Annotated in this window: 46 protein-coding genes (1 of these 46 running past the window's edge); 14 read left to right on the top strand and 32 right to left on the bottom strand. The window is 33.5% G+C overall.

Annotated elements, in window-relative coordinates:
- Positions 1 to 354, bottom strand: the start of a protein-coding gene (locus RH82_RS15620; RefSeq protein WP_156112505.1) for a ligand-binding sensor domain-containing protein. Its footprint begins 603 nt before the window's first position; 354 of the gene's 957 nt are visible here — the first part of the coding sequence; the start codon lies at positions 352 to 354; its stop codon lies off the left edge, out of view.
- A 584-nt stretch (positions 355 to 938) separates the two neighbouring features.
- The gene (locus RH82_RS15615; protein ID WP_034062154.1) at positions 939 to 2045 is read right to left on the bottom strand and encodes a tyrosine-type recombinase/integrase; all 1107 of its coding nucleotides are present in this window, start codon (positions 2043 to 2045) and stop codon (positions 939 to 941) included.
- Positions 2046 to 2542: 497 nt separating this feature from the next.
- On the opposite strand from RH82_RS15615, the gene RH82_RS15610 reads away from it, so the two are divergent.
- Positions 2543 to 2896 (top strand): hypothetical protein, encoded by a 354-nt coding sequence (locus tag RH82_RS15610; protein WP_034062152.1) that lies wholly within the window; start codon positions 2543 to 2545, stop codon positions 2894 to 2896.
- A gap of 230 nt (positions 2897 to 3126) precedes the next feature.
- Here RH82_RS15610 and RH82_RS15605 read toward each other — a convergent pair whose 3' ends face one another.
- The 5 genes from RH82_RS15605 to tamL form a co-directional block, all read right to left on the bottom strand.
- A complete protein-coding gene (locus tag RH82_RS15605) occupies positions 3127 to 5370 on the bottom strand; it encodes a polyribonucleotide nucleotidyltransferase (RefSeq protein ID WP_034062150.1) in 2244 nt (747 codons plus the stop codon).
- A gap of 199 nt (positions 5371 to 5569) precedes the next feature.
- On the bottom strand, positions 5570 to 5839 hold the full coding sequence (gene rpsO, locus RH82_RS15600) for a 30S ribosomal protein S15 (protein WP_034062149.1): 270 nt from the start codon (positions 5837 to 5839) through the stop codon (positions 5570 to 5572).
- A gap of 164 nt (positions 5840 to 6003) precedes the next feature.
- Positions 6004 to 6861: an acetyl-CoA carboxylase, carboxyltransferase subunit beta gene (accD, locus tag RH82_RS15595; RefSeq protein WP_034062147.1), complete on the bottom strand. Its 858-nt coding sequence runs from the start codon at positions 6859 to 6861 to the stop codon at positions 6004 to 6006.
- Between the two features lie 216 nt (positions 6862 to 7077).
- Positions 7078 to 8145: a class II fructose-bisphosphate aldolase gene (fbaA, locus tag RH82_RS15590; RefSeq protein WP_034062145.1), complete on the bottom strand. Its 1068-nt coding sequence runs from the start codon at positions 8143 to 8145 to the stop codon at positions 7078 to 7080.
- 117 nt (positions 8146 to 8262) lie between these two features.
- Entirely contained in the window at positions 8263 to 10794 is a 2532-nt protein-coding gene (gene tamL / locus RH82_RS15585) for a translocation and assembly module lipoprotein TamL (protein ID WP_034062143.1), read from the bottom strand.
- 81 nt (positions 10795 to 10875) lie between these two features.
- On the opposite strand from tamL, the gene RH82_RS15580 reads away from it, so the two are divergent.
- Complete coding sequence (locus tag RH82_RS15580; RefSeq protein ID WP_034062141.1) at positions 10876 to 11601, top strand: TrmH family RNA methyltransferase; 726 nt, start codon at positions 10876 to 10878, stop codon at positions 11599 to 11601.
- 161 nt (positions 11602 to 11762) lie between these two features.
- Here RH82_RS15580 and porT read toward each other — a convergent pair whose 3' ends face one another.
- Together porT and ubiE are read right to left on the bottom strand one after the other, a co-directional pair.
- Positions 11763 to 12485: a type IX secretion/gliding motility protein PorT/SprT gene (porT, locus tag RH82_RS15575; RefSeq protein WP_034062139.1), complete on the bottom strand. Its 723-nt coding sequence runs from the start codon at positions 12483 to 12485 to the stop codon at positions 11763 to 11765.
- Position 12486: 1 nt separating this feature from the next.
- A complete protein-coding gene (gene ubiE / locus RH82_RS15570) occupies positions 12487 to 13215 on the bottom strand; it encodes a bifunctional demethylmenaquinone methyltransferase/2-methoxy-6-polyprenyl-1,4-benzoquinol methylase UbiE (protein ID WP_034062137.1) in 729 nt (242 codons plus the stop codon).
- A gap of 98 nt (positions 13216 to 13313) precedes the next feature.
- Between ubiE and trkA the strand changes: the two genes are divergently transcribed.
- Entirely contained in the window at positions 13314 to 14663 is a 1350-nt protein-coding gene (trkA, locus tag RH82_RS15565) for a Trk system potassium transporter TrkA (protein WP_034062135.1), read from the top strand.
- Between the two features lie 6 nt (positions 14664 to 14669).
- On the top strand, positions 14670 to 16175 hold the full coding sequence (locus tag RH82_RS15560) for a TrkH family potassium uptake protein (protein WP_034062133.1): 1506 nt from the start codon (positions 14670 to 14672) through the stop codon (positions 16173 to 16175).
- 177 nt (positions 16176 to 16352) lie between these two features.
- Here the strand turns inward: RH82_RS15560 and RH82_RS15555 are convergent, their stop codons facing one another.
- Together RH82_RS15555 and RH82_RS15550 are read right to left on the bottom strand one after the other, a co-directional pair.
- On the bottom strand, positions 16353 to 20282 hold the full coding sequence (locus RH82_RS15555) for a T9SS type A sorting domain-containing protein (RefSeq protein ID WP_034062131.1): 3930 nt from the start codon (positions 20280 to 20282) through the stop codon (positions 16353 to 16355).
- Between the two features lie 245 nt (positions 20283 to 20527).
- The gene (locus RH82_RS15550) at positions 20528 to 28198 is read right to left on the bottom strand and encodes a LamG-like jellyroll fold domain-containing protein (RefSeq protein ID WP_034062129.1); all 7671 of its coding nucleotides are present in this window, start codon (positions 28196 to 28198) and stop codon (positions 20528 to 20530) included.
- Positions 28199 to 28395: 197 nt separating this feature from the next.
- Between RH82_RS15550 and RH82_RS15545 the strand changes: the two genes are divergently transcribed.
- The 3 genes from RH82_RS15545 (at position 28396) to RH82_RS15535 (ending at position 29574) form a co-directional block, all read left to right on the top strand.
- On the top strand, positions 28396 to 28650 hold the full coding sequence (locus tag RH82_RS15545) for a hypothetical protein (protein ID WP_034062127.1): 255 nt from the start codon (positions 28396 to 28398) through the stop codon (positions 28648 to 28650).
- A gap of 149 nt (positions 28651 to 28799) precedes the next feature.
- Positions 28800 to 29045, top strand: coding sequence for a hypothetical protein (locus tag RH82_RS15540; RefSeq protein ID WP_156112504.1), 246 nt, complete (start codon positions 28800 to 28802; stop codon positions 29043 to 29045).
- Positions 29046 to 29304: 259 nt separating this feature from the next.
- A complete protein-coding gene (locus RH82_RS15535) occupies positions 29305 to 29574 on the top strand; it encodes a hypothetical protein (protein WP_034062123.1) in 270 nt (89 codons plus the stop codon).
- 56 nt (positions 29575 to 29630) lie between these two features.
- Here the strand turns inward: RH82_RS15535 and RH82_RS15530 are convergent, their stop codons facing one another.
- Both RH82_RS15530 and RH82_RS15525 read right to left on the bottom strand, forming a co-directional pair.
- Complete coding sequence (locus RH82_RS15530) at positions 29631 to 30818, bottom strand: pyridoxal phosphate-dependent aminotransferase (RefSeq protein WP_034062121.1); 1188 nt, start codon at positions 30816 to 30818, stop codon at positions 29631 to 29633.
- Positions 30819 to 30856: 38 nt separating this feature from the next.
- A complete protein-coding gene (locus RH82_RS15525; protein ID WP_034062119.1) occupies positions 30857 to 31951 on the bottom strand; it encodes a fatty acid desaturase family protein in 1095 nt (364 codons plus the stop codon).
- A 133-nt stretch (positions 31952 to 32084) separates the two neighbouring features.
- Between RH82_RS15525 and rsmG the strand changes: the two genes are divergently transcribed.
- From rsmG to RH82_RS15505, 4 genes are all read left to right on the top strand, one after another.
- Entirely contained in the window at positions 32085 to 32714 is a 630-nt protein-coding gene (rsmG, locus tag RH82_RS15520; protein WP_034062163.1) for a 16S rRNA (guanine(527)-N(7))-methyltransferase RsmG, read from the top strand.
- Positions 32715 to 32904: 190 nt separating this feature from the next.
- Complete coding sequence (locus tag RH82_RS15515; RefSeq protein WP_034062117.1) at positions 32905 to 33432, top strand: inorganic diphosphatase; 528 nt, start codon at positions 32905 to 32907, stop codon at positions 33430 to 33432.
- Between the two features lie 83 nt (positions 33433 to 33515).
- Positions 33516 to 33803 (top strand): Sec-independent protein translocase subunit TatA/TatB, encoded by a 288-nt coding sequence (locus RH82_RS15510; protein WP_034062116.1) that lies wholly within the window; start codon positions 33516 to 33518, stop codon positions 33801 to 33803.
- A 307-nt stretch (positions 33804 to 34110) separates the two neighbouring features.
- Positions 34111 to 34338: a hypothetical protein gene (locus tag RH82_RS15505; protein ID WP_034062115.1), complete on the top strand. Its 228-nt coding sequence runs from the start codon at positions 34111 to 34113 to the stop codon at positions 34336 to 34338.
- A gap of 323 nt (positions 34339 to 34661) precedes the next feature.
- On the opposite strand, the gene RH82_RS15500 is transcribed toward RH82_RS15505, so the two are convergent.
- From RH82_RS15500 to RH82_RS15440, 13 genes are all read right to left on the bottom strand, one after another.
- A complete protein-coding gene (locus RH82_RS15500) occupies positions 34662 to 35267 on the bottom strand; it encodes a hypothetical protein (RefSeq protein ID WP_034062114.1) in 606 nt (201 codons plus the stop codon).
- A 312-nt stretch (positions 35268 to 35579) separates the two neighbouring features.
- Positions 35580 to 36305 carry an endonuclease/exonuclease/phosphatase family protein gene (locus tag RH82_RS15495; protein ID WP_034062113.1) on the bottom strand — a complete coding sequence of 242 codons (726 nt, stop codon included), beginning with the start codon at positions 36303 to 36305 and terminating at the stop codon, positions 35580 to 35582.
- Positions 36306 to 36430: 125 nt separating this feature from the next.
- Complete coding sequence (locus tag RH82_RS15490; RefSeq protein WP_034062112.1) at positions 36431 to 36817, bottom strand: DUF3037 domain-containing protein; 387 nt, start codon at positions 36815 to 36817, stop codon at positions 36431 to 36433.
- Entirely contained in the window at positions 36807 to 37586 is a 780-nt protein-coding gene (locus RH82_RS15485; RefSeq protein WP_034062111.1) for a HipA family kinase, read from the bottom strand. Before RH82_RS15485 ends, RH82_RS15490 begins: the two co-directional genes overlap by 11 nt.
- An 11-nt stretch (positions 37587 to 37597) precedes the next feature.
- A complete protein-coding gene (locus RH82_RS15480; RefSeq protein ID WP_034062110.1) occupies positions 37598 to 38239 on the bottom strand; it encodes an O-methyltransferase in 642 nt (213 codons plus the stop codon).
- Positions 38240 to 38365: 126 nt separating this feature from the next.
- The gene (locus RH82_RS15475) at positions 38366 to 39451 is read right to left on the bottom strand and encodes an amidohydrolase family protein (protein ID WP_034062109.1); all 1086 of its coding nucleotides are present in this window, start codon (positions 39449 to 39451) and stop codon (positions 38366 to 38368) included.
- A 92-nt stretch (positions 39452 to 39543) separates the two neighbouring features.
- The gene (locus RH82_RS15470; protein WP_034062108.1) at positions 39544 to 40077 is read right to left on the bottom strand and encodes a 3-hydroxyanthranilate 3,4-dioxygenase; all 534 of its coding nucleotides are present in this window, start codon (positions 40075 to 40077) and stop codon (positions 39544 to 39546) included.
- Positions 40078 to 40217: 140 nt separating this feature from the next.
- Positions 40218 to 41000 carry an SDR family oxidoreductase gene (locus tag RH82_RS15465; RefSeq protein ID WP_034062106.1) on the bottom strand — a complete coding sequence of 261 codons (783 nt, stop codon included), beginning with the start codon at positions 40998 to 41000 and terminating at the stop codon, positions 40218 to 40220.
- A gap of 84 nt (positions 41001 to 41084) precedes the next feature.
- The gene (locus RH82_RS15460; RefSeq protein WP_052158381.1) at positions 41085 to 42560 is read right to left on the bottom strand and encodes an aldehyde dehydrogenase; all 1476 of its coding nucleotides are present in this window, start codon (positions 42558 to 42560) and stop codon (positions 41085 to 41087) included.
- 48 nt (positions 42561 to 42608) lie between these two features.
- Positions 42609 to 43022, bottom strand: coding sequence for a RidA family protein (locus tag RH82_RS15455; protein WP_034062104.1), 414 nt, complete (start codon positions 43020 to 43022; stop codon positions 42609 to 42611).
- Positions 43023 to 43026: 4 nt separating this feature from the next.
- Positions 43027 to 44424, bottom strand: a complete 1398-nt coding sequence (locus RH82_RS15450) for an FAD-dependent oxidoreductase (RefSeq protein WP_034062159.1) — start codon at positions 44422 to 44424, stop codon at positions 43027 to 43029.
- Positions 44425 to 44503: 79 nt separating this feature from the next.
- Positions 44504 to 45772: a kynureninase gene (kynU, locus tag RH82_RS15445; protein ID WP_034062102.1), complete on the bottom strand. Its 1269-nt coding sequence runs from the start codon at positions 45770 to 45772 to the stop codon at positions 44504 to 44506.
- A gap of 16 nt (positions 45773 to 45788) precedes the next feature.
- A complete protein-coding gene (locus RH82_RS15440; protein WP_034062101.1) occupies positions 45789 to 46439 on the bottom strand; it encodes a hypothetical protein in 651 nt (216 codons plus the stop codon).
- Between the two features lie 63 nt (positions 46440 to 46502).
- Here RH82_RS15440 and RH82_RS15435 point away from each other — a divergent pair, with 63 nt between their 5' ends.
- From RH82_RS15435 to RH82_RS15425, 3 genes are all read left to right on the top strand, one after another.
- A complete protein-coding gene (locus RH82_RS15435; protein WP_034062100.1) occupies positions 46503 to 47303 on the top strand; it encodes a class I SAM-dependent methyltransferase in 801 nt (266 codons plus the stop codon).
- An 882-nt stretch (positions 47304 to 48185) separates the two neighbouring features.
- On the top strand, positions 48186 to 48941 hold the full coding sequence (locus RH82_RS15430) for an SDR family NAD(P)-dependent oxidoreductase (RefSeq protein WP_034062098.1): 756 nt from the start codon (positions 48186 to 48188) through the stop codon (positions 48939 to 48941).
- Positions 48942 to 48985: 44 nt separating this feature from the next.
- On the top strand, positions 48986 to 49600 hold the full coding sequence (locus tag RH82_RS15425) for a TetR/AcrR family transcriptional regulator (RefSeq protein ID WP_241148089.1): 615 nt from the start codon (positions 48986 to 48988) through the stop codon (positions 49598 to 49600).
- Positions 49601 to 49749: 149 nt separating this feature from the next.
- Here RH82_RS15425 and RH82_RS15420 read toward each other — a convergent pair whose 3' ends face one another.
- The 6 genes from RH82_RS15420 to RH82_RS15390 form a co-directional block, all read right to left on the bottom strand.
- Positions 49750 to 50034, bottom strand: a complete 285-nt coding sequence (locus RH82_RS15420; RefSeq protein ID WP_034062095.1) for a hypothetical protein — start codon at positions 50032 to 50034, stop codon at positions 49750 to 49752.
- Entirely contained in the window at positions 50009 to 50419 is a 411-nt protein-coding gene (locus tag RH82_RS15415) for a hypothetical protein (RefSeq protein ID WP_034062094.1), read from the bottom strand. The genes RH82_RS15420 and RH82_RS15415 overlap by 26 nt, the downstream gene beginning before the upstream one ends.
- Before the next feature lie 252 nt (positions 50420 to 50671).
- Positions 50672 to 51610 (bottom strand): alpha/beta fold hydrolase, encoded by a 939-nt coding sequence (locus tag RH82_RS18010; protein WP_162182466.1) that lies wholly within the window; start codon positions 51608 to 51610, stop codon positions 50672 to 50674.
- Positions 51611 to 51967: 357 nt separating this feature from the next.
- Positions 51968 to 55270: a glycoside hydrolase family 2 TIM barrel-domain containing protein gene (locus RH82_RS15405; protein ID WP_034062092.1), complete on the bottom strand. Its 3303-nt coding sequence runs from the start codon at positions 55268 to 55270 to the stop codon at positions 51968 to 51970.
- A gap of 596 nt (positions 55271 to 55866) precedes the next feature.
- Positions 55867 to 56100, bottom strand: a complete 234-nt coding sequence (locus tag RH82_RS15400) for a hypothetical protein (RefSeq protein ID WP_156112503.1) — start codon at positions 56098 to 56100, stop codon at positions 55867 to 55869.
- 712 nt (positions 56101 to 56812) lie between these two features.
- A complete protein-coding gene (locus tag RH82_RS15390) occupies positions 56813 to 57511 on the bottom strand; it encodes a T9SS type A sorting domain-containing protein (protein WP_162182465.1) in 699 nt (232 codons plus the stop codon).
- Between the last annotated feature and the right edge of the window lie 160 nt (positions 57512 to 57671).

Here is a 57671-nt window from a genome sequence, read left to right as displayed (position 1 = left end):
ATCTGTTTCAGTATAATTAGTCCACTTTTTACCATCAAATTTAGCGATGCCATCTGTTGGTTTTGAAAAAGAAATCCAAACATTCCCTTTGCTATCAATAAATATTGGTGAGATATAATCCCCTTTTATTTCAGAATTTTCTTTATTTAGATTTTCAAATTTTCCATTACTAAGTTTTACTAAACCGAATTTTGAAGTTCCAATCCATTTATTCCCATTTGTATCAACAGTTATTGAAAGTAGGTCGTCGTCTATTAATTCAGAATTATCTTTTGAAAATAATTCAGATTTTTGTCCAAATACAATTTGCATTGTTAGTAATAGCAGTAAGCTAAGAGTGATTTCGAGTTTCATTTTTTTTTATTTTTAATGGCACACAACGTGTTGTATAAGATTAGTTGCGTATTTAGAACACTAATTTACTAAATAAAACACGAACTAAGAAAGTCTGTTTGGACTTTCGTAAGTAATCAATAACCAAGCAATTAATTTTATACTTTGTTGTGGGCAGGTTTTGAATATAATTTACAGACCATTATAAAAAAGGACTGTCCTTTGTCTAGAAACCGAATTTTTTATTCTTAGAAATTCAAGAACCAAAAAAATAAAGCGCTTAGATTTGATTTTACGGAAACTGGCGGATTAGAAATTTCCTTTGTTAAAAAACAAAAATTTAATTACTGATCTAGAAAAAAAGAAACCGACTAAAAAAATATTTATAAAGTTGCTCAACCGCTAGGGTACGACCTTAATAAATAAACCAAAACCTTAGCTAAAATTTTTGTTTTTGTGCGCCAAAAAAAATTGGGTTTTTATACCAGACTTTGGCGGAAATTAAATTTTAAACCCCTTAAATCAAGCTTAAATATTTTAATTGAGTACTTGCCCACAACAATTGTATAACCGTACGTTTTCCTGTTTTATTACGGTTATATCGTTTATGCCTCTAAGTTACTTAATTTTAGTAAAGAATCCAATGGACTAGTTATGGTTTTATTATTTATTTGAATGGTTTTGGTGTAAATCTCCGTTGTTTTTGGCGAGTTATGTCCTAGCATATTTTGTAAATGACGAACATTTATATTATTTTCAATACAATGAGTAGCAAAAGAATGGCGCAATGTATGTACTGTAGACCATGGATTCGAGTTTGTTAATTTTACCGATTTTCTAAATAATGCACGAATACTACTAGTACTATATTGCCCACCTGTTTGGCCTTCAAACAGCCAATACGAAGGCTTATATTCTTTGTAATAAACCCTTAATAATAGGACAAGCTGTTCTGATAGAATTGTTTTTCTATCCTTTTTACCCTTGCTATCCTTTATAAATAAATAACCATCTTTAGAGTGCACATCTGAAATACGCAAATTTATAAGTTCAGAAATTCGTAAACCAGAACTATATATAGTCCATAAAATAGCGCGGTGTTTTATATTTTTTGGTGATTGTAGTATTTTTAAAACTTCAGTTTTACTTAATACGTTTGGTATCGTTCTCGATTTCTTGGGACGCTGAATATCGTAATATTCTCTTGGCATTTTTAAAGCATGTTCATAATATGCTTTTATGGCATTAATAAGTTGATTTTGATAGCTTTCACTAATGCTACTTTTTTTAATAAGCTCGTAAACAAAGCCTTCAATCTCTTCCTTAGTGATAGATTTAAGATTACGCGTCATAAATTTTGCTAAAAATACAGTAAACATTTTTTTATAGATGTTAATACTTGATTTACTGTAGTTTTTTAAAACAAGCGATTTCTCTAAACAATATAGAGCATCAAGAGCATCTTGATTTAATGCCACACTTGGTATGGGAGTAAAACGAATATCTTTTTCAATCTTACAATTACTTCCACATAAATTTTGAAGGATTTTAAAATTTTTATCTGTATTTACAACCGACCATAATTTTTGATGTGGATGCCAGAAACTACTATCCATATTCTTAATACACCCTCTTAAATCTCTCATTTCATAAGGAATAAAAATTTTAATTCTCTTGGCTTCTTTAAATGGTTGATAAATAGTTGGTTGCATAATTAAATGTTTTTTATATATTCTGTACTAATAAATGTAGAGAAAAAATACACACATTTGGAGTTTATTATAAAGTAAACGTATATTAACCGTTAGAAACGATTAAGTGTAAATTGCTAAGAAATAGTTAATTATACTCAAAGTATTTAGGTTTTCGGAGAATTTAGCGGATTTATTTTTTCTTTTATCAAGGCATAAATTTTCAAGCATAGCCTACGTTACGGTTTCAAATTTTAACGCAGAAAAAGGAAAAAGAAAAAGCTAAAAATTCGGGAAGCTAAATACTTTGAGTATATACTCAAAGTATTTAGGTTTTCGGAGAATTTAGCGGATTTATTTTTTCTTTTATCAAGGCATAAATTTTCAAGCATAGCCTACGTTACGGTTTCAAAATTTAACGCAGAAAAAAGGAAAAAGAAAAAGCTAAAAATTCGGGAAGCTAAATACTTTGAGTATATGTAATATATTAAATGCTTAATTAAAAATCGAGCCTAAATATGACTTGTAAAATATGTAGTAAAAAAATTATTGGTAGAAGGGATAAAATATTTTGTTCTGTAAAATGTAAAAATTATTACCACGTTAATTTAAGAAAGGTAACAGATAGAGTTGTTCAAGAAGTTGATACTATTTTACATAGAAATAGGAGCATTCTTTTAGAAATTATGGGAAAAAGAAAAGGACAGTGTACCATAGACAGAATAGTACTTGAAAAAATGAAATTTAGATATAAATATCACACACATCAGTACAAAAATAGTAAAGGGAAAGTCTATTATTATCTGTACGATTTTGCTTGGATGGAATTCTCGAACGACTCCATTTTAATTATTAGAAACTCACCTTCCTAAAATAGCATTATATTCTTTGTTGTTTGGAGCGCTTCAAATATAATAGTTGTAGAAATTATAATTTTAATTACTATTAATTTTAAAAAAAAAATATTTTGATGAACTTACGATCTCATTTTAGTATAATGCATACTATTTTTAGAGTTCTTATTTTAATAAAAAACCTGTTTCAATCCTAATATTAATAAGATAAAACAGGTTTTGTAATTTATAAAAGAGTCTAAAAAGAATTAATCTTCTTTTCTAGGCGCTCTTGGTTGTCTATCATCACGACCTCTATTGTCTCGAGAACCTCGGTTATCACGTCCACCAGAACGTTTATCATCTCTTGGTGGTCTTGCTACATAACCTTCAGGCTTTTCTAACAATGCTTTACGAGATACTTTTTCTTTGCGTGTTCTTGGATCTTGTCCAAAATACTTCACATCGAAAATGTCACCCATATTTACAACGTCAGAAACCGTTTCTGTGCGTTCCCATGCCAATTCACTTACGTGCAATAACACTTCGTTTCCTGGAGCATCCATATATTCTACAACAGCACCAAAATCTAACATTTTGATTACTTTTACTTCATATGATTTTCCAACTTCAGGCTTAAATAATATAGCATCTATTTTTGCCATTACAGCATCAATACCTACGCTACCAACACCTAATATTTCAACGATACCTTCTTCGGTTACTGGATCTTCGTTTATAACAATAGTTGTCTCAGTTTCTTTTTGCATTTCTTGAATCACTTTTCCTCCAGGTCCAATTAAAGCACCAATAAATTCGTTAGGTACTCTACGCGTAACCATTGTTGGTGCGTGATCCTTAACTTCTGCATTAGGAGTTTCAATAGTATCTGTTAATTTACCTAAGATATGTAAACGACCATCGCGTGCTTGTTTTAGTGCATTCACTAAAATTTCGTAGCTTAATCCTTTTACTTTAATATCCATTTGGCAAGCCGTAATACCTTCAGCAGTACCTGTTACTTTAAAATCCATATCTCCTAAATGATCTTCATCACCTAAAATATCAGATAATACAGCGTACTTTCCAGAATCTGCATCAGAAATTAATCCCATTGCAATACCAGAAACAGGTCTTATCATTTGTACACCAGCATCCATTAACGCCATTGTTCCAGCACAAACAGTAGCCATAGAAGAAGAACCGTTAGATTCTAATACTTCAGATACTACACGTACTGTATAAGGACAATCTTCAGGAATCATTCCTTTTAAACCACGTTGCGCTAAATTACCATGTCCAACTTCTCTACGAGAAGTGCCACGAATTGGTCTAGCTTCACCTGTACAAAAAGGAGGGAAGTTATAATGTAAATAGAAATTCTCCTCACCTTCGTAAGAGGGCATATCTATTTTGTTTGCATCTCTAGACGTCCCTAAAGTAACTGTCGCTAGTGCTTGAGTTTCTCCACGTGTAAATATAGAAGAACCATGGGTTGATGGTAAGTAATCCACTTCACACCAGATTGGTCTAATTTCGTCTGTTTTTCTACCATCTAAACGTAAACCTTCATCTAAGGTTAAATCTCTAATGGCAGCTTTTTCTGCTTTACGGTAATAATCTGAAACTAAACCACCATAATCTGCTAATTCTTCTTCAGAAAATGTTGCTTTAATAGCTGCTTTTATCTCTTTAAATGCAGCAGTTCTTTCATGTTTAGCAGAACCAGCTTTTGCTATAGCATATACTTTATCGTATGCCATATCATGAACCTTCTTCTCTAAATCTGCATCTGTTCTTTCGCCTTCGTATTCACGAACTTCTTTTTTTCCAAAGGCTTCAGCTAATCTTAACTGAGCAGCACATTGTACTTTAATAGCTTCGTGAGCAAACTTAATAGCGTCTGCCATCTCGTCTTCAGAAATCTCATCCATTTCACCTTCAACCATCATTACAGAATCGGCTGAAGCTCCAATCATCATATCGATGTCAGACGCTGCTAATTGTGCTCTTGTTGGATTGATTACAAATTCACCATTAATACGGCCAACTCTTGCTTCAGAGATTGCGCACTCAAATGGGAAATCTGATAATTGAATAGCTGCCGAGGCTGCTAATCCAGCCATTGCATCTGGCATCACGTTTTCGTCATGAGACATTAACTGTATCATCACTTGCGTTTCTGCTGTGTAATCTTTTGGGAATAATGGACGTAATACGCGGTCTACTAAACGCATTGTCAATACTTCGCCATCACTAGGTCTTGCTTCTCTTTTGAAGAAACCACCTGGATAACGTCCTGCAGCTGCAAATTTCTCTCTGTAATCTACTGTTAAGGGCAGAAAACCAAGATCTTTTTGTTCGTAATTGGAAACAACTGTACATAACATCATACATTTTCCTGAGGTAACAACAACAGAACCATGTGCCTGTTTTGCTAGTTTTCCCGTTTCGATAGTGATTTCTCTACCATCTCCAAGGTCTATGACCTCTTTAAATACTTTTGGAATCATAAATAAGTTTTAATTCTAATACCGACGAGTAGTAGTCAATCGGAATTTTGGTTAAACATTGGTAGTTGTGTTGAATAGTAGTAGTTGTTGCCAATGAAAAACTATAATTAGCTTCTTCAATTTTGGAGTTTAGACTCTTCCAAAGCGAGTTAGTATATACCAAAAAACCACGCTGTTAGGCGTGGTCTTTGCATTGAGATTATTTTCTTAATCCTAATTCTTTTACTATCGCACGATATCTTAAGACATCTTTCTTAGTTAAGTAATCCAGTAGGCTTCTTCTTTTTCCTACTAACATTACTAACGAACGCTCAGTATTATAATCTTTACGATTTGTTTTTAAGTGCTTTGATAAGTGCTCAATTCTTTGTGTAAATATTGCAATCTGTCCTTCTGCAGAACCAGTGTCTTTTGCATCTTTACCGTGTTTTTTAAACAGCTTCTCTTTTTCTTCTTTTGTTAAATACATTCTAATATTATTGTAAATGATTTTTATGTACACGAAAGCCTTTCTTTCGAGCGGCAAATATAAGTATTTTTATTGAAATGCAAATGCCTTTATATAAAATAAAAACAGTTCAAAAATAATAGTTTTTTGAACTGTTTAATATGTTGACTACGTAATGTTTAGGTCTAAGCTCTCAAGGGTTGATTTGTAATCAAATCTATATATAAATTCACCTTGTTTTTAAGGTTTTTACGAAGTGTAATAAAATCTAAGAATCCATGTTCTAATAAAAACTCTGAAGTTTGGAATCCTTCTGGTAATTCTTTTCCTGTAGTATCTCTAACAATTCTAGGTCCTGCAAACCCAATTAATGCGCCTGGTTCAGCAATATTAATATCACCTAACATAGCAAAGGAAGCTGTTGTTCCTCCAGTTGTTGGATCTGTAGATAGTGAAATATACGGTAGACCAGCATCTGCCAACTGCGCTAATTTAACTGATGTTTTTGCCAATTGCATTAACGATAATGCGGCTTCCATCATACGTGCGCCTCCAGATTTTGAAATAATCATGAAAGGTAATTTGTTTTTTAGAGCATAATCTGCAGCACGTGCAATTTTTTCTCCTACAACAGAACCCATAGAACCACCAATAAAAGCAAAATCCATGGCAGCAATTACTAAATCTTTGCCCTTAGATTTCCCTACAGCACAACGTACTGCATCTGTTAATTTGGTTTTTTCTTGAGCTGCTTTTAAACGGTCTGGATATTTTTTGGTGTCCACAAAATTTAAAGGATCTTTAGAAGATAAATCTTTGTCTAACTCTTTAAATTTATTGTCGTCAAATAATATTTCGAAGTACTCTTTACTTCCAATTCTTACGTGATAACCATCTTCTGGGCTGACGTAGAAATTTTTTGCTAATTCTTCAGAATCTATAACTTTACCTGTTGGAGACTTATACCACAATCCTTTTGGGATGTCTTTTTTGTCTTCAGTAGAAGTTTGAATTCCTTTATCTTTTCTTTTAAACCAAGCCATATTGATTTACTTTTTTTAGTTTATAATGCTAACTTAAGCTCGAATATTTGCTATTAGTTAGTTTCGTGTTTTGTAAAATACTAGACGGCAAAATTACTATTTTTATCGATACAACACCATATTTGGTATCGCTATATCGCAGAACTTCGTTTTTTTTATAACAAAAGCCCATTCTAACACGGTTAAAATGGACTTTTTAAAATAATATTTTATAGGTTATAATGTATTCACATTATTTAAATCTTCGAATGCTTTCTTCAATCTTTCAACAAAAGTAACTTCGCCTTCTCTTAACCATTTTCTTGGATCGTAATATTTTTTATTTGGAGATGCTGGACCATCTGGAGAGCCAATTTGAGCCTTTAAATAGTCGGTTTTTTCTCCCATATAATCACGAACACCGCTCATAAATGCATATTGCATGTCTGTATCGATATTCATTTTAATAACTCCATAACCAATAGCTTCTTGAATTTCTTCTTCTGTAGAACCAGATCCACCATGAAAAACAAAATCGATATGGTTATGTTCTACACCATATTTCTTAGAAATATGCTCTTGAGAATTCTTTAAAATTTTTGGTGTTAATTTTACATTTCCTGGCTTATATACACCATGTACGTTTCCAAAGGCTGCTGCAATTGTAAACTGGTCACTTATTTTACTTAACTCTTCATAAGCATAAGCGACTTCTTCTGGTTGTGTGTATAGTTTAGACTCGTCTACATCACTATTATCTACACCATCTTCTTCTCCACCTGTGATTCCTAATTCGATTTCTAAAGTCATTCCCATTTTGCTCATGCGCTCAAGGTATGCTTTACAAATTTCTATATTTTCTTCAATAGGCTCTTCGCTTAAATCAATCATATGCGAACTGTAAAGAGACTTTCCAGTTGCAGCAAAATGTGCTTCACTAGCATCTAATAGTCCATCAATCCAAGGTAATAATTTTTTAGCACAATGGTCTGTATGTAAAATTACAGGAACACCATAAGCTTCTGCCATTAAATGAACATGTTTTGCACCTGCAATAGATCCTGCGATTGCTGCCTTTTGGTTTTCATTACTTAAACTTTTACCAGCATTAAAATGTGCACCACCATTAGAAAATTGAATAATTACTGGAGCATTTAAAGCTGCTGCTGTTTCTAAAACACCATTAATTGTGTTAGAGCCAATAACATTAACTGCTGGTAAAGCAAAGCCTTTTTCTTTTGCTAATTTGAATATTGCTTGAACTTCTTTTCCAGTAGCTACTCCTGGTTTAATATTATGTGACATTTTTCTAATGTTTTAGTTAAAAATTGATTCTCAAAAGTAAACAATTTTTGAATATTTATTATTAAAATCAGTAATAAAACAGCGAAAACGATGTAGTTAAACTTAGGGGAAGCAGGATTAAAAAGGATAGTTAATACCTATATTATAAGCTGCATTAGGGAAGTTGTAATCATTAAACCAACGGTTACTATCGCCATAAGAAGGATCGTAAGTTTTAAAACCAATATCTCCTCTTAGTATAAAGAAATTAAAGTCGTATCGCAATCCAAAACCAGAGCCAATGGCTATATCTTTAATAGAGGCCAACGAGCTGAATGTGGCTGCATCATCAGTAACATCATCCAGTACATTCCATATGTTTCCAGCATCTATAAATATAGCGCCATTTAGAGCGCCAAAAAGATTAAAACGATTTTCGACACTTAAAGCAATTTTCATATTCGCTTCGTTAAATTCGTTTATAGATTGTGTGCTTCCTGGACCTAAATTATAGGCGGCCCAAGCACGATTATCATTGGCGCCACCGCTAAAGAAACTTTTAGCAAACGGAATATTCGTAGAGTTACCATAAGGAATAGCAATACCAAAAAAGGTGCGTATTGCCACAACATTTTTATTTCCTAAATCCCAATATTTTACGTAGTCTAGTTCTGTTTTTACATATTGTGAAAACTGAACGTTAAACAATTCATATTTATCATTGTCGTTTTTTTGAAGACCTAAAAGGTTTGAAGTTGCTGCGAAAATATTTCCTGCGAGTTCTAATTTTAATCTAAAAATAGAGAAATCGTTGTCGAATAAATTATCACGCCTGTCTTTGGTGAAACTAAAATTTGTAGCTAAAATAAGGTTGTCTTCGGTAAGCCTTTCTTTTCTTTCATTTATTGAATTTACTGTTTGTAAGTCGTCTTCAGAAATACCATTTACTGACCCACTAGTTGCGTCTGCTATAAACTGATTTGCTTGTTCTGGAAGTGTTAATGTTTCACCACTATTTATATAACCTGAATTTATTGCAATATCATTTAAGTTATTAAATGAGTTTTCGTAGACATTAAAATAATTCGCTGTATTTAAGTTTTTTACAAATTGAATATTAAAGAGATCTAATCTATTAGATACTTTAGCACTTGGTAACCATCTGTAATTAAAAGTTCCTATTGCTGTTTGCTTGTCTAGACCTACATTAGTCTGGCTTGTAGTCGCTAAGCTAATTCTAGTAGACGGAAACATGGCACTAGGGATTATTTTTGTAGTATTAAAAGGCGATAATAATCTTGGGATTGTTAATCTTAAATTAGCGCCAATCTCATTAATATCGAATAGTTGATCACGCTCGTTGGAACCATCTTTAGAGGCTCCAATGGATGCTATTCCAGAAAGCTCAAGTGTTTCGGCTCCTTTAAATACATTACGCATTATTACACTTGGGTTTAAAGAGAATCCGATAGATTGTATGTTGCTTTGAGATGCTTCAGCTCTAAAATCTAAACCAAATTTCTTTAATGGTGTTAAATATATATTAGCAGTTAATGTCGTGTCTGCGTCATTAACGACATAATCAATTTTAGGATATTTAAAGGTTTTTAAATTACTAATTCTTCTTGAAGTTTGCGGTTTGTTTTTATCTCTAAAAATAGTGTTTGGTTTAATAAAAATAGCATCGGTTAGCGTTTTAGAATTGTATCGCAACTTTTCTTTGCTGTAAATATTATAGTCTTTATATACTAAAGTATCTGTAATAGGTTTGTCTTTATTTTCAAAAGCGCTATTGGTGTAAATGTTTACATCTTTTACTTTATAAATTTTAAACGGTTCGTATAGTGTGGTGTCTTCTTGTCTAATCGCTTTTTCGCTTATTTGTAAATTAATGTTAACTTTTTTAGTTTTACCAATAGTATCTATTTCAATATAGATATTATCTTGAGAAAAATGATATACACCAGAATTTCTAAGCATTTCTGTAATGCGGTCTCGTTCATCTAACAAATCGTTAGTCTTATATTGTTTATTCGGTTTTATTAATGATTTAGCTTTAACGCTTTGGTATAAAGAATCTATTACCGGAGTAGCAATTTTTGTAGAAAGCGAGTCCGTTATATAAGGTTTTCCAGTAGTTACGTTGTAGTTTATAGCCGCTCTTTTATTCTCATTTCTAATAGTCTCGAAATCTGCTTTAACATCAAACCAACCATTATTATAATAATGAACTTCTAGTCTCTCTATAGATTTTTGAGAGAGCGTATCGTTTACAATTACCGGAGCTTCTCCAGTTTTTTTAAGCCAATTATTAAAGGCTAATTTGTTTTGTAAACGTTGATCGAATTGCTTTTTGGACAAGAATTTAATCTGTCTTTCCGTTTTTTTTGGGTTGTTTACAACTCTAGCTTTTAAAATAGAATCTAAATTTGGTCTTGCCAAATTATGAATATAAAGTCTTGTTTTTATATTTGTATAAGGGATACTGTTATTTGGTTTTTGATAAATAAGGTTGGTTATAGCTTCGCTTTCTTCCTTTCTGTCGTTTACCTTTAATGTGGCTTTAGTTAGTAAGTGCGCGTTTTTGGGCACACGTTTAACAGAGTCACACGAGGTTAGAAAACCAAAAATTAAAATAATAAGTAGTATTTTTGAATCTTGTATTTTCAACTAAACTTTCTTTAAAAGGATTTGTTCCGACTCTAATTTTTTTAATTTGAATCACTTAAGATTCAAAAATACATTTTTTAAATGCTATCAAAAAGCCAAATAAAACTAATAACGCGACTTAAACAAAAAAAATTCAGAATTGCTGATGGCTTTTTTGTGGCTGAAGGCATCAAAGTTATTAACGAACTTTTAGACTCTTCATTACAATTACATCTTTTATTTACAACAGAGTCTTTCAAAAGTCATACCGAAAATGAAACATTAATTACGGAAGCCGAATTAAAAAAAATTAGTTTTCTAACAACGCCAAATAAGGCATTGGCAGTTTTTAAAATACCGATTCAAAAAAACATCGACCCTCAAGGTTTAGTTGTTGCATTAGATAGCATTCGCGATCCAGGGAATTTGGGTACAATTATTAGATTGTGCGATTGGTTTGGTATTAAAGAATTAGTATGTAGTAAAGAAACTGTAGATTGTTATAACCCTAAAGTTGTGCAAGCTACAATGGGATCGATTACTAGAGTAAATATTAGTTATTTAGATTTGAATACCTTTTTAGTTGAAGCTGAAATGCCGATTTTTGGTGCTTTTATGGATGGCGCATCTGTTTATAGAAGTGAATTGCCTAACGCAGGTATCATAATTATGGGAAATGAAGCGAATGGCATTTCTGATGCTATAGAAAAACAAGTAACACAACGTGTTGCAATTCCTCGTTTTGGGGAGATACAAGCTACGGAAAGTTTAAACGTAGCGACCGCAACTGCTATATTATTGAGTGAGTTTAGGCGTAGCCTAAGTTAAAGGTGCTTAAAGTTTTAAAAGTTGCCTGCTCAAATACGTCGTTGCGAGAAGAAACAATGGAACGACGCGGCAATCTCTCTTGAAATTTTAAGATATATCCAGTTGTGCCTCTTTAACTAGTCATTACTGTGTACTGAGACTGAGCAATGAATTCTTATTTTCTATCTAAAAGCTAAATTAATAAAAATACCACGCGTTTTCATAGAACTAATATTTCCAGTCCATGGGCTGTTAGGGTCTACATCTTTAATTAATTCATCGTTTAAAGCAAAAACACCACGAATAGAAGGCGTGAATTTAAACCAGTTTAAGTAAAAATCGATACCAAAACCAAGATCTAAAAACTGAGTACTACTAGTGGTTCTAAATTCGCCACCAGAATTATCTTCAGGGTTTTTTTCGTTACTCGATAAATTTAAAGATGTTGCAATACCAAAATGAATAAATGGTTTAATATTATTTACACGCTTTGTAGAAAGCCTTATTAATAGAGGGATGTATACATAAGTAGATTTTATCTCGCGTATGAAATCTGAGTTATTTAAATCTTCTTCTGGAATGCCTTCAAAATAATTTTCAGGATAATTTAAAGTTCTTGCGGCAATTACTAAACCTGGTTCTAGTCTAATGTTAATGTAATCAGTAATACGAATATCGCCAATTAAACCTACATTAAAACCAAAGGTTTTTACGGTTTCTATATCTCCTATGTTTTCGTTATAATCAATCTTGAAGTCTAGATTGTTCGTGCCAAAGTAATATCCCCAACTTAGGGATTGTTTATCCATGTTCTGGTTATTCTGTACTTTTTCTCTAGTAAATAATTGTGCAGAACACAGGCTACTAGCTGTAATACATATAAATAGGGCAATTAGTTTACTCATGTTATTGTTTTGATGCTGTATAAATTGTTGCCACTCCAAAAGTTTGTGGCAAATCTTTAACATTTATAAACCCAATATTACGTAAAATATTGTTTAGTGCTTCACCATAAGGAAAAACAGAGGCACTTTCGCTCAAATATTTATAAGCAGTTTTGTCTTTAGAAAATAATTTTCCAATGGTTGGTAAAATAATTTTAGAATGAAATTTATAACCTTGTTTAAAAGGGAATTTTGTTGGTACAGAGGTTTCAAGAATAACAAAAGTGCCACCAGGTTTTAAAACACGTAAAATGTCTTTTAATCCTTTTGCTAGTGTTTCAAAATTACGAACACCAAAGGCAACGGTAATAGCGTCGAATGCATTGTCTTCAAAAGGCATGTTTTCACTATCTCCAATAATCATTTCAATTTTATTGTCAAGGTTTTTAGCCGCAATTTTAGTTTTTCCAACGTCAAGCATGCCACTACTAATATCTAAGCCTGTAATTTTTAGAGCACTCGTTTCAGCAAGATTAATCGCTAAATCTCCAGTTCCTGTAGCAATATCTAGTACGGTTTCAGGATGTGTAGCTTTTATAATTTCTACTACTTTTTTCCTCCATTTAATATCTATTCCAAAAGAAATAACACGATTTAAACCATCGTATTCTCCAGAAATAGTATCAAACATCTTTGTAACCTGCTCTTTTTTGCCAAGATTACTGTCTTTATAAGGATTAACTTTTGTCAAAATAATTTTTTGTCAAAGATAATACATTGGTATTCTTTTAAGAAACCTACAAACAATAAATTAATTATCTTTGCGATTCCTTTCTTATAAAAAAAATAATGAAAATAATTATTGCTGGAGCTGGTGAAGTTGGATTTCATTTAGCAAAATTATTGTCTTACGAATCGCAAGAAATTACGTTAATAGATACTGATAGAGCGAGTCTTTCTTATGCAGACAATCATTTAGATATTAAAGTTTTAAAAGGAGATGCTACTTCTATAGCCATGTTAAAAGAGGCTAGAGTGGAAGGTAGTGATCTTGTTATCGCTGTTACAGCCTCTGAAACTACTAATATTACCGTATGCGTTTTAGCTAAACAATTAGGTTCGAAACGTACTATTGCACGTATTTCTAATACCGAATTTATTACACACAAAGATGAGGTTGGTTTTACGCGTTTAGGAATAGACGAACTTATTTCTCCTGAATCTTTGGCAGCTTCAGAAATTCAATTACTATTGAGTCAATCTGCCTTTAAGGAAAGCTATGAGTTTGAAGGTGGAGCGCTTAGAATGGTAAGTTTAAATTTATCTAGAACAGCATCTTTTGTGGGTAAATCTGTAAAAGAGGCAGCACAATACTTTCCAGAAATTCACTTTGTGCCCATTGCAATTCAACGCTTTGGCACACAATACACAATAATTCCAAGAGGAGATACACAATTTAAAGAAGGCGATACAGCAGTATTTATTACGTGTGCTGGAGGAGGAGATGAATTGTGTAAAATGACAGGCAAAATAAATACTCCAATTAAGGATGTTATGATTCTTGGTGGTAGTAAAATAGGTTACAAAACTGCTCGCGATTTAAGTGCAAAGCAGTTTAAAGTTAAGCTAATAGAAAATAATAGAGACGTTGCTTTCGATCTTGCAGATGAACTAGAGAAAGTGTTAGTTATTAATGGAGATGGAAGAAATGTAGAATTATTAGAAGAAGAAAATATTGGCGATATGGATGCTTTTATTTCGGTTACTGGTAATTCTGAAACTAATATTATGTCTTGCTTAGTGGCAAAATCTAAAGGTGTTAAAAAAACCATTGCTTTGGTAGAAAATATGGATTATTTTGAGTTGTCTCAATCCATAGGCATCGATACTTTAGTCAATAAAAAACTATTAGCAGCCAACAACATCTTTAGATACATTAGAAAAGGAGAGGTTGTTGCAATGACTAAGCTTAACAACATGAATGCAGAGCTGCTAGAGTTTAGAGTAAAGAGTAATTCTAAAATATGTAATCAAGAAATTAAAGATGTAGCATTTCCACGCTCTGCAATTATTGGAGGTGTTATTAGAGATGGAGAAGGTTTAATTGCTCTAGGAAGTTTTAAAATTGAAGCAGGAGATTATATTGTAGTGTGTTGCTTACCAAAATCAATAAAAGAAGTTGAAAAATTATTTCTGTAATCTACCATGCGTAAAGGTCTAAAACTCAATTATAAAATTATCTTTCATTTCTTCGGGTTGTTATTCCTGTTTAATGGAGGCTTTATGCTTATCTCGGCATTAGTGAGTTTAATCTATAAAGATGGTGTTACTTTAAAGCTGTTTTTATCTGGATTAATGACTGTTCTTATTGGTGTTTCTGCTATGGTTTATACAAGAAACCATAAAAAAGAAATGAACAAGCGCGAAGGTTACATTGTCGTCGCTTTTGGGTGGATAGTTATGGCATTGTCTGGTACTATTCCTTATATTTTTACTGAAGTAATACCGGGTTTTACAGATGCTTTTTTCGAGACCATGTCTGGTTTTACAACTACAGGAGCTTCCATTTTAAATGATATTGAAGTCGTTCCAGAAGGTATTCTGTTTTGGAGAAGTTTAACACATTGGATTGGCGGAATGGGTATTATTGTACTTGCAGTAGCCATTTTACCATTGTTAGGAATAGGAGGTATGCAGTTGTTTGCTGCTGAAGCGCCTGGACCAAGTGCAGATAAATTACATCCTAGAATTACAGATACAGCAAAACGTTTGTGGTTAATATACTTTGGTTATACCGCTGCAGAAACGATTTTACTTAAGCTTGCGGGTATGTCTTTTTTCGATGCTGTAAACCACTCTATGAGTACACTGTCTACAGGAGGATTTTCTACTAAAAATGCAAGTGTTGCCCATTGGAACTATTCGCCATTAATACAATACATTATTATCGCCTTTATGTTTCTTGCTGGAACAAACTTTGTATTAAGCTATTTTGCTTTTAAAGGAAAGGCTTCTAAGGTTTTACAAGATGAAGAGTTTAAACTTTACTTTAAGTTTATCGCTATTTTTACAATTGTTGCTGCTGTTATTATTTATTTTAATGCAGATATGAGCATCTCTTCCATAGCACATCCTCAAGTTTTAGGGGCTGGTGAGAGTGCCTTTAGACACGGTTTATTTCAAGTGTTGGCCATTATTACTACTACAGGATTTGTGACGGCCGATTATACCTTATGGACACCTTTTTTAACTATCTTTTTCTTTGGGATGATGTTTCTTGGTGGTTCAGCAGGAAGTACTTCTGGAGGTATAAAAATAGTGCGCCATTTAATAACCATTAAAAATGGGTTTTTGGAATTTAAACGCGCATTGCACCCTAATGCAATATTGCCTGTGCGTTATAATAAGCGTTCGGTTTCTGGAGCTATTGTATTTAATATTCTTGGTTTTTTTATTCTTTATCTTTTAGCATTTATTGTTGGAACATTAGGGTTTTCCATGATGAGAATAGATTTTGAATCTGCTATTGGTTTAGCAGCTTCAAGTTTAGGAAACGTAGGTCCTGCTTTAGGCGATTTTGGACCAGTTAATAATTATTCAGGCTTACCAGCAGTTGGTAAATGGTGGGCTTCTTTTTTAATGCTTATTGGACGATTGGAGCTTTTTACGGTGTTGATTTTGTTTACGCCTTTCTTTTGGAGGAATAGGTGAAAACTTTGAAACACAGTCACTTCTTGATAGTTGTAAATTAAAATACATATATTGATGGTATCGAGAACAGAAACCTTCATTTCTTTAGACCAATAAATTGATTGACAAATTATGATATAAAAAAAGGGCTTCTATAAATTTATAGAAGCCCTTTTTAAGTTTATATAATACCTTGTTTTATTCTTTTAAAACACGTATTGTTTTAGTTCTATTGCCATTTGTGCCTTCCATTGAAACTTCAACAAAATAAGCACCAGATTGTAAATTAGATAAGTCTAGTTCCTTTGTTGTCGTATTTGGCGTTTCTGTTAATACAACTTGACCTAACATGTTTAATACTCTAACTTGAGACATAGTAGCCTCAGATTTAAGTGTTAAAATAGTATCTACTGGGTTAGGGAAATAAGTAAATCCAATAGTATCAAAGTCTGTTGTTGATAATGTATTTTCGGTTACAGTGATATTAAAAGTTCCTTCTATAAGTTGGGCGTTTTTAGTTACAACACCATCACTCCAAACTCTAACATAGTACGTCGCTTCATATGTTAAACCTGTTAAACTTAAAGTTTCGCCTCCATTACCTGCTGAACATTCTAAAATATCTACATCTAATTGACTACAATCTGTTGAAGAATATACCGCAACATTTGCCTCATCTGAGTTGCCAGAAAGAACAGTTGTTACTGTCGCTGACCCTGTAACAGGTCCTTCAAAAGTGTACCACACGTCTGACTTGAAAGTGTAAGAATCACACTCAGTATCGTCTGTTTCTCCAGTAGTATCATCTGTAGCGCCTGCAGTTGTTTCTCCAGTTAAAGTTACACCTAAAGTAAGAACTGTTGGAGTTGAACATGAATCATTTCCTGGAGATGGTACATTTGGTATACAGTTTAAGCTCATTTCAAAATCACCAGATTCTTCATCATAACCTTCAATCATTATATAATAGGTTACATTAGGTTGTGCTGTAAAAGTCACTTCAGATTGAGTATCGTCCCCACAACCAATAGCATCATCGTTACCAGCAATTTCGTTTGTTTGTGGACAATCACTATAAACTCTTATATACGTATCATATAAAGAATTACATAGTGATAGTGTTACATCTTGTAAAACAGTATCCGTAAATGAATAGAAAACATCATTTGATAGGTTTCCTCCACTATCTGTAGCTATATCTGTTGATCCTATTACAGTTCCTCCACAAGCTATTGCTATTGCACCTGTACATTCATCATTAATAGGAGCGCAATCCTCTATTGTTACAGAAACACTTGAACTATTAGGGCAAGTTCCAGATGTTGTATACGTTACTGTATAGGTGTCTGGTATTGAATCTGAAACGCTAATTTCTCCAGTATTTGGATCAATTATTAATCCCATTGTACTTGTAAATGTTCCACCTGCCAATCCTATAACCATTGGTGAGGTAACAATAATATCTGTGCAATATGTTGGTGCACTATAAAGAAATGAAGCATCGTCTAAAGCATTAACGGTTACATTAACATTTGAACTGTTAGGACAAGCTCCAGCAGTTGTATACGTTACTGTATACGTACCTGGTGCTGAAGTTGAAACATCTATGGCTCCAGTACCTGAAGTAATAGATAATCCTCCTGGTGCAGATGAAAAAGAACCAGCAGGTAAACCAGTAATTGTTGGAGTTGGATCTGCATCATCTTGACAATACGCTGGTGCATCAAAACTAAATGAAGCATCGTCTAAAGCATTAACGGTTACATTAACATTTGAACTGTTAGGACAAGCTCCAGCAGTTGTATACGTTACTGTATACGTACCTGGTGCTGAAGTTGAAACATCTATGGCTCCAGTACCTGAAGTAATAGATAATCCTCCTGGTGCAGATGAAAAAGAACCAGCAGGTAAACCAGTAATTGTTGGAGTTGGATCTGCAGCATCTTGACAATACGCTGGTGCATCAAAACTAAATGATGCATCGTCTAAAGCATTAACGGTTACTGAAACACTTGAACTGTTTGGACAGGCTCCAATTGTAGTATAAGTTACTGTATAAGTTCCTGGTGCTGAAGTTGAAACATCAATTGCTCCAGAACCTGAAGTAATAGATAATCCTCCTGGTGCAGATGAAAAAGAAGTAAACGTTCCACCAGCTAAACCAGTAATGGTTGGTGTTGGATCTGTATCTGCTGAACAATAAGCAGCTGTACTATAATTAAATGATGCATCGTCTAAAGCATTAACTGTTACTGAAACACTTGAACTGTTTGGACAGGCTCCAATTGTAGTATAAGTTACTGTATACGTTCCTGGTGCTGAAGTTGAAATATCTATGGCTCCAGTACCTGAAGTAATAGATAATCCTCCTGGTGCAGATGAAAAAGAAGTAAACGTTCCACCAGCTAAACCAGTAATGGTTGGTGTTGGATCTGTATCTGCTGAACAATAAGCAGCTGTACTATAATTAAATGAAGCATTGTCTAAAGCGTTGATTGTAACACTTACACCACTTGAGTTTGGACACGTTCCAGTAGTTGTATAAGTAACTGTATAGGTAGCAGCAGCTGAATCTGAAACATCAATTGCTCCAGAACTTGAATTAATATTTAATCCAGAAGGTAATGCTGTAAATGTTCCTCCAGCTGTTCCTGTAATAGTAGGAGTTGGATCTGTTCCAGTCATACAGTAATTAAGCAAACCATAATTGAACGAAGCATCATCCAATGCGTTAATTGTAACATTTACAATCCAAGTATTTGGGCATGCTCCAGTAGTTGTATACGTAACGCCATAAATTCCAGGCGTTGATGAAGAAACATCAATTGCTCCAGTTGAAGCGTTAATTGACAATCCAGCTCCTGAAGAGAAAGTCCCTCCAATTAAACCACCAATCATCGGTGTTGGATCAGTTGCGTCTACACAATAAGCTGGAGCTGTATAATTGAAGAAAGCGTTATCGCTTGAATTAACTGTAACAATTACGTCTGAACTGTTTGGACAAGGTCCAGAAGTAGAGTAAGTAACAGTATATGTTCCCGGAGCTGATGCCGAAACATCAATTGTTCCAGTTGAAGCGTTGACAATTAATCCAAAAGTTGTAGTGAAAGTTCCTCCTTGTAAACCAGAAATCGATGGAATTGGTGTGTCACCTGTACAATAGGTAGCAGCACTGTAGTTAAATGATGCATCTTCTAAAGGGTTAACAGTTACGTTAACTGCTCCACATAATCCTGAAGCTTCATCTACACAACCTACTCCATCTTCTCCACGAATATAAAAAGTAGTATTACCAGTTAAGGTTGCTGTTGTAAAAGTGTTTGTTGCAGAAGTCCCAACTTGAGTTCCACCACAAGATCCTGTATATATATGCCATAATGAAGCATCGTTTAGTGCTCCTGTCCATGTTAAAGTAGACGTTGAGCCTGAACATATTGTACTTGGTGTTGCAGATATTGCTGTTGGAACATCTGGATCTGTACACGTTGGAGTTACCACTGCAACATCCCATTCAAAAGAATCTATCGCTAAAAAATCGGCCTCGTTGGTTGATGTTACAACAAGTTCATCAATAGCAATTCCAGAAAAGTCTGAAGATTGAGTAGAAAAATCTACTTTAGTGAATCCATTGTTGGGAGAAAATGTCTCAACGTTAGAAAAACTAGTTATAGAAAATGTATACTGCTGAACCCCATTTAACTTTCCAGAAAACGTAACAGATTCGCCAGAAGGATTTTTAAGAGCAGCAAAGGCGGCCTGAACATCTGCTACAAATATGAATAATTCTGATACTGAGAACGTGCTAACTGAAGAAATTGCAATAGACATTCCAGCATTGTTTTCCTTTCTAAGCCCATTTGGGGTAGTATAATATTCAGAATTTTCAATAAATGCTTTATCAGCTGAATTAGTATTACCATTCCATCCAAAATCACCTGTATATTTTTCGACTCTAACTACAGTACCAACAGTACCATAAGAAGATGTAAGTGAAAAAGTGACAGCATTATCGGTAAACGTAGTTGATTCATCAGTTTCAGTTTCAAAAGTTTCTAAGTTTTGAGAAAAAGATTGAAAATTAAAAAGTGTGATAAATAAGAAAGTAAGTAGAAAAGTAATTTTCTTCATGATATAAAAATATTAAATTAATAGGTTTTTCGAAGATAATACTTTTTGTTGAATAATTATTTAAAGAGAAATTATCAAGTCTACATACTAGCTATTTGCGATTTATATAAATGATCAATTAAATTAATAATAATAAAGAATACTATATTTCTTTAAACCAACAGATTGAGAGACAGATTAAGATATAAAAAAAAAGGGCTTCTATAATTATAGAAGCCCTTTTTAAGTTTATTTAATACGTAGTTTTATTCTTTTAAAACACGTATTGTTTTTGTTCTATTACCATTTGTGCTTTGCATTGAAACTTCAACAAAATAAGCGCCAGATTGTAAATTAGATAAGTCTAATTGTTTAGTTGTTGCATTTGGTGTTTCTCTTAATACGACTTGTCCTAACATATTTAATACTTTAATTTGAGATATAGTAGCTTCAGATTTAAGTGTTAAAGTTGAACCTATCGGGTTAGGGAAATATGTAAAGCCAATAGCATCAAAGTCTGTTGTTGATAATGTTGTTTCTGTAACAGTAATATTAAAAGTACCTTCTACAAATTGAGCGTTTCTAATGACAGCAACACCATCACTCCAAACTCTTATATAATAAGTCGCGTTAGGCGTTAAACCTGTTAAATTAACAGTTTCACCACCATTACCTGTAGAACAACCAACAAGATCTACATCTAACTGACTACAATTTGTTGAAGAATAGACTGCTACATTTGCTTGAGTAGAACTCCCAGAAATAACAGTTGTTACAGTTGCTAATCCTGTAAGCGGTGCTTGGAAAGTGTACCAAACATCTGATTTAAAGGTAGAAGGTTCACAACTTGTATCGTCTGTTGCGCCTATAGAATCATCTGTTGCTCCTGCTGTGCTTTCTCCAGATAAAGTGATGCCTAAACTTAGCGGTGTTGCACTTGAACATAAATCATTATCCGGTGCACATTCATCGATTACTACACTAACACTTGAACTGTTTGGACATGATCCAGAAGTTGTATAGGTAACGCTATAGACACCATTTGCTGATGTTGTTACATCAATTTCTCCTGAAGTTGGATTAATAACTAAACCTGCTGGTGTATTTGCGAATAGTCCTCCTGCTAAACCTGTAATGCTTGGTGTAGGATTTGAATCGTTTATGCAATAAGAAGTCGCGCTATAATTAAATGAAGCATCGTTTAAAGCTAAAACATTTACAACTTGAGTACTCGTGTTAGCACAAGGACCTGAAGGCGTTGTATACTCAATAGTAATTTGATCGCCAGCTACAAAGTTAGATAGGATTCCTGTTCCATTATTAATAATAGCTAAGCCAGATCCTGTTTGATTAAAGATTGAAAATACTCCACCAGGAGTTGCAATTCCAGAAATTGTATTTGTTGAGGATTCGCAGAAATCTGCACTAGTAAAACTAGCGTCGTCTGAAGGTGTAACATTTACAACTTGAGTACTCGCGTTTGCACAACCAACCGAAGGCGTTGTATACATAATGGTAATTTGATCGCCCGCTACAAAGTTAGATAAGATTCCTGTTCCATTATTAATAATAGCTAAGCCAGATCCTGTTTGATTAAAGATTGAAAATACTCCACCAGGAGTTGCAATTCCAGAAATTGTATTTGTTGAGGATTCGCAGAAATCTGCAATAGCAAAACTAGCATCGTCTAAACTATTAACTGTTACAACAACATTTGAAGTGTTTGGACATGAACCAGTTGAAGTATAAGTTACTGAATACGTTCCTGGTGTTGATGCAGAAACATCTATTGCTCCGGTACTTACATTAAGTGTCAATCCAGCTGTATTTGTAAATGTCCCGCCTGCTAAACCTGTAATTGTTGGCGTTGGATCTAAATCACTTTGACAATAAGCTGCTGCTGAATAATTAAAAGAAGCATCGTCTAAGCTATTAACTGTTACAACAACATTTGAAGTGTTTGGACATGAACCAGTTGTAGTATAAGTTACTGAATACGTTCCTGGCGTTGATGCGGAAACATCTATTATTCCGGTACTTGCATTAATAGTCAATCCAGCTGTACTTGTAAATGTTCCGCCTGCTAAACCTGTAATTGTTGGCGTTGGATCTAAATCACTTTGACAATAAGCTGCTGCTGAATAATTAAAAGAAGCATCGTCTGGTGCATTAATAGTAACACTAGTGTTTTCTGTATTATAGCAAAATCCGCCATAGGAAACTGTATAAATTCCTGGTGTAGAATTGCTAACATCAATTTCTCCAGTTGAAGTAGTGATAATTAATCCTGGTGTTGAAGAGAATACTCCACCAGCTATACCCGTAATTGTTGGTGTTGGGTCTGTAGTGTCTAAACAATAAGTAGAACTATCATATGTAAATGAAGCATCAAACAATGGTACAACAGTAAAATTAACACTACTTGAATTAGGACAAGGTCCAGAAAGCGAATAAGTAATAGTATAAGCTCCAGCTGTTGATGCACTATTATCGACTTCTCCAGTTAAAGTATTAATAATCAATCCTGATGTTGAAGAGAATGTTCCACCAGCTAAACCCGTTATATTTGGTGTTTGATCTTGGTCACATTGACTAGCTGCGGAAGGAAAGGTAAATGAAGCATCGTCAATAGTCGCTGTTAAAGTGACCGATGCAGTATCGCTCATTTCAATTGAACACGTACCAGTAGCACTTGCAAAAACATTGTATGTTTTGCTTGCCGTTAAGGTTTCACTTGTAAAATCAATTTGAGATCCTGTTCCAGCAATTGGTCCTTCAATTGTACTATCATCAAGGTTATCTCTCAAGACATAGTCAACTCCAATTTGAGAAGATGCAATAGAAACTACAGCATCTACAGAACAAGCTCCAGAAGTTGGAGATACACTTACAGTTTGATTTATTATGGTAGTTTGTGTTCCATTTAAAGGGCTACCAATATCTCCAGTTGTAGACGTTACAGCTAATGGATTTGCTGTAACGTTATGCTTTTCATAACCTAAAGTGCTGGTTGCAGGATCATTTCCTGATCGGTCTACGCCTGTTGATGCTTTTGAACCCCAAAAACGATTTGTAAAATTAGGTGCTTCTGTATAATGAGTTGCTCTACCACTTGTATCATCATTTTTATAAGCTACAGACCAAACTATATTTCCAGCTGCATTTTCAATGATAATTTCATCAGAACCATTTGCAAGACCAAAACTTGTTTGTAATACATTATCTATAGCGCAACCTTCAAACCATTTTGATTCGATCTGAGTTTTATTCCTTACAAGAATGACAAAACCACCTGCTGGCACAACAAAACTTGTATTGGTAATTATAGAGTTGTTAGTATCCTCATCTTTAACTCTCCAATTTTGAATATCAATTGGTATCGCTCCATAGTTGTAGAGCTCAATCCATTCGCCTGTGCTTTCAGTCGTACCATTCGGGTTAGAGATCCATTCTGTAATAGCTATAGATTCTAATGCAAAAACCTCTACAGTATCTGTTGCACTATCAGAGCATCCACTCACTGTAACTGTATAAGTAAGCGTATGTGTCCCAGCTCCAGCTGCTGCTGGATCAAAATCGTAGGTCATGCCATCAGCATTATCTGTTACTCCAGGTCCTGAATAGATTCCTCCTATAGGCATTCCACCTCCACTAATTCCTGTTTGCACTCCTGCGTCTAGAGCAATATCTGCTAAGGCCGTAAAAGTTACGGTAGTTGATGCGTTAATTGTTACTGAAACATCTGAACTATTTGGGCAGGTTCCTGTAGTTGTATAAGTTATTGTATAAGTATTAGCAGCTGAAGCAGATGCATCAATTTCTCCAGAAGTTCCATTAATAATTAAACCAGCAGGCGATGCTGTAAATGTTCCTCCAGTTGTTCCTGTAATTGTTGGTGTTGGATCTGAAGCATTTGCGCAATAAGCAGCATTAGCATAATTAAAAGTAGCATCTCCAAATGCTACTACAGTTACAACTGAAGTTGCATTATTGTAATTATTGTTTCCATTAATGTCGGTTACAGTAAGTGTAACATCGTTTGGCCCAAGATCTGCACATGTAAAAGTAGTATTAGAAGCTGAAAAATTTTGAATACCACAAACGTCTGTAGAACCTCCATCTAAATCTGAAGCTAATATAGAAACATTACCAGATATATCTAAAAAAGCAGTGATGTTTTGAGCAACTGCTGTTGGTGAAATAGTATCAATAACTGTTACAAATGAAGTTGCATTATTGAAGTTAGTGTTTCCATTTACATCGGTTACTGAAAGTGTAACCACGTTTGATCCTAATTCTGCACATGTAAAAGTAGTATTAGAAGCTGAAAAATTTTGAATACCACAAACGTCTGTAGAACCACCATCTAAATCTGAAGCTGGAAAAGTAACGGTACCAGCACCATTTAAATAAACATTGATATTTTGAGTAACTGCTGTTGGAGAAATAGTATCACGAACAGTTACAACTGAAGTTGCATTATTGTAATTATTGTTTCCATTAATGTCGGTTACAGTAAGTGTAACGTTGTTTGGTCCTTCATCTGCACATGTAAATACAGTTCCTGATGCTGATAAATTTTGGATACCACAATTGTCTGAAGAACCACCATCTATATCTGAAGCTATAATTGAAACGGTTCCTACTCCATCTAAATAAGCAGTGATGTTTTGAGTTGCTGCTACTGGTGAAATGGTATCAACAACTGTTACAGATGCTGTTGTAATACTAGAATTCCCATTGCCGTCGGATACTGTTAATGTAACAGTGTTTGATCCTGAATCTGCACAAGTGAAATTTGTAGTTGAAGCTGAAAAATTAACAGTTCCACAATTATCTGATGAACCACCATCTAAATCTGAAGCTGTAATTGAAATAGTTCCATTATTCTCTAAAAAAGCAGTGATGTTTTGGGAAACAGCTGATGGAGGATTAAGATCTCCAACATTAACAATAATTGATGCTGGCAAAGATTGACATGCTCCGTTACTTTCAGTAACTCCGAAAGTATAAGATCCATTAGGCAAAGCACCAATATTTAATGAACCAGTTGCCGGTGGCATTGGAACGGCTCCTATAGGCGCTGGAACATTGTTATAAAAAATTAAACTTCCTGTTCCTGATCCAGTTGCACTAAGTATAACGTCGTCACCAGGACAAACAGTTATCGGAGAAACTACAATAGGTGTTGCAGGTGGTGTTCCAATTGTAACGGCTACGTTAGATATATTAGGACACGTTCCTGCTGTTGTATATGTAACTGTATATGCCTGAGGAGTTGATAATCCAATATTGATAAATCCCGTTGTTAGGTTGATATTTAATCCTACTGGTAAGCTTGAGAATGATCCTCCAGCCAATCCTGTAATTGTAGGAGTTGGATCAGAGTCACCTAAACAATAAGCAGCAGCACTATAATTAAATGAAGCATTGTCTAAAGCGTTGATTGTAACACTTACACCACTTGAGTTTGGACACGTTCCAGTAGTTGTATAAGTAACTGTATAGGTAGCAGCAGCTGAATCTGAAACATCAATTGCTCCAGAACTTGAATTAATATTTAATCCAGAAGGTAATGCTGTAAATGTTCCTCCAGCTGTTCCTGTAATAGTAGGAGTTGGATCTGAAGCATCTACACAATAAGCAGCTGCATCATAACTAAATGAAGCATCCGGAGCTGATACCCCAACTGCTGACATCAATAGAGAAACATTAGAAGAAGGTATGAACATACTAAAAGCACTAATGCCATCAAATTCAATAAAGTTAAATCCTGCACCAGTACTTGAAGCAACCGCTGAGGAATTCGTTTCTGTCCAAGCTCCAATTTCATTCGAACCTCTTTTGTGCATTTTGTACAGCGCTAATATAGTAGTAGTTACTTCTCCATCAGGATAGTTAAAAACTAAACTTGCATCGAGGCTTGTATTTGTAGGTCCATAATTATCAACAATCCAATGCGCGTTTCCGAATTCTAAAAAAGCTCCAGCGGGAGCAAAATTAACAGGTAACTCATCAATATATGTTACTACAATTTCTCCTCCTGGTACTGTTGTAGCAAAAGAGATTCCAAGGTTATGATCTGTGTGAAGCGAAGCGCTACTATAATTCGTTGCAGTAGCCGTTGCGTTATGACTTGTAGCTAAACCATTACCTACAGATGCTTGAGAACATTCAATTAAAGGACTGCCAAAATGCACTCCATCATTACCATTTCCACTATAGTCAAGAGCATTTGTAGCTGAATCAGAATCAGAATTAAACTTCCAATATCCATCTAAACTTGGATCACATCCACCACTCAATGACAAGTGTAAATTTTCGCGAATTTCTGTTTGTGAACGGATATCATCCCAAACACGAATTTCATCCATCGAACCATTCCAAAATTCTCCAGGACCAGAACTAGCTCCTTTATAAGCTCCAATGGCCGCTGATTCAGTATTTGTAACCGTACCTGTAACATTAGTCACAGGGCCTCCACCATCGATACCTGCATAGGCAATTCCATCAACATAAAAAGTACATCCTGTCACTGAATTTGAACCATCAAAAGAAACAGCTACATGGTGCCATAATCCGTCTTTAACATTAGGTAAACCAGATGGTACAGAAACCATTAGATCCAAGAGCCCTCCTCCAGTCATATAGAACGCCAATGATGTCCCAGAAACTTGAAATCCCCAACCAATACCTGAGGAGAAATCGTTATCGTATTTGGAGATAATCTGCATTGCACTTGAAGCTGATGCTGTATTTATCCAAGCTTCTAATGTAAAGTCATCAGTTTTTCCAAAATTCAACTCTCCATTATCTCCTAAACTCACATAATCATCAGCGCCATCAAAAGTCAGCATATTCCCACGAACCGCAGAAGCATCATCTGTTGGATCTGTTGCATCGCAAATACCATCGCAATCTGAATCCGCTCCATCATTTGAAGGGTCAGAATCAGAAAGCGCTCCGAAACCATCGTTGGTTACAGAACAATCATCACAGCCATCAGCATCGGAATCTCCACAAATATTAAAATCTGTATCATCTGGATCTGAAGCATCATTTACACCATCGTTATCATCATCGTTATCACAAAGATCAAATGCACCATCACTGTCTGTATCTACACCAGTAATATTTGCCTCCACAGTAAACGTGTATGGGCTTTTATCTGTATCATTACTACTTATAGAAACGGTTGCGTTTTGAGAAACTTGATCACCGCAGTTTGCTGAAAATAGAACTTGAAATGTTGTTGAACTAGCCGGTGAGATTATTCCTGTTGGCTGTGAAACTAAAGTAAATCCAGGATCTCCCGAGATAGAAACAAAATTTGGGACTCCACTTAAAAATAAGTCACCTGCTCCCTCATTTTGAATAGTAAATGTGTTTGTTGCAGTTGCACCAATTGCTACTAAACCAAAGCTTGTATCGTCACCTAGCGTTGGAGTTACATCTCCATTCGGAATTGACGTATTATTTCCTTCGATGTTTATTTCCGGACCTACCCATGTAACACTAAGATCAATACAACTTGTTCCAGATATGCAATTGTACTCGTTTACTAGAACGTGCACAATTCCATTAAAAGTCGCTGTCCAAGTGATGGTAGATAGTATTGCACATGTATCATCATCATAATCAATAACAGTAGTACCACTCGCATCGTATAGTGTTAGCTGTGTATCCACGCCCAAAAAAGTACTAGTATCACAGGTGGAAAATATATAGGTTTGACCTAAAACTACAGAAGTTGAATAGTATTCTCCACCCCATGCACAAGTAGTGTTTTGGATATTACCTGCTCCTGTTGGAGTTAAATCGGCATAAAAGGTATTAGAATAAGGACATTGTGCTTGTAATTGGCTAACAAATAATAGGCAGGCTATTATTGAGATACATTTTAATAAATTAATTTTGTTTGATGTAAAGTTTTTCATGTTAAAGATTAATTAATAGTTTTTTAAAGGTAATTTATTTTATTGATTATTTTTTTTTAAAAAATAACCTTCTATAACATTCCTTTAAAATGGTATAACTTATTGTTTTTAAGTTTGTTAAATATTTTTTTCACTTCTAATTTGTAACAATTTTACTGGTGTGTCGTCGTAATAATATAACCACAAAATCAATCATTATGCAATCGATCACAATTACTTCAACTTTAATTCCAAATTCTAATCTTCAAACGTCTATTATTAGCGAGTATTCAGGATTATTAAACACAGACTATAAAAACATAGTAAAAACTAATTTTAAAAGTTTTAATTCGCCTTCATTATTTAGTATTAAGCAACGAGTAAAGAGTAATCAATTTAAAACGTGTAGTTCTATTGGAACAGGCTTAAAAGTATTGACTTTCGTGGTTGGTATTATAGTTGCTTTTATTTAATGGGTTTTAACTGATATTCTCTTTGATATAACCTCTAAACATTTGTTTTTAAGTTTGTTAAATATTATTTTTCACTTCTAATTTGTAACAATTTCACTATTGTCTCGTCTTATTAGTATAACCACAAAATAACAACCATTATGAAACCAATGACATTAACACCAGCTTTAGTTCTAGATTCTAATCTTCAAACGTCCAATATTAGTGAGTATTCAGGATTATTAAACACAGACTATAAGACTATTGTTAAAACTAATTTTAATAGTTTTAATTCACCTTCACTATTTGGTATTAAGCAACGTATAAAGAGTAATCAATTTAAAACCTCTAGTGCTATTGGAACAGGCTTAAAAGTATTAACTTTCTTGGTTTGTATTGTAGTTGCTTTTATTTAATATCACTTTTTTCTTCGAAATTATTTTCTTTTCAAATTCAAAACTGTAACAATTTTAATAAAAGGGCTACTTATATATAAAGGAACTTTTCTTTTTATTGATTGTTAACTGACGATCCCTTTTGAGCTAACCTCAAAAAAAATCATCTTTTATGTTATTATAGACATTGCGTATCTCTTGTTACGCGACAAAGATGTCTTATGCTAAAATTTATTTGAATAACCTTCCGAATACAACTTCGGAATAATACTTAGAACTTATGGGTGGAGGAGGAGTAATGGCACACGCTATTCATACTATGAAAGCTAATCGAAAATTGGTTAGTAAACGTAAAGAGAATCGGTTTAGCTTTGTGCATACAAGTACAGAAAAAACGGAATATAATTTACCAAAATCAACACCAGAAAGGTTAAAACGAATTCAGGAAAAATTCACCCGTGAAAATAAAGTAAGAAAACTAAAACGGTTACTATTAATTGGGGTATTTACCGTGATACTAATGACTACTTTTGTGTATATTATGTTATAAAAAAAAAGCCTCTGAAAACAAATCAGAGGCTTTAAATTTTTTATAAATGTTATTATTTATACTAAAACTGCTTTAATTCTTTTTACAGCTTCTTTAATTTGCTCTTGCGAAGCAGCATAACTTATTCTTATACAATCTGGATTTCCAAAAGCAGCTCCTGTTACGGTTGCAACAAGCGCTTCTTCTAATAAATAGAGAGAAAAATCTGTAGCATTATGTATTGTTTTTCCACGTAACGTTTTTCCGAAGAAATGCGACACATCTGGAAACAGGTAGAAAGCACCTTCTGGTGTATTAGTTTTAAAGCCTTCGAGATCCTCCAATAAATTTAACATCATATCACGACGTGTTTTAAACTCGTCAATCATATAATTTACAACGCTTGGATCTGCATTTAAAGCGGTAATTACAGCACGTTGTGCAATACAGTTTGTACCACTAGTTACTTGGCCTTGCATTTTATTACAAGCACGTGCAATCCAATCTGGAGCACCAATAAAGCCAACTCTCCAACCTGTCATAGCAAAGGCTTTAGAGACACCATTTACGGTTATTGTTCTATCGAACATGCCATCTATTCCAGCCATACTTGCATGTGGCTTATCTGTGTAGTTTATGTGTTCGTAAATTTCATCTGAAACCACGTAAATATTAGGATGCTTTATTAAAACGGAAGCTAAAGCTTCTAATTCTTCTTTACTATATAAAGAACCACTTGGGTTACAAGGCGAACTAAACCAAAGCATTTTTGTTTTTGGTGTAATTGCGGCTTCTAATTGTGAAGCAGTCATTTTAAAATCTGTTGTAATAGATGTTTTAACTTCTACAGGAACACCTTCGGCAACGGTAACAATATCGCTATAGCTTACCCAATATGGGCAAGGTAAAATAACTTCGTCTCCTTTATTTAATAGTACTTGTGCTATATTATATAAAGATTGTTTTGCTCCAGTTGAGACTACTACTTGCGGTAAGGTATACGTTAAATTGTTGTCGCGTTTAAACTTTGTAATTACAGCTTCTTTTAATTCTACATAACCATCTACTGGTGAGTAAGAATTGTAATTATCGTTTACTGCTTGAATTGCAGCGTCTTTAATAAAGTCTGGTGTATTAAAGTCTGGTTCTCCCAAACTTAAACCTATAATATCTTTGCCTTCTGCTCTAAGCTCTCTAGCTTTTGCTGCCATCGCCAAAGTGGCAGACGTAGACATATTTGTTATTCTATCTGAAAGTAGGCTCATTGTAAATTGTAATTTTGTAGTGCAAGTTTAAATTAGAGTTAAGCCATACTAGGTTTAGTGCCTAATTCTTTAAGTTGTTGGTAATGTTCTCCTATTGCTTTCCACATAGAATTATATTCGTTGTACGGTAAACTAAATTCTTGAGCGGTTTCTTTAACAATCTTTGCTATGTTTTTGTAATGAACATGGCTAATGTGTGAAAACAAGTGATGTTCTACCTGTCTATTTAAGCCACCTGTATAAAATTCTACCAACCAACTTTTAGGAGAGAAATTAGAAGTAGTAAACAATTGATGAATGGCCCAAGTGTTTTTCATGTTACCCCCTTTATCAGGTAAAGGCATTTCTGTATTAGGCATGACGTGTGCTAATTGAAACACAACACTTAAGATAATTCCAGCTGTATAATGCATAATTAAAAAGCCTATTAAAACCTGCCACCAAGCATAGCCTAAAGCTAAAGGTAAAACAACCCAAATAGAATAATATAATATTTTACCAATAATTAACTTGGTCCATTGTGTAGCTGGTTTAGGAAAATCTCCATAAGATAATTTTCTTTTTAAGTAAATATAGGTTTGTTTAAAATCGGTAGTAATAGCCCAGTTTACAGTTAATAAGCCATATAATAAAAAGGCATAATATTTTTGATATTGATGAATTTTTAACCATTTAGAATGTTTAGAAAAACGAATAATTCTTCCTGCATCTATGTCTTCATCATGTCCTTGAATATTAGTGTAGGTATGGTGTAATACATTGTGCTGTACTTTCCAGTTGTAATCGTTACCAGCTAAAATATGAATGCTGCTCCCCATTAATCTATTAACCCATTTTTTACTAGAAAAAGAACCATGATTTGCATCGTGCATCACATTCATTCCAACTCCTGCCATTCCAATACCTATAACCATCATAGATATAATTTGTAGCCAGGTTGGTAAATCGACTGTTAGTATTAATGCTAAAGGACCAAGTAATAATGTGAACATTACAATGGCTTTACCATATAATTTCCAGTTGCCGGTTTTTTTAATATTGTTCTCTTTAAAGTAATCGTTAACACGTTTATTTAGTGTTTTAAAAAACTTTGCAGAGTCTTTTCGAGAGAAAGATATTGTTTGTTTTGTCATGCTATTGTTTTTTACAAGATAAATTCAAGTATAAAATATGACAACAAAGATAAATAATAATGCCGTGCATCTTAATAAATTTTTCATAAAAAAGCACAATAATTTATCTACTTTTGTGAAAAATTTAAAAGGCATGCAACTTATACTTAAGTATTTTCCTAACCTTACCGAAGATCAAATTGAAAAGTTTAAAAAACTTGAAGCTTTATATCAAGATTGGAACTTAAAAATAAACGTAGTATCTAGAAAAGATATAGACGAGTTGTATTTACGTCATGTTCTTCATTCTCTCGCTATTGCGAAGGTTATAGACTTTAAAGACGATACAAATATTTTGGATGTTGGCACAGGAGGCGGTTTTCCTGGAATTCCATTAGCGATATTATATCCAGAATGTAATTTTCATTTGGTAGATAGTATAGCAAAAAAACTAAAAGTTGTTAATGATGTTGTTGAAGGCTTAGGTCTCGAAAACGTTAAAACAACACATAGTAGAGTTGAAGACATCAAAGGTACTTACGATTTTATTGTAAGTAGGGCAGTTGCAGCTATGCCAACGTTTGTGCATTGGATTAAAGGAAAAGTATCTAAACACCAAAACCACGACCTTAAAAATGGTATATTATATCTTAAAGGTGGTGATTTATCCGAAGAGCTTCAGGGCTATAAAAAAGCAGCTATTTATAATATTTCAGATTTCTATACTGAAGATTTCTACGACACTAAAAAAGTAGTGCATTTACAGGTTAAATATAAAGCATAATTAAAGTGAATTCGTAGACTACAGCGTTTTAGTTGTACTAAATTATTTTCTAACTGAGTTTTCCTTGTAGGAAGCTAAATAATCTTGTATTTTTGTAGCCCGAAAAACGGATGGTTTTTTAGTATACAAATACTATTGCAATGCAGTCGGTTTGAAGCGTTTTAAAAATTAGGAAACAAAAAAATAGAGTATGAGTCCAGCAGGAAAATTAACTTTCGATGTATTAATAGAAATACCAAAAGGAAGTAGAAATAAATATGAATACGATTTCGAATTAAACAAAATTCGTTTCGACCGTATGTTATTTTCATCAATGATGTATCCTGGAGATTATGGTTTTATTCCAGAAACTTTAGCATTAGATGGAGATCCATTAGATGTTTTAGTAATGGGTACAGAGCCTACATTTCCAATGTGTGTAATGGAAGTAAAGCCAATTGGAGTATTCCATATGGCAGATGAAAAAGGACCAGATGAGAAAATAATTTGTGTTCCAGTTACAGACCCTATTTGGAATAGCTATAACGATATTAATGATTTAAATCCGCACAGAATAAAAGAAATCACTCACTTTTTTCAAGTCTATAAAGACTTGGAAAAGAAGAAAGTAGATGTTGGTGGATGGGGAGACGCAAAGGAAGCTTACGATATCTTAAATAAATGTATCGATCGTTACGAAAACAGCGAACATAAAAAGAATGGCGATTTCACAATCTAGCCATTGTTGTTAATTATTATAAAAAGCCTTTCAGAATTTAATTTTGAAAGGCTTTTTAATTTTTAACTTACTATATTTGTAGCGTGATACAATTAAATACATTTTTATTTATTGGAGGCCAAGAAGCTATTTTAGTTATTCTAGCTATAATTATGATTTTTGGTGCCAAAAACATTCCTGAGATTGCTCGTGGTTTAGGTAAAGGTATGCGTATGCTAAAAGATGCTAGTAACGATATTAAAACCGAAATTACTAAAACAGCAGAAAAGCAGGGCTTAGATACCAGTATTACGAAAGATGTTCAAGAGGAACTGAAAAAGGTTAAAGACGAATTTGAAGACTTTACAGGTTCTATTAGTCGAAAAATGTAATCCTCTCAATTAGAATGCATACACCTTTTTAATTTTTTGAATGTTTGTTATAACTTCAGAGGTTTAATGGCTAGTTTATAAATCACAAGCCTCATAGAAAACCTGTAAATTGAATGCAATGTTTTTGAAATAAACCTTTAGTATTCGTCTATATGGTTTCTCCATATATTTTTAAACTGTTGTTACCTCCGTATATATATCATTGAGAAAATGGTTAGACTATGCTAAAATAAAGTTAATCAATAGTATATAGTAAACACATGTGTTTTGTTTAGTTATATTTACTTAAAATTAAACAAAAATAATTATGGACATTTTAAAAGAAGCAACATTATTTGAAAACGCAAAAATGAGTCATATGTCTACTAGTGATAGAGTAGCGGCCTCAAGAGAAGCAAAACGACTAATTTTAGCAATTAACGAGATTTACAAGCAAACAAAAGCTACAATGTTAATGGATGTAATGAAGCGTTTAACGGTTAAGAAGAAGCGAATTGATGTTCGATTAAAAGGAAGACCTGATTCAGGAATATAAGCATATCAAAAAAGGAAATAATATTCTTTGGTTTGCTTTATAATCTTGTTTTGATGACGGTAATGCATCATTATTAATGGCGTTTTAATAGTGAAGAAAGTATACAATACGCGTTTTATATATATGTTATTGCAACAGGTATGGTAATTGCAAAGAAGTTTGTGTTTTTTTAATATTTTTTAAAAGCTTGTTTAACATCTGGTATATTATTAGAGGTTAATTTACTTTTATGACTTTCCCAAAGTAAATGCAACACAGCAAACACACAACGCCATTTTTTTAAGACTAACAGATCTTTTTTATACTACTTTATGGTGTGAAGTTTATTTAATTTCCAAGGTATTCCATATCAAGTTTATTAACTTCTTCCCTAAAGAATCTTTTGAATCGTCCATTTCCATTGTCATAAACAATAAACCGGAATCTTTTTTGCCAACAGTAGTTATTTCGTAAATATTTATCTCGTCGTTGTAAGTTAAAACGGCTCTGTCTACTTTAACTTTTAAGCCAGAACTTAACACTCTTTCATAATCTTCTCGAACCAATTTAAATCCATAATTAACGCTCTCTTTTGTAACTTCATTAATCATCAATTCATTCAATGCTGTTGGGTTAATTGTTGCGTATTTTTGAATAATAAAACCAGAACCTTCGGCATTCATAAGCATTAATTGTTCAATACCGTCATCAATTGCTGTTTTTGCAACTTTGTATTCTTTAGGGAATTTAAAACTAAAAGATTCATCAGAATACAATAATGTATCCTTCTGTTTTACATTTATTTTTAGCAATTCATTGTCTATGTTTAATTCATAATCTTTGTCTAATTCTATCTCAAATACTTTCCCATTTATTTCAATTTTGAAATTCTCTTGAGAATAGATTAAATGGCTTACAGATAGGATTAGAATCAATATTATGTTTTTCATATTCTTTTGTTTTAAAATTTTGTAGTAGGTTTCGTTGATAAAAAAGCATTTCAATACTGAAGTATATTCAATATGCCTAAACGAAGTTAGTGGTTTTTTCTAACAAAGGCAATTTCATATGCTAATAGTCAATCCATCATGAATTAATGAAACTACAGAAAATCTAGGTTAGACATAAGCAATATTAAAGATGTGCAATACAAGCTAAAAAGCTTGCAACACGAATTTGAAAATTTCACGTCTCACTTAGTAGTAAAATACTTATAAGTTTGAGAAATTATGATGTGTTATTTTTAATTCCTTTCTGTTGTCCTAATTTATAAAAACACTTAATTCTACAGCAAGTGGTCTATGGTCCGAGGCAATGGGTTCTTTTAATAGCATGATTTTTTCTATTTTAAATTTTAATTTGTCATTCTCACGATAAATGAGATGGTCAATTTCCGCTTTTTCTTTGCCTTGAAAACTTAAATTATCTTCACTTTTTTTTGCGAATACAAAACCTTCTCTAGCAAAGTATTGCATTGTAGGCGCATTAGGCGTACAGTTAAAATCACCTGTAATAATTACAGCTTTATCTAAAGTGTTTAGATAAGCGATTAAGGCTTTAGCTTGATTTAATCTACTAATGTTTCCTTCGTTTCCGCTTATCCAATCTAAATGAACATTTGCAAATAAGATACTATGTGTTTTAGTTATTTCTATTTCTTGAATAAGCGATGACCGCGGCTCGTGTATTCCATCTGGTAATTCTAGAACTTTAGTTGAAATTATTGGTTTAGCAGACAAAGTAGCCATGCCATAGTTTCCGCCATCGAAAGGCATGAATGCACCAAAAGTTCCTTTGGTCTCTGTTTTTTTAGCTAAATATTCTGTTTGTTCAACACTACCTGATCGCAAACAAAAATGATCAACTTCCTGTAATGCGCATAAATCTGGCGCAAAATAATTAATTATTTCTGCAGCACGAGATAAATCTAAAATGGTATCTAAACCTTCTCCATGCCGAATGTTGTAAGACATTATTTTCAGTTTCATAGATTGTTTCTCATTCTTTGTGCATGAGAAAAACAGGCTAAGACAAATAATTATAAGTAGTTTTTTATTCATTAGATGGATAGACGTTTATTATAAAAAACACTTCAATAATAAAAGGTATTCAATTATTGTAATACGTACTTCTCAAAAATATCTTCTAATTCTTTTTCTGGGTTTTCTGTTAATCCTGAATGTGTTTTAGAACTTTGTATTATAGTGCTTCGTGACGATGCAAGCCATCTAAATCTATCAGATAATTCAAGCTTACCAATAACTCCAGAAGACGCATCTCCTTTACAGATTAATTCCCATGATTTTAGGTAATTATTTAGGGCTTCTAAATTTAACTCGCATGAAAAAGCATTTAATTTTGCGATGTTGATTTTGTGTTTTACATCAAGGAATTTTTTTCGTTTAGAAAATAGTATGACTCCAATGTTAAAAAACTCTTCACGCTCTACTCTAGGAACCAATCTAATAATGGCGTATTCAAAAGTGACTTTATCTTGCATCTTCAGCTTCTTTAACTAGTGAATCAATCATTAAAAGTTTGGTGTTGATGTATTCTATATAGGCTTCTCGCATCTCACTTGGTGTTATAGAATCAGATTCGCTTAAAAGCCAGTCTTCTGGTATTTTACTTATAATCCCTTCAATTGTGTTTTTGCTTAGCGTATTAATTATCTCTTGAGACGCCTCATTTAATTGAGTTGCGCGTTTTAAAAGCACATGGTCTTTTATAAGCGGAAAAGTTCTTGTTAAATGGTTTCTCCAGGTATGCCAATTATGATGAAAATAAAAACTAGCTCCATTATCAATAATCCACAATTCATTATTCCAGTTTAATAAATTTGTGTTTTTTGCAGTTCTATCGATGTTACTAATAATACTATCCAGAAGTACTATTTTGGACGAAGTCAAGGCATCTGCGATAGAAACCAAAGGATCAAAAGTTATTGAGCTACTTAAATAATGTAATCCCAAATTTAAACCTACACTAAATTTTAGTAAGTCTTGTATTTCTTCATCTGGTTCGGTTTTGCTAAACGAATCATCTAAATTCATGAATACCAACTCAGGTACTTTTAAGCCAATAGCGCGAGCCAATTCTCCTCCAATAAATTCAGCAATGAGGGCTTTTTTGCCTTGTCCGGCGCCTCTAAATTTTAGAACATAAAGAAAGTCATCGCTAGCTTTAACAATTGCTGGTAAAGAGCCACCTTCTCTTAGAGGTGTTATGTATTTAACGACATCTACAGTTCTAATATCAATTTTACTCATATTTATTAAGTTCAAATACTCCTACTAATCGTCAATCCGTCTCTTATAGGTAACACAACAGTTTCCACTCTTTTATCTTCTTTTAAAAGCGTATTATATTCTAAAACAGCTGTCGTCATTTTATCTTTTGGGTTGAGTGTTTCTATTACTTTTCCACTCCATAAAACATTGTCAGATAAAATTATTCCTCCAGGATTTAATTTATCGATAATCAGGTTGAAATAATTAACATAATTGTCTTTATCTGCATCAATAAAAACCAAATCAAAGGTTTTATTAAGTTCTGGAATCACCTCTAAAGCATTGCCTAAATGCTGAACTATTTGTGTTCCATATTGAGATTTATCAAAAAACACACGTTGAAAATCGAAGAGTTCTTCATTTATATCGATCGTGTCAACAGTGCCGTTCTGTTGCAATCCTTCAGCTAAACACAGTGTGGAATAGCCCGTAAACGTGCCTATTTCTAAAATGTATTTTGGGTTAATTAGTTTAGAAATCATACTCAGCACACGACCTTGATAGGGACCACTAGACATACGCGGTTGTAATATTTTACGAAATGTTTCGCGCGTTAATTGTTGAAGTAATTCTGGTTCGTTTTCAGAATGGGCAACAACATAATCGTCAAGTTTTTCTGGTATAAAATGCATTACTATTAAGTGGTCTGTTGTAGCGTTCTTAAGTTGATGTTTTGTTATTTCTATAGCGCAAAGCGAATAAAACCCCAATCATTATTGTGATGTGATTTCTTAGTCTTGCTTCCTTTGAAAGGGCTATTAGCTTAAAATTCGTTTTACTAATTTATCTTTTGCTGCTTGATCATCACCACACAACCATTGGATAACGTTGTGTTCCCAAATAGCATCACGCTCAGGTTCTGTAATAATTTTTCTCTCTATTGCCAAGTCTAAAATTTTCCCAGGATACGAACTTTGTTTTTCGCTCTCCATTTCTCCTAAAGGATAAGGGTCGTCAAGTCCCATTAGGACTTGTTTGGAACCTTGATTTCTAATTAATAACTCTAATCCTCCAGTATCATGTACCAAAGTATCGAAAAAGATGTTTTTATGTCCTACAGCTGTTCTTGGATGACTTTTACCTTCAAATAAATCTGGTCTACCATCAAAACCTTGAATACGTCTCCCTAAATTTATTTGTGCTAATTGTCCACCATGAGCAAAACAGGTTCTCATATTTGGATATTTATCTGGATAACCATTTAATGTCAAAAAATGATAAGCATCTGCACATTGCGCAAGCATCCATATTAAATGAAAGCGCCAAGACGTATTTTCTAATTTTATAAACTTCTCACCATCATAAGGATGTATTTCTACAGCTAGATTGTATTTATTAGCCAATTCAAAAATGGGTTCATTTTCCTCATCAAATATACAACGCCAAGTCCCTATAGTATCCATGTAATGCGTTGGTAAGCATAGTAATTGCATGCCTAATTCCTCAACACAACGTTCAATTTCCCAGCATGCACCGCGAACAAAGCCAGGATGCACAACAAAACCACAAGTAAATTTACTTGGGTTTTCTCTTTGAACTTTAGCGTTGAAATCGTTTTGAAAACGTAAAGCCTGTTTCATTTCTTCTACACGCAATCCATTACCGTATAATTGCGATAAATTGAGAACGACTGCATGATCAAGCTTATTGCGTTCCATCCACGCTAGTTTTTCATCTAAGAAAAAACTAGAATCAGTTACAGGACGACTCCAATCTTTTTGAAGCATAAATTTTCGGTCTTTATCGACCCAAAAGATGCCTTTGTCTTGCATAAATTGAGGAATCTCCTCTGGATATGGTAATAAATGTGAGTGACCGTTTATTCTTAGTTTGCGTTTTTCCATGTATTTGTCATTGCGACGGTTTTGCCTTGGCAATCTTTTTTGTAAAGAGATTACTGCGTCATACTTACTCGTATTGACGACTATTTTATTAGTTATTCTGTCTTAATTTTGCTTGGTGGTTGCATGACTGTACTGCATTTTTTACACGTACGTTTTTTTTCATTGTTATAATACTTATCAAAAATCACTGGCATATCAGTCTCGATATTGTCAAGCTTAAACTTTTTCTTATATAGTTTTTCATTACAATTTTCGCAGTACCAAACTAAGGCATCTTTCATCTTTTTAGAACGCGGATATTCAATTACTAAACCAACAGTATTTGCAGTACGTTGCGGAGAATGTGGTACTTTTGGAGGTAATATATAAATGTCACCTTCTTTAATATGCACATCTTTTGGAGTATCTCCATCCATTATTTTTAAAACCATATCACCTTCTAACTGATAGAAAAATTCTGGAGTTTCATTATAATGATAATCTTTTCTGTTATTTGGTCCGCCAACTACCATAACAATAAAATCACCATCTTTCCAAACACATTTATTACCAACAGGCGGCTTTAAAAGGTGTCTATTTTCTTCAATCCAAGCTTTAAAATTTAAAGGCGAAACTAATTTACTCATGGTTTTATATTTTGGGCGTTACCCTAAAAAGGGTCAGGCTTTCAAGGCTCGCGCTCTGCGAGGAGCTCAAACAAACCTTTCAATCCTTAACGCGGATTCATCAATCTTATAAAAATAGCAATAAAAAACGGAATACAGAATTATAAAGACTTCGTTCTTCCGCCATCAACAGGAAGATTAATTCCGTTAATATAAGCAGCACGTTCACTCGCTAAAAAAGTAATTGCACTAGCAATTTCTTCTGGTTTTGCAAAACGCTTTGCTGGTACTGCATTTTTCATGGCATTAGCAGACTCTTCCTCTGTGTTTCCGGTTTTAGTAGCTTTGTTTTTTATGATTTCTGCAAGTCTTTCGGTTCCTGTAGCTCCTGGAAGCACGTTGTTTACTGTAATACCAAATTGACCAAGTTCATTAGCCAACGTTTTACTCCAACTAGCAACCGCTCCACGAATGGTGTTACTTACGCCTAAGCCATCTAAAGGTTGCTTAACCGACGTTGAAATGACATTAACAATTCTTCCGTAACCTTCCGTTTTCATAAATGGAACAACCGTTTGCGCTAATACATGATTGCATTTTAAATGCTGTGTAAACGCACTTTCAAACTCTTCTACATCTGCAGAAAAAACGGGACCTCCTTTTGGACCTCCTGTATTGTTAACCAAAACATGAAAACCATGATTTTTAGAAACATAGTCTAAAACTCTAGCTTTTAATTCCGTAGGATTCGAGAAATCTGCAACGATATAATCGTGATTTCTATGTTGAGGTAAGTCTGTTAAAGTCGCTTTTAGCTTGTCTTCATTTCTAGCAATAAGTGTTACTTGTACACCTTCTTCGGCTAAAGCTATTGCTGTGGCTTTTCCTATTCCTGCTGTGCTTCCGCAAACTAGTGCGTATTTTTTGTTTAAATTTAGATTCATTTTATTTAGATAAAAGATTCAAGAACCAAGAATAAAGAAAGTGTGTGCCGTCTTGATTCTTGGTTCTATTATGTTAGTTCTTTCTTAATATTTTATACAAACATTCTTAGCTTCAGTAAAAAAGCGTAGCGCTTCAAATCCACCTTCGCGTCCAACACCAGAAGCTTTTACACCACCAAAAGGTGTTCGTAAATCGCGCATCATCCAAGTGTTTACCCAAACAATACCAGCTTGTAATTGGTGGCTCATGCGCATGGTACGTTTTAAGTTGTTTGTCCACAGTGTGGCAGATAAGCCATACTTAACTTTATTTGCCATTTGTAAGACTTCGTCTTCCGTGTTAAAAGGCATGATTGTAACTATGGGTCCAAAAATCTCTTCTTGGTTTACTCTGCATTCATCATTTGGTACTTCAATTACTGTTGGTTCTAAATAGTAACCGTTTTCGTAACCTTTAACTGTTACTTGATTTCCGCCACATAAAACGATACCTTTTTCTGCTTTCGCAATTTCGATATAGTCTTTTACTTTTTCTAAATGAGGTTTCGAAACCAAAGCACCTATATTAGTTGATGCTTCAGAAGGGTGCCCAACTTTTAGATCCTTTATTTTTTCAACAAAATCTTTTTTAAATTTCTCATAAATAGAAGCTTCTACAAAAATGCGGCTTCCACATAAACAAATTTGACCTTGATTAGCAAAAGAGGAACGTACTGTAGTATCCAGCATGTCCTCATAATCGCAATCTGCGAAAATGATGTTTGGGTTTTTCCCACCTAATTCTAAAGATAGTTTTTTAAACATTGGAGCTGCTACTCGTGCAATATGTGCTCCTGTTGCCGTTCCTCCTGTAAAACTAATAGCTTTAATATCTTGATGCTCAATAATGGCTTGACCTGTTGTTGTACCAAGACCGTGAACAATATTTAAAACACCTTTTGGTAGTCCTGCTTCTGTGCAAATCTCTCCTAATAAATAAGCCGTCATTGGTGTAATTTCACTTGGTTTGGCAACGACGCAGTTTCCTGCTGCAATTGCTGGCGCAATTTTCCAAGTAAAGAGATAGAGTGGAAGGTTCCAAGGCGAAATACAACCAACAACTCCAATGGGTTGGCGCAAAGTGTAATTAACGGCTTGTTGGCCTACGCTTTCGTGACTTTCGCTTGCAAATTGTGTAATGGCATTACCAAAAAATCTAAAATTACTTGCAGCTCTTGGAATATCAATTGCTTTTGCTAAACTTATAGGTTTGCCATTGTCTTTACTTTCGGCTTCAGCGAAGCGCTGTAAATTAGCTTCTAACAATTCTGAAATCTGTATCAAAATACGACTGCGTTCTTCTAAAGTGGTTTGAGACCACACAGGAAAAGCAGATTTCGCAGCTATATATGCGTTTTCTACATCTTCTTTACTAGAGTTTGGTATTTGTCCGTAGATTTCACCATTACTAGGATTGTAATTGTCTATCCAATGGTCTTGAATTGGGTTATGGAAGTTTCCGTTTATGTAGTTTTGGATGCTTGCGAAGGCAGGAATCTCATTGCTTTTTTCTTTTGACATTACAATTAGGTTAATTCAAAATTATCTTTACTAACATTAGATTCCTGCCTACTCAGGAACTGGTTTATAGGCCATCACCTTAATTTCAACTACCAAATCTGGATGTGGTAATTGGTGTACAGCAACTGTTGTTCTGGTTGGTCCAGTTTCTTTCTCGAAAAATTCTCCGTAGGCTTTGTTGTAGCCTGCAAAATCATTCATGTTTACCAAAAAAGAAGTAACGTCTACAACGTCTTTTAAACTTGCTCCAACCTTTTTTAGGTTTGTATCAATGTTTTTTAAAACTTCACGTGTTTGCACTTCTGCATTTAAACGTTTGGTTCCCATTTCATCAATTATATCTACTCCAGCAATGGTGTTGTCTGCTCTTCTAGAACTGGTTCCTGAAACGAAAATGAAATCGCCAACTTGTTTTACGTGTGGATATGCTCCTCTTGGTGTTACTTTAGTTCCTTCGTTCATTGTTTTATTTTAATCCAGCAATATTATCGTCCTGTAAAATTGCTTCGGTTTCTTGTTGTACTTTTTTTAATAATGTTTTAAGATCGTCTTGCATGTTAATATTCTTATCTGCGATCATATTCAAAATAGCTTTGTCTTGCGCTCTTCCTTTTCTCATGGCTTGACTATAAGGAATATCTTCTTTAAAAGTTACCATAGAATATTTAGAAAAATACTCCTTTGGAAATTGCTTTTCTAAAGCCATTTCTAAGATACGTTTTTCTTTGAATATAGGGTTTGCTACATGATCTCGCATTTCGTAGTAGTTGTCTATCGCTAAATCTGCAATGGCATCTGTGTCTACTTTACGTGTTTTTCCATAGACTTTAAAAATGGTTTCCCAGTCGCCTTCATGTTTGTCTAAAATAGCATCAAAAACGGTAACATCTTCAAAGGAAGCATTCATACCTTGTCCGTAAAAAGGAACTATAGCATGTGCGGAATCTCCTAATAAAATATTTTTGTTTTGGTAATGCCAAGGCGAACATTTTATAGTGCCCAATGGTCCTGTTGGATTGTTGAAAAATTCTTCGGCTATATTTGGAATCAATGCTAATGCATCTGGGAACTGAGTTTTAAAGAATGCTTTTATAGTTTCTTCTGTTGTTAGATTATTGAAATTGTATTCGCCTTCATCGTAACTTAAAAAGAGTGTAACTGTAAAGCTTCCGTCTAAATTTGGTAAGGCAATAACCATGTATTCTCCTCTTGGCCAAATGTGTAAATAGTCTTTGCTTATTAAATGTTTACCTTCTTTAGATGCGGGGATTTCTAATTCTTTATAACCATGCGTTAAGTAGTTTTGAGAAAAACTAAATAGAAATTTACGTTCTAAATAGTAGCCTTTTCGAAGTGAAGATCCTGCGCCATCTGTTCCAAAAAGCACATCGCCTTTAACTTTTAATTCAGCTTTAGTTTCGTAATCGTATAGTTGCGCAGTATTATTTTCTATGTCGATACCATTACATTTTTTATTAAAATGAATGGTTAGGTTGTCATATTTATCTGCTTCTGTTAGTAGTAGGCCATTTAGCTCTCCTCTAGAAATAGAATTAATAAATTCTCCATCGCGACCAGAATAGTTTGAAGGAAACGTGTTGCCTTCAACATCATGAACCAATCGGCCATACATTGGTATGCAAAGCGGTTTTACTTTGTCTTCTATACCTGCCAATCTCAAGGCTTTTAATCCACGATCTGATAATGCTAAGTTTATTGAGCGTCCTGCAGAAATATCTGTAGTACGTAAATCTGGTCTGCTTTCGTAAACGTTAACAGTGTAACCTCTTTGGGCTAAACGTAAGGCTAGTAAAGAGCCACAGAGTCCAGCTCCAATTATAAGTATGTTGTCTTTCTTGTTCATATTTTTCATTCCTGCGAAGGCAGTAATCTAATTTTAGTTTGCATTAACAACGGTTTCCTGTTTTCGCAGGAATACCAAGTTAACTTAATATTTCTTTCAATTTTTTAACCATTTTGTAAACATCTTCAAAAGTATTATATAATGGTACAGGAGCACAGCGAATTACATCTGGTTCTCGCCAATCTGTAATAATATGCGCATCTGTTAGTTTTTTATGTAAATTTTTATCTGCACTTTTTACTTGTATAGATAATTGACAACCTCTTTCTGATGGATTAGAAGGTGTAATTATTTTTATTTTATCGTTATTCAATTCATTAATTAAAAACTCAAAATAGCCCGTTAGTTTCTCAGATTTTTCACGAAGCGCATTCATTCCAACGTCATTAAACATATCTAACGATGCTTTTATTGCTGCCATAGATAATATTGGCGGATTACTAAGTTGCCAACCTTCTGCACCAGGAATAACATCTAGTGGTTGCCTCATATTAAAACGGGTTTCTTTATTATGGCTCCACCAACCTGAAAAACGTTTTAGTTTTTTATTATGTGCATGCTTTTCATGTACAAAAATGCCTCCTAAACTTCCAGGGCCAGAGTTTAAATACTTATAGGTACACCAAGCAGCAAAGTCTACACCAGAATCATGAAAATCTGGTTTTATATTTCCCGCACCATGCGCTAAATCGATGCCTACCATACAGTTTTTAGCATGACCTAATTCGGCTATTTTTTTTAAATCTAAATATTGTCCTGTGTAATAGTTTACGCCTCCAATAAGTAATAATGCTATTTCGTCTCCTTGTTCTTCAAGAATAGTTTCAAGATCTTCAATATTTAAGAGGTCTTCACCTGGTCTTGGTTTCCATTCTATTACGCCTTCATTGGCATCAAAACCATGAAAATCTAATTGCGTTTGTACTGCGTATCTATCGCTTGGAAAAGCATCACTCTCAATTATTATTTTGTATTTCGTTTTTGTTGGTTGGTAAAAACTGACCATTAGCAAATGTAAGTTAGTGGTTAAGGTATTCATTATAACCACTTCTATTGGTTTTGCACCAACAATTTTCGCCATAGATTCTGTTAGGAATTCATGATATGGCATCCAGGGATTTTTAGCATCAAAATGACCTTCTACACCAAAGTTTGCCCAATCTTCTAATTCTTGTTGGATGTATTTTTGAGTGGCTTTTGGTTGTAAACCTAGAGAGTTACCTGTAAAGTATAACCAATTATTCCCATCCTTATCTTTTGGGATATGAAATTGATCTCTGTAATGTGATAATTTATCTTCTTTATCTAATTGCTTAGCGTAGTTGATTCCTAAAGTATAGTTTGACACCTGATCTGTTTTTTTGTTATTCTGTAATTACTTTAATGTTTGTGAAATTTAGATTCCAATTCCCTTCCGCTTTTTTATGGTCTTGAGCTATTTTTATACCACTGAAATCTTTGTGATTTTCAAAAGTATTAATCATAGATGGTTCCGCAGAATTTGCCTCTCTAAAAGCCCATTCTTGAATAGTGTAACTGTCATCATAGAAAATATCGTAAGCATCTCCAGGAGTATAGCCACCTTTTGCTGGATAGGTTAAAGTTACTTTATTAAGTTGTTTTTTGCTAATTGGAGCTTCGGCTTTAGAAGGTTCGCCTAGAGTTGCACTAGTATCCCAAACCAATTGAAATGGGAATAATGCCCAGTATTTATCGTTTATAAAAGCACGATCTGCTTTTAAGCTTTCTTGTTCTATTTTGTAGGTTTTGTATGTAATAGTATCTTTTTTGGTAAGCATGGTTACCTCATTAGCTTTTGGTTTCCAGATCCAAGAACGACCAAAGTGAGAACTGTCTTTATCGACATTAAATGAGAAGTGAAATGCTTTTACTTGATCCCAATTTTCAAAACCATGAGCATTCGCAATCTTTTCGGCAAGCGAATATTCTTTTTGTGGCTGTTCTTGCTTGCAAGACGAAAAAATAAGCAAGCAAATTATTAATAATCTGTACATGGTTTTTGGTTTTCTTTCAAAGCTAAGAAATATTAATTAGTTTTGAGAAAATACCAACTAGATATGAGTAATAATTCAGAATACTTTAACGCAAATAAAGCGACTTGGAATGATAAAGTAAAAGTGCATGCTGAAAGCGATATGTATGCTATGGAAGCTTTTAAAAAAGGAAAAACGTCTTTAATGCGATATGAGCTTGAGGCTTTAGGTGATGTTACAGGGAAATCTTTATTGCATTTACAATGTCATTTCGGTCAAGATACTTTAAGTTGGAGTAGGTTAGGCGCCAAATGTACTGGCGTAGATTTAAGCGATGAAGGAGTGAAACTGGCACAAAAGCTTAATTCAGAATTAAATTTAGACGCTCAGTTTGTATGCTGTAATGTCTTGGATACTGCAAAGCATGTTGAAGGTGTTTTTGATGTTGTTTTCACTAGTTATGGTGTTATTGGATGGTTGCCAGATTTAAAACCTTGGGGGAAGATGGTTGCCGAGAAATTAAAAAAAGGAGGCACGTTTTACATGGTAGAATTTCATCCCATTGTTTGGATGTTTGATTATTTAGATAGTAAATCAGTTATAAAATATGGCTACATGCAAGATGAAGTTATTTACGAGGAATATGAAGGTACTTACGCTAACCAAGATTCTAAAATGGTGACAAAAGAATATGGTTGGAATCATGGTTTAAGTGAAGTAATAAATACTTTAACTGAAGCAGGTTTAAAAATTGAATATTTAAACGAGTATAATGAAAGTCCTTATAACGTTTTGCCCGAATTAGTAGAAACGAAATCGGGAAATTATGTAACTAAAGAAAAATTATATCCTTTGATTTTTGAAATTAAGGCGACTAAACTTTAGTTTTTGAAGTCTGATTAAGGTTTTATTATAACAAGAGTTGGTTTTTATTTCAGTACACTCCAGATGTGTGTTTTGTCGATTTCTATTTGTTGTACGTGTACGTTGGCAACGGGTTTTGTTTTATCAGTTCACTTAGGCCAAATTCTTAGATAAACCTATTAAAGTCTCCATTGAGGATAAGTATTAGTAAATCTTAGAGTCCGATTCCAATTTTCTGTCAGTCGGTTTTTTATTCTGCAAACTTGTTCGGCCGCACAGCAGTTTTAAAATCAGTTTGGTCATAAAGTTAATTTGTTTTGTTTTTTAGACTTCTAAAAAAATCAAAACATTTGACCATTTTAAAAGAAACATTGTTACAGCTGTGAACCCGATACTATATAATACTGCACCTTGCCAATAGGATAATCTCGTAGGCTAATGTCTCCACATTTTTGTTTCATATACTTTTTTCCCATAAGCACGAGTCAGTTTCCAGTAAACAAATACGAATGTTGAGAAAATCAAAATGGCTATTAATAAAATCCATTTTTTTTCCATATGTAATATTTTTAGTTTCTTTAAGTGTTGCCAACGGTCTTTTTATATGAAATGTAGCGTCTAAATAAACGCTAGCTTTTCGTATTAAACATGAGCCGAATTTTTATTTTTTTCTATCTAAATTTTATTTTATAAATATACAAAAATAAAAATTTGGCAGACTTAATAAATATGCGAGGACCTTTCGGAAAGACTGAATTAGTTATGTTTTATATACGTTGTTCGCCCACGTTTTAGTTTTTCTCAAAGTAATCAAAATTTTATTTGGAATAATCATTCTAGTATTCGTATGTTTGCAAACGGAATGATCGTTCCGGTATTATTAATAAATAGAGAAGAGATAAAATGAATAAATTAAAGGGAAAAATTGCCGTAGTTACTGGTGGTAACAGTGGGATTGGTTATGCATCTGCCAAAGAATTAAAAAGTCAAGGTGCAACTGTTGTAATAACAGGAAGAAATTTGGATAAAGTTCAATTGGCAGCTAAAGAACTCGATGTTAAAGGAATTGTTGCAGATGTTGAGAGCATTTCAGCAATAGAGGAATTGGTTGAACAAGTAAAAACTGATTTTGGAAAAGTTGACGTATTATTCGTAAATGCAGGAATTTTTCAAGCTGCTCCAATCGGGCAAATAAGTGAAGAAATGTTTGACCATCAAATGGGAATTAATTTTAAAGGTGCATTTTTCACGACTGAAAAGTTTCTCCCAATATTAAATGATGGTGCTTCAATTATAAACTTATCCTCTGTAAATGCTTATACAGGAATGCCTAATACTGCAGTTTATGCTGCATCTAAAGCTGCTTTAAATTCCTATACTCGAACTGCTGCAACAGAATTAGCTCCGAGAAAGATTCGTGTAAATTCAGTAAATCCAGGTCCGGTTTCAACACCAATTTTCGGTAAAACTGGAATGGACGAAGAGCAATTGAATGGATTTGCAGAAGCTATGCAAAATCGTATTCCTTTAAAACGTTTTGGTCAACCTGAAGATATTGCTAAACTTGTTTCGTTTTTAGCATCTGATGATGCTTCATTCATTACGGGTAGTGAGTATAATATAGATGGTGGAATTAACATTAATCCACTTTTGAGTTAATTTTTTATCCATATTTGGAATGATAGTTCCAATAAATTATATTTGTGGAAGCGTTTATCGCTTCCACATTTTTTATTATGCCTAGAGTAAAATTATTTGATGAAAATGAAGTCTTAACCAAAGCAATGAATTTGTTCTGGAAACAAGGATATTCAGCTACTTCTGTCCAAGATTTGGTTAATTGTTTGGGTATTAATAGAGCAAGTATTTATGATACTTTTGGTGGTAAAGAACAACTTTTTAGAAAATCTTTTGAACTTTACCGTAATATAAATCTTGAAGGGGTAATCCATTTTTTTGATAATCGGCCGAATGTAAAGATTGGATTTTCAGAACTTTTTCATAATGCTATTCAAGAAGATGTACTTGATAAAGATAACAAAGGTTGCTTTGTTGTAAATACTACAACAGAACTTATTCCAAACGATGAAAGTCTTTTAATAATTTTAGAAAAAAACAAACAAGATTTTGAGGAGGTATTCTATAATTATCTTAAAAAAGGTCAAGAAAGTGGTCAATTAAAAACGACACATGATTTAAAGTCCCTTGCAACTCTTTTTTACACATTATATAATGGTATTCGAGTTGTCTCCAAAACTCGTCCGAATAAAAAAGAAACAGCTGATTCTATAAATGTTGCATTGTCATTGTTGGGTTGACCAAATGTGTGCTAACGTTTGTGTATAAGGTTAGGTGCGTGGTTAAGCAACTAAATTAGTAAATAAAAACGGTATAGAAAAATCCGCGAGGATTTTCGTAAGTAGGCTAGAACGAACAATAAATTAAATACGGTGTTGTTACACGTTTTTTATTTCATTTCAAAAATTTTCCAAATGTCGATTATGTTATCTGTGTTTTCAGATGTTATTTCTCTCATTTGGAATTTATTTAGCTCAATTTTTTTAATTCTTTTCTCCTTTTTAGGTTTTTTATAGAAAATATCAAAAGTTACTCGACCTTTGATTTTCCACTCTTCTTGATTTAAACTAATTAATTCTAAACTTTTAAAACGACTTGAGCAAGACGTATAATATTTCCCTAATTCATTAATCCCATCGTTATTAATATCATCTACAGAAAAAAAAGTATTCAATTTCTAAGCAGGGTACGTCAACTCTGATGCGAGGAATTTTTTTGTCTGTAAATATTGCAGATGCGCCATTTTCATAACTATTCTCTTTTGTAATAAATAATTCAGGTATTATAATAATTGAATCATTTATTCCGTCTTTATTTATGTCGCCTAACGATTTGATAATTGAATAGCTTTCAAGGTCTTCTATTAATGTTGATGTTAAAACTACAATTGTTGTATCATTTAAACACTCCTTAACTCGTGTGTGAATTTTCGAATTAGACAGTAATTGTGTTTTTTGATTAGGATTTTCCCAATGGTCTCTCCAACTACTAAATTCTGGAAATTCTGTTTTGGAAATCCTTTGGCTATCTAACCTGTTTTTACACGATGATAAAATCATCAGAAGAAGTAAAATTGAGATAGAGAAGGTTTTTTTCATATTGCTTACAACGGTTATGTATAAGAAACGGAGGGCAATAAATAAGACTTTCGTTTCGATTTATTACTTAGCAAAATATAAATATTTTGCTTTTATCTTTTCTTCTATAAACGCCAAATTTTATATTTAGCGGACTTCATTAATGCACACAGACTTTTCGGTTAAGCAAAAACGCCCTATGTTTTTTATACATTGTTGTAAAACGTTTTTTTTCTACTTAATAGTTTCAGCCATTAATAGTATTTCTTTATTAATTATTTCTGCATTTTCTTTTTTTGTAATTATGGAACCGTGATTAGCTTCAAAAACAAATTGTTTTCCATTAGTAGATAGTTCTTTCAATTCTTTTTGCATTTTGAACCATATTTCAATTTGCTCGTCTGGGTCTATTCCTTCATTTCTATATTTTTCTTTCTGAGATTCCTTATACTGTTCAGTTGCAGTAAAAACCAATACAGGTAAAGAATCTAGATTTTTGGTTTGACCTGCTCTCAAAAGGACTTTATCATTGATGTCATTTTCTTTTATGTACCTACGAAAAACTTTCCCTGAATATGCAGTAAGATTATGCGAACGAGTATGGCAATCTTTAGGTAAGCCATCATTGGTAGGTTCAGATTCAAATATTTTATTGTAAGCTCCTATTATCCCCATATCCGAAATGATTGCAATAGTTTTTATTAGGAATATTTGATTTTCACTAAACAACTCTTTTTGTGCTAATCGATTCCATTGTTCAGGATGACTCGAATCGAGGAAGACCATTCCTTTTACTTCATTAGGATAGAGATCTCTGAATATTTGATTGTAAGGACCACCCATAGAATGACCTGCTAATATATAAGGTGGTTTTTCTCCACTTTTTTCTAGTAATTGATGTAATTGATTGGCATAAAGTTCTGGTGTAATAGTGTCTTTACTTGATTCGCTAAACCATTTCCCTTCTCTATCATAACGAATAACTCTCATATTACTCTTCAGTCCTTCCGCAATCCAATGCAACATATCTGTACTACTACCTGCGCCCGCTTCAAGAATAAGCGTTGGTAATTCATTTTTTTTACCCTCTGCTCTTATATGAAGTTTAGTTCCATTGACATCAACTAATTTTCCTGGTGGAACTGGTTTTGAACTAAATAATCGGAAGCACAATCCTGATATCAATAGTAGAATTATAAGTCCAGCTAAAATTTTGCCAATCCACTTGAGTATTTTTAGAATTAATTTTATCGTAGTTTTCATAAATGTTTTACAACTCCTTATATAGATCGTTATATTATTTATATCCCGAAAATAGGTTAGGATATTGAAACTTTTATATTGTCGTTATCCCGTAAATATAATTTATTTATTACAGTATCTAAAAGACTTTTTATTTGTTCTAATTCTTTCTTTTTATTCCTACACCATAGGTTTTTCAGCTTGAAAACGTTTTAATTTTGGTTTAGAAACGCCTTAAATCGATCTATTTTCTGGATGTCGTTTTTCGAGGTAAGTGTTAATTTCTAATTATTCGTTCTTTAAATTTTTGTGAAGTTTACTTAACTCTAAATATTTTTCAGGAGTACCGTTTTCAAAAGGAATAACATAAAAAGTATAAGCATGCTTTTTACTTCCTTTGTAGAGATACTGTTCTTGCGGTTTTGAATACCAACTATCGTCTCCTGCAACACCTCTTTGTCCTAAATCGATATTTAATTGTACTAAATCTTTCTCTTTTATATCAATTGTATGCTTGTTCTTTTTCGATGTTTTATAATCAAGACCATCTGTAGTATCAAAATCTTCATTTTCCATATGAAGGGCACTAAACCCAAGGTTTTGTTCCTTTTTGGAAACAAATAGGAGTCCCGTATTATTTTCATTGGAAAGTGCTATCCATCTTGCATCCGTTTTGTATCCATTATCCTGTGGTCTTATGTATGGCACATATTGGCCTGCTACTTTTGAGGTGTAAACGTCAACAAAAGCGGAAGCGTTTCGATCTTGATAATTTTCCCATGGTCCTCTCCCAAAATAGCTTAAGTTATTGTAAGTTTTTGGTATTTGAAGTCGCATTCCAATTCTAGGGATATCACCTTCGTATTGGGAAGTATTTAGTGTGTTTTGAATTTGAATGACACCAGTTCCATATATACTATAGTTTGAAAGGAACGTGGTTTTAACTCCAGGTAAACTATAAGTTACATTCAATAAAATAGTACCGTTTTCTAGGGTTTTATGATCTATTTTTGATACAGTAGCTTGTAAAGACGCTTTTTTCCATTCGATATTATTTTTCTCCATTCCATTTCCAAAATCATTATCTGTAACGCCTCTCCAAAAATTGGGTTTTGGACCTTTACCATCTTGTAATAATTCACTTCCATTGAAAGTGTACGATGTCATTCGCCCATCATTTTTATTAAAAATAATTTTAAAGGTCTCATTTGAAATTGTAATTATTCCATTAGCGTTTTTGACAACTAGCTTAGAATTTAATGCAATGGTTGTTGCTACTCTTCTGTGCTTTTGAGTTAAAGCAATTTGCTCATGAGCAACTTCAAATTTGGCGGGTAAAATTCCCCAATCCGTTTTAGTAGTAGCTGAAATTTCTACAAAATATTCAGTATTCGCTTTAAAATCTATGGCCTTTAGAGGAATACGAATTAGCTTTCCTGTGTGTGTTTCAACAGAAAGTGCTTCAATATTAATGCTTTTTAAAATTTTACCATCTGCTTTAATCTTAGCGGTAAATTTAAACTCATTGAGATTTGTGAAATCGTAGAGGTTTTCAATTAACACCCTTAATTCGTCATGTTCGTTTATACCTTTATGCTTAAAGTTAATGTATTCGTGTGCTTTTTTAACTTCGAATAATGCAGGCTGAGGCGTGCGGTCTGGAAACACAATGCCGTTATTTAAAAACGTGTTATCGCTGGGCATATTCTTTCCATAATCTCCGCCATAAGCATAATAACGTTCTCCTTTATTGTTGGTTTTCCAGATGGATTGGTCTACCCAATCCCAAATAAAGCCACCTTGTAAATTGTCGTATTGTTCTATTATGTCCCAATAATCTTGAAAATTCCCAGTACTGTTTCCCATCGCATGTGCATATTCACTAGGGATAAATGGTCTGTCTGTTTTTGATCTGCCTATTTCTTCAAAAAGAGCTGGAGATGGATATTGAGGAACTATAATATCTGTATTGCTATCCATATCATATAGGCTGCCATCATAATCCTTATAAGGACGTTCGTATTGGACAGGGCGCTTGGTTTTGTCGTTGGCTTTTATGGCATCGTAACCTTTAAAAAAGTTTACACCATTTCCTGCTTCGTTACCCATTGACCAGATGATTACTGATGGATGATTTTTATCACGTGCTACCATGCGTAACATTCTGTCTATATGTGCTTTCTCCCAATCAGGATTTTTAGCTAGTGAATATTTACCATAATACATACCATGAGATTCAATATTAGCTTCATCTACAACATAAATACCATAGGTATCGCAGAGTTCGTAAAACCGTCTACTACGAGGATAATGACTTAAGCGAACCGCATTAATGTTGTTTTCTTTCCAAAGACGAATGTCTTTCATTATTAAGTCTTCAGACATTACATGACCAGTTTCTGGATCTGCTTCTTGGGTATTTACTCCTTTTAATGTTATTCTTTGTCCATTTACTAAAAGCAATCCGTTTTTAATTTCTACACTTCTAAACCCAATGTCTCTAGAAGTAACTTCTTGTATCTCATCTTTCTTATTTTTTATAGTAATTAATAGGGTGTATAAGTTGGGATGCTCTGCGCTCCATTGTTTTACATTCTCTATTTCATTTTTAAAGGACACAGAACTATTTGCATGACTATCGATTAATAGTGCTGTTTTATCTTCCAATAAAATAGTTGCTCCATCATATAGTTGGCAAGAAACAGTTAAGTTTTTGTTTTTAGATAGATGATTTTCTAGCGCTATATCTAATTCTAAAATGCCTTTTTCGTAAGCTTTATCTAAAGTTGATACCACTTCGAAATCTTTAATTCTTGTATTTGGTTGTGCGTAAATAAAAACATTGCGTTCAATGCCGCTAATTCTCCAAAAATCTTGACACTCTAAATATGCACCGTCAGTCCAACGAAAAATTTGAAGTGCAATAGTGTTCTTTCCTGTTTTAAGTGCTTTGGTAATGTTAAATTCAGCAGGTAATTTACTTCCTTGAGAGTACCCAATATATTGACCATTTACCCATACAAAACCACCTGATTTCATAGCTCCAATATGCAAGAAACTTTGTTTGTTTTTCCAACCTTTATCTAGAGTAAACGCTTTTACGTAGGAACCAACGGGATTGTAATTTTCTGGCACATCGCCGGGATTTTTAGGATAGATTTTATCAATTAACTCCATGTCATCGGCTACAGGCGCTTTATAGTCTGAAAATTCATATTGATGGTTTGAATATATTGGCACTCCATATCCTTCAACTTCCCAGTTTGAAGGCACTTTAATGTCATCCCATTTTGAAGTATTAAACTCAGGGTTCATAAACGAGGTAGGACGATCTTTAGGGTTTCTTACCCAATTAAATTTCCATATGCCGTTTAATGATTTGTGATATTTAGAGGCGTTGGTTTTCCATGCTTCAATAGTGGAGAACGATGTAAATGAAGCATGAGCAGTTAATTTATGCTCACCAATTACAGTTTCATTTTCAATGTAGTATTTGTATTCTGTAATAGGATTTTTTTGCTGACTATGTAATGTTATTGTCAATAAAAAAAAGGATAGTACTCGATAGGGATTTCGTGTAGCTTTATTCATTAGATATAATTTTATACAATGACTAAGATATACTTCCGTTTCAAAGAAGCTTATCATGCATTAATCGAAAGGTATTGATTTTTTCGACAAAGTCAAGTACATATCCTATCCAAGTTTTTAGCTAAAACCTCTGCTTTAACTTAATGCTTAAGTCGTTTTTGCTTAAATTGTTTTAATCTAGGTATAGAAACGCCTAAATGTTAAGCTAATTAGTAGAAACCAATTCGCGCAATTATGTTTCAAAAGAGAGGTTGTATCCTATGCTTTTTGACATTAAGGCGACGAAACTTTAGTTTTTGAGGTCTCATTAGGGTTTTATTATAACAAGAGTTTGTTTTTATCTCAATACATTCCAGATGTGTGTTTTGTCGATTTCTATTTGTTGTACGTGTGTGTTGGCAACGGGTTTTGTTTTATCAGTTCACTTAGGCCAAATTCTTAGATAAACCTATTAAAGTCTCCATTGAGGATAAGTATTAGTAAATCTTAGAGTCCGATTCCGATTTTTTGTCAGTCGGTTTTTTATTACGCAAACTTGTTCGGCCGCACAGCAGTTTTAAAATCAGTTTGGTCTTAAAGTTAATCTGTTTTGTTTTTTAGACTTCTAAAAAAATCAAAACATTTGACCATTTTAAAAGAAACATTGTTATCGCTGTGACCCCGATACTATATAATACTGCACCTTGCCAATATGATAATCTCGTAGGCCAATGTCTCCACATTTTTGTTCCATATACTTTTTTCCCATAAGCACGAGTCAGTTTCCAATAAACAAATACGAATGTTGAGAAAATCAAAATAGCTATTAATAAAACCCATTTTTTTTCCATTTGTAATATTTTTAGTTTCTTTAATTGTTGCCAACATGTTCGTTTATCCAATAACTAAAATAGTAAGAAGAACTAATTCTTTGAAGTGCACCATGGTTTTTTTAAGGAAAATTAGAAGCTAGCAACTAATATTGGTTAAGCATAAGACAGTTATTTTTTATTTGCTGTGTTAGCTAAATTTTTCCCCAATCTGAATTAACATTTTTATCTTGGTTATACTCCCATAACCTTCTTAAAATTGAGCCATAATTTTTTATTATAATGTAATTGCCACACCCAAAAGTAATTTTCTTTAAAAATCATTTTTGTCTTCAAACACATGTTTTTTTTCTGTAATGAAGAACTGTATGTTTTTTTTAAATATCTCATATGTTTTCTGTCAGATGTGCAATGATCAATACACGATCCATTTGGTTTTACTTCTGGATTGTAGAAAAAGTTTGTAATTATATTTTTAGTTGAATCTACTTTTGTTTCAGTAACATTTTCCAAATACTTAATCGCTGAAAGTCTTAACCTTTGAGTTATTTCGCCAATTGCTTCTCTAAAAGAGATTTTTCCTATATATTCAGTATCATTTTCAATTAAGCTATAAGCCTAATTTTAAACTCTTTCATTTCAGTTGGTTTCGAATTTGCATCGTGTAAGCTTCAATTTGGAAGCCTCTTCGTTGTAAAAACATATATTTTATAGTTATAAATACAAAAAAACATCAGTTAGTAATAATTATTTTTTTGTTTACGTTTCCAGTTGTAGTCTTGACGATTACAATATAAATTCCCGCAGCCACATGCATTGGTAACGAGATAGATGTCTTGTTTTTTTGTATACTCCATGTATTTACCTGTTGTCCAAAACTGTTATACAAACTAACACTTCTTATAGCTGTAGTTTCAATACTATTCAATTGTAATTCGGAAATTGAATTATTCATATAAATGTGAACTCCTTCAAATAAAGTGACTTCCTCTATAGTTAATGTGGCTGGCTGGAGTACAAGAAAAAATCTATTTTGATACTCACCTGCATCTAGATTAATTTCAAAAGTTTGGTTTGTAATATCATGTATTTCACCTGTTAAACTGTCTTTAATATAAAGTGAGTTGTAGTTTTCTGCATGTTCTAGCTCATCTACTTTAATTCGTATAAGTCCACCTCCCATTGTTCGAATTCCTATGGGAATTTCTTTATCGAAACCAAACTCATTAGTAGCTTGAATCACATATTTTTTATCGTTTATAACCCAATACATATCGTCATCAAAAACCTCGTACATTTCGGCATCATATCCCCAATCAACAGCATCAGATGTAGTTTGATCAAGAGTAAGCAAAACTTGACGATGACTAATGTTAGGGGCGTCAAAACCAATTCTAAATTTTGTTCTAAAATCATTTTCCGAATTATTCACAGTTGTTGATTCTGAATTATGGGCTCTCATGAATACAGAATTCTCAGGCGCTTCCTTTACAAAACGCGCTGACTATTGTTAAATTGAATTTGTCCGCCATCTGCATCGCCTACTACAAAAAAGCCTTGACCAACAGGAATATATTTTTTTTGGTGCTCCC

It is taken from the genome of Lacinutrix jangbogonensis, from assembly GCF_000797445.1.
GTDB lineage: Bacteria > Bacteroidota > Bacteroidia > Flavobacteriales > Flavobacteriaceae > Lacinutrix > Lacinutrix jangbogonensis.
This window is presented reverse-complemented; position numbering and strand designations above follow the sequence as displayed.

Excerpts from the sequence above, each read along its gene's own strand:
- RH82_RS15615 (WP_034062154.1), bottom strand. The coding sequence starts at position 2,045 with ATGCAACCAACTATTTATCAACCATTTAAAGAAGCCAAGAGAATTAAA.
- RH82_RS15610 (WP_034062152.1), top strand. The coding sequence starts at position 2,543 with ATGACTTGTAAAATATGTAGTAAAAAAATTATTGGTAGAAGGGATAAA.
- RH82_RS15605 (WP_034062150.1), bottom strand. The coding sequence starts at position 5,370 with ATGATTCCAAAAGTATTTAAAGAGGTCATAGACCTTGGAGATGGTAGA.
- rpsO (WP_034062149.1), bottom strand. The coding sequence starts at position 5,839 with ATGTATTTAACAAAAGAAGAAAAAGAGAAGCTGTTTAAAAAACACGGT.
- accD (WP_034062147.1), bottom strand. The coding sequence starts at position 6,861 with ATGGCTTGGTTTAAAAGAAAAGATAAAGGAATTCAAACTTCTACTGAA.
- fbaA (WP_034062145.1), bottom strand. The coding sequence starts at position 8,145 with ATGTCACATAATATTAAACCAGGAGTAGCTACTGGAAAAGAAGTTCAA.
- RH82_RS15580 (WP_034062141.1), top strand. The coding sequence starts at position 10,876 with ATGCTATCAAAAAGCCAAATAAAACTAATAACGCGACTTAAACAAAAA.
- porT (WP_034062139.1), bottom strand. The coding sequence starts at position 12,485 with ATGAGTAAACTAATTGCCCTATTTATATGTATTACAGCTAGTAGCCTG.
- trkA (WP_034062135.1), top strand. The coding sequence starts at position 13,314 with ATGAAAATAATTATTGCTGGAGCTGGTGAAGTTGGATTTCATTTAGCA.
- RH82_RS15560 (WP_034062133.1), top strand. The coding sequence starts at position 14,670 with ATGCGTAAAGGTCTAAAACTCAATTATAAAATTATCTTTCATTTCTTC.
- RH82_RS15555 (WP_034062131.1), bottom strand. The coding sequence starts at position 20,282 with ATGAAGAAAATTACTTTTCTACTTACTTTCTTATTTATCACACTTTTT.
- RH82_RS15550 (WP_034062129.1), bottom strand. The coding sequence starts at position 28,198 with ATGAAAAACTTTACATCAAACAAAATTAATTTATTAAAATGTATCTCA.
- RH82_RS15545 (WP_034062127.1), top strand. The coding sequence starts at position 28,396 with ATGCAATCGATCACAATTACTTCAACTTTAATTCCAAATTCTAATCTT.
- RH82_RS15540 (WP_156112504.1), top strand. The coding sequence starts at position 28,800 with ATGACATTAACACCAGCTTTAGTTCTAGATTCTAATCTTCAAACGTCC.
- RH82_RS15535 (WP_034062123.1), top strand. The coding sequence starts at position 29,305 with ATGGGTGGAGGAGGAGTAATGGCACACGCTATTCATACTATGAAAGCT.
- RH82_RS15530 (WP_034062121.1), bottom strand. The coding sequence starts at position 30,818 with ATGAGCCTACTTTCAGATAGAATAACAAATATGTCTACGTCTGCCACT.
- RH82_RS15525 (WP_034062119.1), bottom strand. The coding sequence starts at position 31,951 with ATGACAAAACAAACAATATCTTTCTCTCGAAAAGACTCTGCAAAGTTT.
- rsmG (WP_034062163.1), top strand. The coding sequence starts at position 32,085 with ATGCAACTTATACTTAAGTATTTTCCTAACCTTACCGAAGATCAAATT.
- RH82_RS15515 (WP_034062117.1), top strand. The coding sequence starts at position 32,905 with ATGAGTCCAGCAGGAAAATTAACTTTCGATGTATTAATAGAAATACCA.
- RH82_RS15505 (WP_034062115.1), top strand. The coding sequence starts at position 34,111 with ATGGACATTTTAAAAGAAGCAACATTATTTGAAAACGCAAAAATGAGT.
- RH82_RS15500 (WP_034062114.1), bottom strand. The coding sequence starts at position 35,267 with ATGAAAAACATAATATTGATTCTAATCCTATCTGTAAGCCATTTAATC.
- RH82_RS15495 (WP_034062113.1), bottom strand. The coding sequence starts at position 36,305 with ATGAAACTGAAAATAATGTCTTACAACATTCGGCATGGAGAAGGTTTA.
- RH82_RS15490 (WP_034062112.1), bottom strand. The coding sequence starts at position 36,817 with ATGCAAGATAAAGTCACTTTTGAATACGCCATTATTAGATTGGTTCCT.
- RH82_RS15485 (WP_034062111.1), bottom strand. The coding sequence starts at position 37,586 with ATGAGTAAAATTGATATTAGAACTGTAGATGTCGTTAAATACATAACA.
- RH82_RS15480 (WP_034062110.1), bottom strand. The coding sequence starts at position 38,239 with ATGCATTTTATACCAGAAAAACTTGACGATTATGTTGTTGCCCATTCT.
- RH82_RS15475 (WP_034062109.1), bottom strand. The coding sequence starts at position 39,451 with ATGGAAAAACGCAAACTAAGAATAAACGGTCACTCACATTTATTACCA.
- RH82_RS15470 (WP_034062108.1), bottom strand. The coding sequence starts at position 40,077 with ATGAGTAAATTAGTTTCGCCTTTAAATTTTAAAGCTTGGATTGAAGAA.
- RH82_RS15465 (WP_034062106.1), bottom strand. The coding sequence starts at position 41,000 with ATGAATCTAAATTTAAACAAAAAATACGCACTAGTTTGCGGAAGCACA.
- RH82_RS15460 (WP_052158381.1), bottom strand. The coding sequence starts at position 42,560 with ATGTCAAAAGAAAAAAGCAATGAGATTCCTGCCTTCGCAAGCATCCAA.
- RH82_RS15455 (WP_034062104.1), bottom strand. The coding sequence starts at position 43,022 with ATGAACGAAGGAACTAAAGTAACACCAAGAGGAGCATATCCACACGTA.
- RH82_RS15450 (WP_034062159.1), bottom strand. The coding sequence starts at position 44,424 with ATGAACAAGAAAGACAACATACTTATAATTGGAGCTGGACTCTGTGGC.
- RH82_RS15440 (WP_034062101.1), bottom strand. The coding sequence starts at position 46,439 with ATGTACAGATTATTAATAATTTGCTTGCTTATTTTTTCGTCTTGCAAG.
- RH82_RS15435 (WP_034062100.1), top strand. The coding sequence starts at position 46,503 with ATGAGTAATAATTCAGAATACTTTAACGCAAATAAAGCGACTTGGAAT.
- RH82_RS15430 (WP_034062098.1), top strand. The coding sequence starts at position 48,186 with ATGAATAAATTAAAGGGAAAAATTGCCGTAGTTACTGGTGGTAACAGT.
- RH82_RS15415 (WP_034062094.1), bottom strand. The coding sequence starts at position 50,419 with ATGATTTTATCATCGTGTAAAAACAGGTTAGATAGCCAAAGGATTTCC.
- RH82_RS15405 (WP_034062092.1), bottom strand. The coding sequence starts at position 55,270 with ATGAATAAAGCTACACGAAATCCCTATCGAGTACTATCCTTTTTTTTA.
- RH82_RS15400 (WP_156112503.1), bottom strand. The coding sequence starts at position 56,100 with ATGGAAAAAAAATGGGTTTTATTAATAGCTATTTTGATTTTCTCAACA.